This window comes from Streptomyces sp. NPDC001231 (assembly GCF_042896885.1).
Classification (GTDB): Bacteria; Actinomycetota; Actinomycetes; order Streptomycetales; family Streptomycetaceae; genus Streptomyces.
On sequence record NZ_JBIAXS010000001.1, the window covers coordinates 208,604 to 253,415 of the forward strand.

Below are 44,812 nucleotides of genomic sequence, written 5' to 3' on the forward strand. Positions count from 1 at the left end.
GAGGAGACCTTTCCGTGACCTGCGGCGGGGACTGGCCGATACTCGTCGGGCGCACGACGGGGCCCCGACCGCCTCAGCAGGCGGCCGGGGCCCCGAAGGCGCCGGTCAGAGCGGTCAGCGCGCCGCGCGGTTGACGGCCGAGACGACCGCCTTCAGCGACGCACGTGTCGTGTTCGCATCGATGCCGATCCCCCACAGGACCTTGTCGTCGATCGCGCACTCGATGTACGAGGCGGCCTGGGCGGAGGCGCCCTCGCTCATCGTGTGCTCCTGGTAGTCCAGCAGGCGTACGTCGACGCCGATGGAGTGCAGGGCGTCGAAGAAGGCCGAGATCGGACCGTTGCCGGAGCCGGTGAGAACGGTGTCCTCGCCGTCGACGGTGGCCTCGACGGTGAGCGTGTCGACCCCGTCGGTGTCCGTCGTCGACTGGCCGGTCCTGACCTGGATGCGGCCCCAGGGGTTCTCCGGGATCGGCAGGTACTCGTCCTGGAAGGCCGCCCAGATCTCCTTCGGCGTGACCTCGCCGCCCTCGGCGTCCGTCTTCGCCTGGATGATCTTCGAGAACTCGATCTGCATCCGGCGCGGCAGGTCCAGCTTGTGGTCGTTCTTCAGGACGTAGGCGACACCGCCCTTGCCGGACTGCGAGTTGACACGGATGACGGCCTCGTAGGAGCGACCGACGTCCTTGGGGTCGATGGGCAGGTAGGGCACCGCCCACTCGATGTCGTCGACCGTGACGCCCTTGGCCCTCGCGTCGGCCTCCATGGCGTCGAAGCCCTTCTTGATGGCGTCCTGGTGGGAGCCGGAGAAGGACGTGTAGACCAGGTCGCCCACGTACGGGTGGCGCGGGTGGACCTCCATCTGGTTGCAGTACTCCCACGTACGGCGGATCTCGTCGATGTCGGAGAAGTCGATCTGCGGGTCGACGCCCTGCGAGAACAGGTTCATGCCCAGGGTGACCAGGTCGACGTTGCCGGTGCGCTCGCCCTGCCCGAACAGGCAGCCCTCGACGCGGTCGGCGCCGGCCATCAGCGCCAGCTCGGCGGCGGCGACGGCCGTACCGCGGTCGTTGTGCGGGTGGACGGACAGGCAGACGTACTCGCGGCGGGACAGGTTGCGGTGCATCCACTCGAAGCGGTCCGCGTGCGTCGACGGCGTCGAACGCTCCACCGTGGCGGGCAGGTTGAGGATGATCTCGCGGCCCGGGCCCGGCTGGTACACGTCCATCACCGCCTCGCAGACCTCCAGGGCGAAGTCCAGCTCGGTGTCGGTGAAGATCTCGGGGCTGTACTGGTAGCCGAACGCCGTTTCCGGGCCCAGCAGTTTCTCGGCGTACTCCATCACCAGGCGGGTGCCGTCGACGGCGATCTGCTTGATGTCGTCCCTGGAGCCGCGGAAGACGACCCGGCGGAAGACCGGGGCGGTGGCGTTGTAGAGGTGGACGGTGGCGCGCCGGGCGCCCTTCAGGGACTCCACGGTCCGCTCGATCAGGTCCTCACGGGCCTGGGTCAGTACGGAGATCGTGACGTCCTCGGGGATCGCGCCCTCTTCCTCGATGATCGAGCGCACGAAGTCGAAGTCGGTCTGGCCCGAGGCCGGGAAGCCGACCTCGATCTCCTTGTAGCCCATCTTGACCAGCTGGTCGAACATCCGGCGCTTGCGCTCGGGCGACATCGGGTCGATCAGGGCCTGGTTGCCGTCGCGCAGGTCGGTGGAGAGCCAGCGGGGGGCGACGGTGATCCGGCGGCCGGGCCAGGTGCGGTCGGGGATGTCGACCTGCTCGTAGCGGCCGTACTTGTGGATCGGCATGGAACTGGGCTGCTGGCGGTTGACCATGTCTGCGTGGGCTCCTCGAAAATTCCGCGGGTCCGCGGGTGCCGGTGAACGGCCGACGGCGCAACGCCGAACTCCGCGGGGAGGGGGTCGGCCTCGACTACAGGCCCTCGCCGCGGCAGCTAAGGAGAAGCAGCCCGAAACGCATGATGCAGCGCAGCCTAGCCGAGCCGCGCCGGATGCGCGGGCCCGTCCCAGTATGCGAAACCGAAGGGGCAAACAGGGCAAAAAGTGCGCGATGTCACCGGCGCCGCCTCCCGACCATCCCCGGCCACCTGCCACTCCGTCACGGACACCTATCACTCCGTGACGGAAGCACGGACCCCTTGCCCCGATATTTCACCAATCATGGTTGCGGGTGGTGACAGCGCGACCACACAGTGCGAGTGTGCCCGGTATGACGACCACGACGACCAACGGGGGCTTCGAGCCCGTCTTCTGCACCATCGTGCCGCCGCACGTCCTGGACCGCCTCGCCCGCAACGACGACCCCGCGCTCTCCGGACCCGCCCGCCGGACCCTGGAGCGCGACGCCTTCGAACGCACCCGGCGGCGGCTGACCACCGTCATCGGCGCAGCCGCCGTCGCGGCGCCCGCGGGCAAGCGGGACGGGCAGCCGCACCGCACCGTCTACGACGCCCGGCACGGCACCGACCTGCCCGGGAGGAAGGTGCGCGGCGAGGGCGAGGAGCCCGGCGGGGACGCCACGGTCAACCGCGCCTACGCCGGCCTCGGCGCCACCTTCGAGCTGTACCGCACGGCCTACCGGCGCGAATCGATCGACGGCAGCGGCCTGCCGCTGGACGCGACCGTGCACTACGACGAGAAGTACAACAACGCCTTCTGGAACGGCGAGCAGATGGTGTTCGGCGACGGCGACGGCGAGATCTTCCTGGACTTCACCATCCCGGTCGACGTCATCGGCCACGAGCTGACCCACGGCGTCACCCAGCACACCGCCAACCTGGCCTACTTCGGGCAGTCCGGCGCGCTCAACGAGTCGCTCTCCGACGTCTTCGGCTCGCTGATCAAGCAGTACACGCTCGGCCAGACCGCCACCGAGGCCGACTGGCTGATCGGCGCCGGGCTGCTGGCCCCGGGCGTCAGCGGCACCGCGCTGCGCTCCATGAAGGCACCCGGCACGGCGTACGACGACGACGTGCTCGGCAAGGACCCGCAGCCGGCCACGATGGACCACTACGTCCACACGGGCAGCGACAACGGCGGCGTGCACATCAACTCCGGCATTCCCAACCACGCCTTCCACCTGGTCGCCACCGCGCTCGGCGGCCACGCCTGGGAGAAGGCGGGGCGGCTCTGGTACGACGTGCTGACCGGCGGCGAGCTGCACGAGGACGCGCAGTTCACGGACTTCGCCACGCTCACCGTGCGGGCCGCGCGGGAGCGGTACGGCACCGACGGCGGCGAACTCGAGGCCGTGCGGAAGGCCTGGGAACAGGTGGGGGTGCGGACGCTGTAGTTCCGTACTAGACACGGACCATGCGGATTCGAGTGAGGCGCACAGGAGGGTTCGCGGGCATCGAGCGCCGCGCCGAGGTGGACGTCTCGGGGCGGCCCGACGCCCCGCAGTGGCGGGACCTGGCCGAGCGGGCGCTGGCCGCCGGCCGGGCCGCGCCGCCGGCCGGGGTGCCCGACGGCTTCAGCTACGAGATCACCGTGGACGGCCGGACGGTGTACGCGGCCGATCCCCGGCTGACCGGGGAGCAGCGCGAGCTCATCTCCCGCGTGCTCAAGGAGGGGGCGTGAGGTTCTTTTGCCGTCCGGGCGTTGACTTCCGTTACCTACGGTAAGGATGATCCCGCCCATGGCGACGAACCCGATACCCCGGTTCCCGGCCGCCTTCCTGTGGGGCGTGTCGACCTCGGCCCACCAGATCGAGGGGGCGGCCGACCGGCGCGAGCCGTCCGTGTGGGACACGTTCTCGGCCGAGCCGGGACGGGTCAAGGACGGCTCGACGGCGGCGGTGGCCTGCGACCACTACCACCGCCACCGCGAGGACGTGGCGCTGCTGGCCGGCCTCGGCGTGGACGCGTACCGCTTCTCCGTCTCCTGGCCCCGGGTGGACGCCCCCGGCGGCCTGGACTTCTACGACCGCCTGGTCGACGAGCTGTGCGCGGCGGGCGTCCGCCCGGTCCCGACCCTCTTCCACTGGGACCTGCCGGCCCGGCTGGACTGGCTGGAGCGGGACACGGCCGCGCGGTTCGCCGACCATGTGTCGGTGGTCGCCGAGCGCCTGGGCGACCGCGTGACGAAGTGGATCACGCTCAACGAGCCCGCCGAGCACACCCTGCTCGGCCATGCCCTCGGCGTGCACGCACCGGGGAAGCGGCTGCTGTTCGACGCGCTCCCGGCCGCCCATCACCAACTGCTCGCCCACGGCCTGGCGGTCCGCGCGCTGCGCGCGGCCGGGGCCGCGGACATCGGCATCGCCAACTCGCACAGTCCCGTCCGGCCGGCGTCCGGGGAGCAGGCGGACGTCGAGGCGGCCGGCTTCTACGACCTGCTGCTGCACCGCCTGTTCGCCGACCCGCTGCTGCTCGGCCGGTACCCCGAGGGGCTGGGCGAGCTGATGCCGGGCGCCCCCGCGGACGTCGACTCGGATCTGGAGGTCATCGCGGAGCCCCTGGACTGGTACGGCGTCAACTACTACGCCCCGACGCGGGTGGGCGCTCCGAGCGGCGAGGAGATCGAGTTCGGCGGTCTCACCCTGCCCGCCGAACTGCCCTTCTCGGTACGGGAGATCGAGGGCCACCCGGTCACGGACTTCGGCTGGCCCGTGGTCCCGGAGGGGCTGACCGAGCTGCTGACCGGCCTGCGCGACCGCTACGGCGACCGGCTCCCGCCCATCGTCATCACCGAGAACGGGTGCTCCTACGAGGGCCTCGACGACCAGGACCGCATCGCCTACCTGGACGGCCACATCCGCGCCCTGCACCGGGCCCTGGAGGCGGGCGTGGACGTGCGCGGCTACTTCGTGTGGTCGCTGCTGGACAACTGGGAGTGGGCGGAAGGCCTCGCCCGCCGGTTCGGCCTGGTGCACGTCGACTACGAGACCCTGGAGCGCACCCCGAAGGCGTCCTACCGCTGGTTCCGGGATCGGCTGCGGGCCCAGCGGGGGGCCGGGACGGCGGCCGACGCGTCCCCCGTGCCGGACTGATCCCGCTCCGGGGTCGCCGAGGCCGCCGAAAAGCCCTACGGCGTTGTCACTCCCCCGTCGTACCCTGGAAGCGCGAGGCCGCCCTCACTTGTGCGGCCGTGACGAGGAGGAATCGCAGGCCTTCAGCGCCGGCCCATGACTCAGACACCCGCAGCCAAGACCCCCGCGCAGGGGCAGGCCAGAGCACAGTTCACCGTCCCCGCCCAGCACCCCATGGTGACCGTGCTGGGGTCCGGCGACTCTCTCCTGCGCGTGATCGAGAAGGCCTTCCCGGGGGCCGACATCCATGTCCGGGGCAACGAGATCAGCGCGGTCGGCGACCCGGCGGACGTCGCCCTGGTCCAGCGCGTGTTCGACGAGATGATGCTGGTGCTCCGCACCGGGCAGCCGATGACGGAGGACGCAGTGGAACGCTCCATCGCCATGCTCAAGGCGAGCGAGAACGGCGAGAGCGACGGCCACGAGACCCCCGCCGAGGTCCTGACGCAGAACATCCTGTCCTCGCGCGGCCGCACGATCCGCCCCAAGACGCTCAACCAGAAGCGGTACGTCGACGCGATCGACAAGCACACGGTCGTCTTCGGCATCGGCCCCGCCGGCACCGGGAAGACCTACCTGGCCATGGCCAAGGCGGTGCAGGCGCTTCAGTCCAAGCAGGTCAACCGCATCATCCTGACCCGCCCGGCGGTCGAGGCCGGCGAGCGTCTGGGCTTCCTGCCCGGCACGCTCTACGAGAAGATCGACCCGTACCTGCGCCCGCTGTACGACGCGCTGCACGACATGCTCGACCCGGACTCCATCCCGCGTCTGATGGCGGCGGGGACCATCGAGGTCGCGCCGCTCGCCTACATGCGCGGCCGCACTCTCAACGACGCCTTCATCATCCTGGACGAGGCCCAGAACACCAGCCCCGAGCAGATGAAGATGTTCCTCACCCGGCTCGGCTTCGACTCGAAGATCGTCATCACGGGTGACGTCACCCAGGTGGACCTGCCCAACGGCCAGAAGTCCGGGCTGCGGCAGGTGCAGGAGATCCTGGAGGGCGTCGAGGACGTCCACTTCTCCCGGCTGTCGTCGCACGACGTCGTACGGCACAAGCTCGTGGGCCGTATCGTCGACGCGTACGAGAAGTACGACAGCAGTCACGGCACCGAGAACGGCGCGCCGAGGACCGGCGGCCACGGCAGGGCCGGGCACGCGCACGGACACGGGCACAAGGGGAAGTAGACCAGCACGACCATGTCGATCGACGTCAACAACGAGTCGGGAACCGAGGTCGACGAGCGGGCGATCCTCGACATCGCCCGCTACGCACTCACCCGCATGCGCATCCACCCGCTCTCCGAGCTCTCGGTGATCGTCGTGGACGCCGACGCCATGGAGCAGCTGCACGTCCAGTGGATGGACCTGCCGGGGCCCACGGACGTCATGTCCTTCCCGATGGACGAGCTGCGGCCGCCCTCCAAGGACGACGAAGAGCCCCCGCAGGGCCTCCTCGGCGACATCGTGCTCTGTCCCGAGGTCGCCGCGAAGCAGGGTGCCGAGGCTCCGACGCAGCACTCCATGGACGAGGAGCTCCAGCTGCTCACCGTCCACGGCGTGCTGCACCTGCTCGGCTACGACCACGAGGAGCCGGACGAGAAGGCCGAGATGTTCGGTCTGCAGGCAGCGATCGTGGACGGCTGGCGTGCGGAGCAGGGCCTGCACGGCCCCTCCCCGGCGCCCACCGTCTCGTAAGCCCGCCCATGAGCCCTCAGATCGTCGTCGGCGCGATCGCGCTCGTCGTCGTCGCCTGGCTCGCCGCCTGCGCGGAGGCGGGCCTCGCACGGGTGTCCAGCTTCCGTGCCGAGGGGGCCGTGAAGTCGGGCCGCCGCGGCAGCGCCAAGCTGGCCCAGGTCGCCGCCGACCCGACCCGCTACCTCAACCTGGCGCTGCTGGTCCGCGTGACCTGCGAGATGGCGGCGGCCGCCCTGGTCACCTACGCGTGTCTGGAGGCGTTCTCCGGCACGGCCCAGGCGCTGGTCGTCGCCATCGCGGTCATGGTGCTCGTCTCGTACGTGGCCGTCGGGGTCTCCCCGCGCACCATCGGCCGCCAGCACCCGATGAACACGGCGACCGTCGCGGCGTACGTGCTGGTGCCGCTCGCGCGGGTGCTGGGCCCGATCCCGTCGCTGCTGATCCTCATCGGCAACGCGCTGACCCCCGGCAAGGGGTTCCGGCGCGGCCCGTTCGCCTCCGAGGCGGAGCTGCGCGCCCTGGTCGACCTGGCCGAGCAGGAGTCGCTCATCGAGGACGAGGAACGGCGCATGGTGCACTCGGTCTTCGAACTGGGCGACACCCTCGTGCGCGAGGTCATGGTGCCGCGCACCGACCTGGTGGTGATCGAGCGGTACAAGACCATCCGCCAGGCTCTCACGCTGGCGCTGCGCTCCGGCTTCTCGCGGATCCCGGTCACCGGCGAGAGCGAGGACGACATCGTCGGGGTCGTCTATCTGAAGGACCTGACCCGCAAGACGCACATCAACCGGGACGCCGAGAGCGAGCTGGTGTCGACGGCGATGCGTCCGGCCGTCTTCGTGCCGGACACGAAGAACGCCGACGACCTGCTGCGCGAGATGCAGAAGGAACGCAACCACGTCGCCGTCGTCATCGACGAGTACGGCGGCACGGCCGGCATCGTCACCATCGAGGACATCCTCGAGGAGATCGTCGGCGAGATCACCGACGAGTACGACCGCGAGCTGCCGCCGGTGGAACCGCTCGGCGACGACCGCTACCGCGTCACCGCGCGCCTGGACATCACGGACCTGGGCGAGCTGTACGGCCTGGAGGAGTACGACGACGAGGACGTGGAGACGGTCGGCGGGCTGCTCGCGAAGGCCCTGGGCCGGGTTCCCATCGCGGGCGCCTCGTCGGTCGTGGAACTGCCCGACGGCCGGGAGCTGCGGCTGACCGCGGAGGCCGCGGCCGGCCGCCGGAACAAGATCGTGACCGTGCTCGCGGAGCCGGTGGGCCCGGAGGCCCCCACCGGGGACGGGGAGGCGAAGCCGGAATGAGCCCGGAGGAGCTGCGCGCCCTCTGCCTGTCGTTCAACGCGGTGGTGGAGGACTTCCCCTTCAACCCGGAGACCTCGGTCTTCAAGGTCCAGGGCAAGCTGTTCGCGCTGTCGGCCCTGGACTCCCGGCCGCTGAAGGTCAACCTCAAGTGCGACCCGGAGGACGCGATCCGGCTGCGCGCCGAGTACCAGGGCCTGGTCGTCCCCGGCTGGCACATGCACAAGCGCCACTGGAACACGGTCACGGTCGACGCCGGGCTCCCGGACCGCCTGGTCCGCGAGCTCGTCGAGGACTCCTACGACCTGGTCGTGGCGGGGCTGCCGCGCGCGGACCGGCTCCGTCTCGACCGGGCCTGAGCACCCGGACTCCGCGGCCGCCGGGGTGATCTCGGCGGCCTCCGGGGCGGCTCTTATGCTCGGGGCATGACCGAGACCAACGCGCTTGATCCCGAGGACCTCAAGATCGTCACCCTGGCCCGTTCGGCCCGGGCCCGCAACGGTGTGCCGGAGGGCGCGGCCGTACGGGACGAGACGGGGCGTACGTATGTCGCCGGGTCGGTGCACCTCGCCTCCCTGAAGCTGAGCGCCCTCCGGACGGCGGTGGCGATGGCCGTCGCGTCCGGGGCGACGTCCCTGGAGGCGGCGGCGGTGGTCAGCGAGGCGGAGGAGATCGCCCCGGAGGACCGGGCCGCCGTACGGGACCTGGGCGGCCCCACCACACCGGTCCTGCTGGCCGGCCCGGACGGCACCGTACGGCTCACCCTGCCGGCGGGCGAGAACGGCTGAGGCCTGACGGGCGGGGCCCGGTGAGGGAGGCCTGCCGGCCGGTGTCCGGTGACGGGGGTCGGCCGGCCGGGGCCTGGTGACGGGCGCCTGACGCCCGGGGCTTCGTGGCGGGGGTCTGACGACAAGGTGCTGACGGCCGGAGCGCCTGCTGCGAAGCCCCGTCGTCCGCCCGGAGGGCGGGCCCCGGGCACCGCAAGCAGGCGGGGCAGGCGGGGCTTTCGCAACCGGCCCCGGCCTGGGACGGTTCGGGGCGGAGGGGCCACGGCGGCGGGTGTCGTGCGGCGTGGGACGCGCAGCATGCGGCGATGGGGCCAAGAATCACCGATCCGATCGATCCCCGGCTGCCCCAGCAACCCGACTGGCGCCGGGCGCGGTTCTCGACCGGCTCGCCGCGGGGCAGAGCTGGGCGCACGCATGCCGCTACGACGCGGGACGCAGGCGTGCCGCTGCGACACGCTGCGCGAGGCGGGCGAGACGTAGCTGCGACGGCCGCGAGGCCACCGCGCGGCGAGTCGACGTGCGACGCACTGGCATGACGCCGCGACACGCGGCCCGCGGGCGTGAGGCCGCCGGGCCCGGCCACCAGGTCACCGTTCCCCGGCCGGTGGGCCGGCCGCGCCGCGAATGGTCGTGCGGCGGGGGTCAGCCGGTGCCGGCCTCGGAGGCCTCCTGAACGGTGCGGTAGGCCGTCAGGCCGCCGTCGACGCGGATGTCGGTGCCGTTGATCCAGGCCGCGGAGTCGCTCAGCAGGAAGGCCACGACGCGGGCGATGTCCGCCGGCTCCCCGAACCGAACGAGCAGGGCGCCGGCTCCCTCGACCTTGGCGACGCCGTGGTCCCGCTTGAAGTCGTCGAGGATCGGCGTGGCCACGGGCCCCGGGCTGACGGAGGTCACCCGTACCTTGCGGGGCAGGTACTCGGCCGCGAGGTGTTCGGTGAGGTACCGCACGCACTCCTTGGAGAACCGGTACGAGTTGCCGGTGACGCCCTCGTCGCGGGCCACGGCGTCGAGCGCCGCCTCGGTGTCGAGGGCGAGGGCGAAGGCCCGTACGGCGGGCAGGTTCCGCTCCCAGGCGGTGGCCACGGCCGAGGAGAGGTTGACGACGCAGCCTCCCTCCCTGATCGCCGGTACCAGAGCGGCGGTCAGTTCCCGCAGGCCGAAGACGTTGACGCCGAGCACCGTCCGCCAGGGCGCCGTGCCGGGCACCCCGGCGATGTTGGCGAGTCCCGCGAGCCCGTCCGGGGCGGCGGCCAGCACGCTCCGCGCGGCCTCGTGCGCGCCGGCGGGCGCCACCGTCTTCAGCGGTCTCACCCTGCTCCTCGGTGCCCTCGTCTCCGACGACACGGTGCGCATCGTCGCCTTCACCTTCGGGTTCGGCACCGCTCCGGCCCTGTTCGCGGTGACCTACCTGGTCGCGGCCGAGATGACCACGGTCGGACAGCGCGGCGCCGTCCTCCAGGTGACCAACGCCCTGCTCAGCACCGGTGGCCTGTTCGCTCCGGCCGTCACCGGATTCCTGGTCGGCTCGGCGGCGAACGACCACGCTGGGCTTCACCCACGCCTTCGTGCTCACCGCGCTGCTGCTGGTGGTCGTGGGCGCCCTCTCCACGGTCCTCAGCAACCAGCAGCGGGACCGCGCCAGGCTGGGCCTCGTCGACTGAGGGCGCGTGTGCAGCCGTGGTTCGTGGATCAGGGACAATGGGCGCCATGAGCGTTCGCACCCAGTCATCCGAGCAGTCCGTCGAGGCTGGCCATCGGGCAGGCTTCGCCTGCTTCGTGGGCCGTCCCAACGCGGGCAAGTCCACCCTCACGAACGCTCTGGTCGGGCAGAAGGTGGCGATCACCTCGAACCGGCCACAGACGACGCGGCACACCGTGCGGGGCATCGTCCACCGCCCGGACGCGCAGCTGATCCTGGTGGACACGCCGGGGCTGCACAAACCGCGCACGCTGCTGGGGGAACGGCTGAACGACGTCGTGCGGACCACCTGGGCCGAGGTCGACGTGATCGGCTTCTGCCTGCCGGCCGACCAGAAGATCGGGCCCGGCGACCGGTTCATCGCGAAGGAACTGGCCGGGATCAGGAAGACGCCCAAGGTCGCGATCGTCACGAAGACGGACCTGGTGGACCCCAAGACGCTCGCCGAGCAGCTGATCGCGATCGACCAGCTGGGCGAGGAGCTGGGGATCACCTGGGCGGAGATCGTGCCGGTGTCGGCGACGGCGAACAAGCAGGTGGACCTGCTGGCCGATCTGCTGGTCCCGCTGCTGCCCGAGGGGCCCGCGCTCTACCCCGAGGGCGACCTCACGGACGAGCCCGAGCAGGTCATGGTGGCCGAGCTGATCCGGGAGGCGGCGCTGGAGGGTGTGCGGGACGAACTGCCCCACTCCATCGCGGTGGTGGTGGAGGAGATGCTGCCCCGCGAGGACCGGCCTGCGGACAAGCCGCTGCTCGACATCCACGCCAACGTGTTCATCGAGCGGCCGAGCCAGAAGGGCATCATCATCGGTCCCAAGGGGAAGCGGCTCAAGGAGGTCGGGATCAAGTCCCGCAAGCACATCGAGGCGCTGCTGGGGACGCCGGTGTTTCTCGACCTTCATGTGAAGGTCGCCAAGGACTGGCAGCGCGACCCCAAGCAGCTCCGCCGCCTCGGCTTCTGACCGCTCGGTTCGCCGAGGGGCCCTGTGGGTGTCAGCGCAGGGCCCGTAGGGCCTTCGTCGCTTCCTTTGAGTTCAGGTTGACGAAGACCGGGGTGGCGTTCAGGGGGGTGGTGTAGGCCGGGATGGTTCGGGGGCCGCGCAGAGTGCGGGCGTGGGTGACGTCGTACCAGGTGCCCGGGGGGAGGTGGACGGGGCGGGCGGGGGCGTCGGTCAGTTGGGGGGCCGCCAGGATCGCGGGGCCCAGCATCCACTCGTCGGTGATCGTGTACGCCCGCTCGTCGTGCGGGAAGTCGAAGAAGAGCGGGCGCATGATCGGGTCGCCGGTGCGCAGCGTGTGCCGGACCTGATCACGGATGTAGGGGGCGAGGCGGCCGTGACGGGCGATGGCCTCGCGGTAGAGGGCGGCGGTCTGCGCGTCGTACACCACCTTCCTGCCGGTCGTCACGTCGACGGTGTCGACGGGGGACGTGGAGGAGTACATGAGCGGCATCAGCGACGCGGCCTGGGCCCAGCGGACCAGGACCTGCCGGGTGGGGGCGGGCTGACCGCTGGAGCCGCCGATCATGTCGGTGGTGACGAAGGGGTAGCCGATGGTGGAGATGGCGAGGTTCTGCGTGACGGCGGCCCGCAGGGAGTTCCAGCCCGTGCCCTTGTCCAGCTGACGGGTGACGAACCCGGCCCGGTGGGCGGTGGTGTCCCAGTGGACGCGGATGCCGACGCCCTGGAGGTCGAACTTGTCGGCGAGTTGAGCGCCCAGGCGCTGGTAGTCGGTGGGTTCGGCGCCCGCGCGGGGAACGCACCGCTCGTCGAAGAAGCGGGTGTCGAACTTCAGCCCGTCGACGCCGTAGGTGCTCATCAGGCCGCGCAGCCGCTCCTCGTACCAGGCCCTGGCCTCCGGGTTGGCGAGGTCGACGATGCCGGCGGTGCCGTTCCACCAGGTGACGCGGCACGGCTCGTGGGGATCGGTGGCGGCGCCGAGCAGATAGCCGTGGTCGGCGGCGTACTGGTACTGGTCGGAGTCCAGGTTGATCCACAGCGTCACCCAGAGGCCGAAGTCGAAGCCGAGGGCGTGGATCCGGCGGGACATCGCCCCGGGGTCCGGGTAGGCCTTCGCGTCGAAGGTCATGTTCCCGTAGTCGGACTCCCACTTGTCGTCGAGCTGGAGCGTGTGCCCGGTGATCCCGTGGTCGTGCAGGTCCTGGGCGTAGCGGAGGAGCCGCGCCTGGTCGACGTGGGTGTAGAACTGCGCCCAGGAGTTCCAGACCGGCTCGGCGTACTGCCGCTGGGTGGCGTCGCTCTTGGCCGGTCTGCCCACGACGCCGACGTAGTCGCGGTAGACCTCCAGCGGCGTGGACTCGACGAAGACCGTGGCCCGGTAGGGGTCCGCGGACTCGATGTCGAAGCGGCCGAGACCGTCCTTGTCCTGGTTGATCGCCACGTTCATGACGTGTCCGGTGTCCACGTGCAGTCCGGCCGCCGAGGACGTGTACCAGAACGGGTCGACCATGTAGTAGGAGGCGGGCCCGAAGGCCGGGTCGGCGACCTGCCCGCTGTCGAGCGGCCAGGGCTGGTCGGTGGCGGGGCCGCCGTGCGGGGTCCGGGTCTCGCCGTGGCCGTACCAGTGACCGGCGGACGGCAAGTCGTAGGCGACGCCGAGGCGTTCGGGGGCGGTTCCCACGACCTGCCAGTCGAGCCGGTAGCGGTCGGCGGACGGGGTGACCCGGGCCCGCACGGTGGCACCGGGCGTCGTCGTGGCGGCGGTGAGGGCGAGCGTGCCGTTCCGCCAGGTCCAGTCGGTGACACGGGTGGCGTGCTGCCATCTGCCGGCGCTCTGGAAGCGCAGTGCGCCGGTGTCGCCGCCCGCGGTGGCCAGAACCGTGCCGCCCGAACGGCTCGTCGTCAAGGAGAGTTGACTTCCCGTCACCCGTAATGCGTAACCGGGGGTGTTGCGGCCCGCCGGTACGGTCAGGGTGAGTTGACGCGCGGAGTGGGTGAACCGGGGCGCTCGGCGGTCGGGGGCGGCCCCGTTCCGCGGCCGCGCCTCGGCCGGTTCCGGCGTGGTCAACGCGACGGGCACCGCGAGGACGAGGCCGGAGACGGCGAGGAGCACTCCGAGTCTGCTTGTTGGTCTGCGCACGAAGCGTGTCCTTCGACGGAGGGAGCCAGGAGGCCGGAGGCTGCTTGCCTCATCGTGCTCGGTCGCCGCCGATGATCGGGCGGCGGACGTCACCTGTCAACGACGTTCCCGGTCTTGGAGTCGTGGCGGAATCCACCGAATTCGCCGAGGACGTGGAATCCGCCGCAGCGGGCGGCCCGGCGCGCGGTCCCGGCACCGCGCGGCACCGGTCAGGCCGGCCTGCGGAACCCGATGGTCGGCACGGCCCGGCGCCGCGGCCACGGCTCGACGCTCGCCTCCGGAACCAGGTCCTCCAGGAACGCGTACCGCCGCAGGGCCGCCGGGTCCTGGCCCTCGACCGACTGGACCCGGCGCCACCAGGCGGCGATCTCGGACCAGCCGGGGGCCGACAGGGAGCCGCCGAACTCCTGCACGGACAGGGCGGCGGTGAGGCCGGCGAAGGCCAGGCGGTCGGCCAGCGGCCAGCCGGCCAGGGTGCCGGTGACGAAGCCGGCCACGAAGACGTCGCCCGCGCCGGTCGGGTCCAGTGCCTCCACCGCGATGGCGGGCACCTCGGCGCTCTCCCCCGTGCGCCGGTCGACCGCGTAGGCGCCCTCGGAGCCGAGGGTGACCACCGCGAGCGGGACGAACGCGGTGAGCGCGTGGGCGGCGGCGCGCGGGCAGTCGGTGCCCGTGTAGCGCATCGCCTCCTGGGCGTTGGGCAGGAACGCCTCGCAGTGCTCCAGGTCGGACAGGCCCGCCAGGTCCCAGGCGCCGGTGTCGTCCCAGCCGACGTCCCCGAAGATGCGCGTGCCCTCGCCCGCGGCCTGGGCGATCCACGGGGAGCGCCGGCCCGGTGTCAGGGAGGCCACGGCGGCACGCGCGCGGGGCCGGCACTCCGGGACGCCCTCCTGGAGGAACACGGCCTCCGGGGGCGGTTCGTGGCCGTGCGAGACCATGGTGCGCTCGCCCTCGTACGCCATGGAGACGGTGACCGGCGAGTGCCAGCCGGGTACGGTGCCGGACGGGGACAGGTCGATGCCCTCGCCCTGTTCCAGCGCGTCCCAGCAGTAGTCGCCGTAGTGGTCGTCGCCGAAGGCAGCCGCCAGGGACGTCCGCAGTCCCAGCCGGGCCAGCGCGGTCGCCATGTTGGCCACCCCGCCGGGGCTCGACCCCATCCCGCGCGCCCAGGACTCGGTCCCGCGCACCGGGGCGGAGTCGAGTCCGGTGAAGATGATGTCGAGGAAGACGGTGCCCGTGAGGTACACGTCCCAGGGCGGATCGTCCGCGGAGCGCAGCCCGGCCAGCGGGTCGACCTGGGCATCGACGTGGGCGTGCGGTGCCCCGACGATGTACTCCCGGTCCTCCCGGTCCTCCCGGTCCGCGAGGTTTCCCCGGTCCTCCCGGTCCTCCCGGTGATCCGGTCCCGCTCCGGCGGACGTGTTGGACGCGGTCACGGTGCGCTCCCTGACGTGGTACTGGTCCGGCCAGTGTGCACCAGAGCGCCGACGACGCGTCGGCGCTCACGCCGGGGAGCGCGGGCCGCGTCTACCAGCGGGGGGTCGGCGGGGTGGTCCAGCCCGGTTCGGCGACGCGCATCGCCGCCGCGTCGTCGCGGTCCCGCAGGCGGCCGTCGTCCTCGGCCCAGCGGCGGTGCAGGAAGGCCAGCCTGTCCCGGTCGAGTTCGACGCCGAGACCGGGTCCGTCGGGTACGGCGATCCGGCCGCCGTCGAAGGTGAACCGCTCGGTCAGGACGTCCTCCGACTGCCAGGGGTAGTGGGTGTCGCAGGCGTGGTGGAGGCCGGGCACGGTGGACGCCACGTGGGTCATCGCCGCCAGGCTGATCCCCAGATGGGTGTTGGAGTGCATCGACACGCCGACGCCGAAGGCGGCGCACAGGGCCGCCAGGTGCTGGGTGTTGCGCAGGCCGCCCCAGTAGTGGTGGTCGGAGAGCAGCACCTGGACCGCGTTCGAGGTGAACGCCTCCTTGATCTCGGCGAAGGTCGTCACGCACATGTTGGTGGCCAGCGGCACGCCGGTCCGGGCGGCCACCTCCGCCATGGCGCGCGTGCCGAGGGCGGGGTCCTCCAGGTACTCCAGGACGTCCCCGAGCTGCCGGGCCACCTCCACGGAGGTCTCCACCGACCAGGCCCCGTTGGGGTCCAGCCGCAGCGGGTGTCCGGGAAAGGCCTCCGCCAGGGCCCGTACCGCGGCGATCTCCTCCCGGGGCGGGAAGACGCCGCCCTTGAGCTTGAAGGAGGTGAAGCCGTGGCGCTCGGTGAACGCGCGCGCCTGCTCCACCACCCCCGCCGGGTCGAGGGCGGCGCCCCAGTCCTCCTTCTCGCAGTCGACGCCCTCCGGATGCCCGGCCCACTTGTAGAAGAGGTAGGCGCTGTACTCGACAAAGTCGCGCACCTTGCCGCCGAGCAGCGCGTGCACGGGCAGGCCGAGCGCCTTGCCGAGGGCGTCCAGGCAGGCGACCTCGAAGCCGGACAGGACGGACAGGCGCAGTTTGTCGGCGGTCTGGACGCCGCGCAGCCCGCCGACGTCGACGGCGTTCTCCACCCGGGAGGCGTCCACGTCGAGATCGAGGCCGAACAGGCCGTTCAGGTCGGTGATCCGACGTCCCGCCAGCCGGTCGGCGAGCGGTCGGGCCAGCTCCAGGTACTTGGTGTCGCCGTAGGTCTCGCCGTATCCGGTGATCCCGTCGGCCGTCACCACCTCCACGATCAGGCGGGGGGTGTACGGCTGGTGGACGCCCTGGGTGTTCAGCAGCGGCGGGTCGGCGATCAGGATCGGGGTCAGCCGTACCTCGGTGACGGTGAGGTCGCGGGTCACAGTGCGGCCCCCACCATGTCGAGTCCCGCCACCAGCAGTTCCCTCAGGTCGGCCAGGTCGGCGGGCGAGGGGTCGGTGAGCGGGGCCCGTACGGGTCCGACGGGGCGCCCGCGCAGCCGGGCGGCCGCCTTCACCAGGGACACGGAGTATCCGGGCACCCGGTCGCGCAGTTCGACGAAGGGGACGTAGAAGTCGCGCAGCAGCTTGTCGGCGGAGCCGCCGTCGCCGGACCGCAGGGCGGCGAAGAAGGCGTTCGCGATCTCCGGGGCGAAGGCGTGCACGGCGGAGGAGTAGGCGGGGACGCCGACGGCCGCGTAGGCGCGGGCCTGCATCTCGGCGGTGGGGGCGCCGTTGAAGAACAGGAACCCCTCGGGGGCTGCGAGGGTGAGCCGCTGGAGGCCGTCGAGGTCGCTGCGGCCGTCCTTGAGGCCGATCACCGAGGGGATCCGCGCGATGCGCCGGAACGCCTCCAGGCCGTACGCCACCTGACCGCGCTGGTAGGCGATGAGCGGCAGCCGGGTGCGGGCCGCGAGCTGTTCGAGCTGGGCGGCCAGTCCGCCCTGCGGGGCGGCGACGAGGTAGTGCGGCAGGACGAGGAGCGCGTCTGCGCCGGCCTCCTCGGCGATGCGCGCGAACCGTGCGGCCTGCGCCCAGCCGTACCCGGCGCCCGCCACCACGGGCACCCGGCCCGCCGCCTCCTCGACGGCGATCGAGACGACCTGGCGGTACTCGTCCTCGTCCAGAGAGAAGAACTCGCCGGTGCCGCAGGCCGGGAAGACGGCGCCGGGCGCGGTGGCGAGCTGAGCGGCCAGGTAGGCGCGGCAGCCGTCGGGGTCGAGCGACCCGTCGTCGTGGAAGGCCGTCAGCGGGAAGGACAGCACACCGCCCGCCATCCCGCCCCGCAGTCTGCGCACCACATCGGACGGACCCGCGGTGTTCGTCTCCGGACTCACCCTGGCCATCTCCCCACATAGAAACCATCCATGTATGAGAACGGAGTTTAGAAACGCGAACATGCTCCGTCAACGGGCCCGCGGGGGGCGCGTCGTCGGCCGCCCGAGAACCCGCAGACGTCCGAAAACCCGCATGCGCCGGGCGCACAGGGCGCCCGGCGCATGCGGGAGACGGGTTCGGCGGGGGCCTACGGGAACTCATACGCCTCGACCTCGGCGAGGTACCGACGGCGCAGCTCCTCGTCGTGCTCCAGGAAGGAGGCGAGGAAGGAGTTGCGGGCCAGTTCGCGCAGCCGGTCCTCGCCCAGGCCCAGGGTGTCGCGGACGGCGTCGAAGTTGTCGCCGACGTAGCCGCCGAAGTAGGCCGGGTCGTCGGAGTTGACCGTGCACAGCAGGCCGGCGTCCAGCATGGCGGGCAGCGGGTGGTCGGCCAGCGCGCCGACCGCGCGGAGGCGCACGTTCGACAGGGGGCACAGGGTCAGCGGGATCCGGTCGCGCACCAGGCGGGCGACCAGCTCCGGGTCCTCCATGCAGCGCAGCCCGTGGTCGACGCGCTCGACGCCGAGCACGTCGAGGGCTTGCGCGATGTACTCCGGCGGGCCCTCCTCGCCGGCGTGCGCCACGCGCCGCAGCCCGAGGGCGGCGGCGGCCTCGTACACCTCGCGGAACTTCGCCGGCGGGTGGCCCGCCTCGGCCGAGTCCAGCCCGATGCCCGCGATCCGGTCGAGGTACGGCTTGGCGGCCTCCAGCGTCTCCATGGCCGACTCGGCGGACTCGTCGCGCAGGAAGCACATGATCAGCCGGGTCGAGACGCCGTGCTTCTCCTGGCTGCGGCCCAGCGCCCTCCACAGCCCGTCGACGACCGTGCTCATGCCGACGCCCCGGGAGAGGTGGGCCTGCGGGTCGAAGAAGATCTCCGCGTGCCGCACACCCTGCGCGGCGGCCCGCGCGAGATAGGCGTCGGCCAGGTCCTCGAAGTCCCGCTCGGTGCGCAGGACGGCCATGAGCCCGTAGTACAGGTTCAGGAAGGACTGGAGGTCCTCGAACCGGTAGGCCTCGCGGAGCGCGTCGGTGTCCGCGTACGGCAGCTCGACGCCGTTGCGCGCGGCCAGCTCGAAAGCCAGCTCGGGCTCCAGGGTGCCTTCGATGTGCAGGTGCAGTTCGGCTTTCGGCAGCGGCATCGGAACATCGTACGACCTGGTCAGCGGCGTTTCGGAACCGGCACCCTGAGCAGGTCGTGCGCCACGGTCAGCTCGCCGTCGAACCCGGCCGCCCGCGCCTGCCGCTCACATTCGTCGGGGTCGGTGTATCGCTGGCTGAAGTGGGTGAGGACCAGATGCCGCACGCCGGCGTCCCGCGCCACCCGCGCTGCCTGACCGGCCGTCAGGTGACCGTGCTCGACGGCCAGTTGCTCGTCCTCGTCGAGGAAGGTCGACTCGATGACCAGCATGTCGCAGCCCTCGGCGAGCGCGTGCACGCCCTCGCACAGCCGGGTGTCCATGACGAACGCGAACCGCTGTCCGCGCCGCACCTCGCTGACGGCCTCCAGCGGCACCCCGTCCAGGGAGCCCTCGCGTTGGACGCGGCCCACGTCCGGGCCCTTGATCCCGTGCGCGGCGAGCCGCTCGGGCAGCATGCGGCGCCCGTCCGGCTCGACGAGCCGGTAGCCGAAGGACTCCACCGGGTGGGAGAGCCGGCGGGCTTCGAGGGTGTACGCCGGGGTCGTCGCGAGGACGCCGTCGGCGTCGACCGGGGCCTCGGTGAGCTCGACCGTCTCCCGGTAGGCGGTGGCGTAGCGCAGGCGGTCGAAGAAGCGCCGGCCCGAACGCGGGTAGTGGGCGGTGATCTCGTGCGGCACCTGGTCGAGGTTGATCCGCTGGATCACCCCGGCCAGGCCGAGGCTGTGGTCGCCGTGGAAGTGGGTGACGCAGATCCGGTTCAGGTCGTGCGCCGCGACCCCGGCGCGCAGCATCTGGCGCTGGGTGCCCTCGCCGGGGTCGAACAGGATGCCCTCGCCGTCCCAGCGCAGCAGATAGCCGTTGTGGTTGCGGTGCCGGGTGGGCACCTGGCTGGCGGTGCCGAGGACGACCAGTTCACGTACGGACACGACGGCCTACCCGGGGGGCCACTCGAGGCCGCGGCCGCCGAGGACGTGCGCGTGGGCGTGCCAGACGGTCTGGCCCGCGCCGGAACCGGTGTTGAACACGATGCGGTAGCTGTCCAGCTTGTCCTCGTCGGCGATCGCCTGTGTCTCGCGCAGGACGTCCGCGGCGAGTCCGGGAGCCTCGGTGGCGAGGACCGCGGCGTCCTTGTAGTGCGCCTTGGGGATCACCAGGACGTGGGTGGGCGCCTGGGGGTTGATGTCCCGGAAGGCGACGATCGTCTCCGTCTCGCGGACGATCGTGGCCGGGACCTGTCCCGCGACGATCTTGCAGAACAGGCAGTCGCCCTGGGGTTCCCCTGCCATGCGGTGCTCCTCACGCCGGGTTGATCGGGTACGGGGGCATGGTATCCAGGGCGCGCGGATCCGGCCGGGTCCGGGGGGCTCGGCCCCCGGACGGTCACGGCAGGGACGGCGGTGTCTTCGCGGGCGTCTCCTGGAGCGCCTGAAGCGCGAGGCGGATCGCCTCGTCGAGTTGGACGTCGTGGCCCGCCGCGTGGTCCTGCGGGCGTTGCGCGACCTCGACGTCCGGGTCCACCCCGTGGTTCTCCACGCCCCACTCGTAACCCTCCAGCCAGAAGGCGTACTTGGGCTGGGTGATCAGCGTGCCGTCGACCAGGCGGTAGCGGCTGTCGATGCCGATCACGCCGCCCCAGGTGCGGGTGCCGACGACCGGCCCGATGCCCAGCGCCTTGATCGCCGCGTTGACGATGTCGCCGTCGGATCCCGAGAACTCGTTGGCGACGGCGACGACCGGGCCGCGGGGCGCGTCCATCGGGTAGCTCTCCGGCCGCATGCCGCGCGGCAGGTCCCAGCCGACGATCCGCCGGGCCAGCTTCTCCACCACGAGCTGGGAGGTGTGGCCGCCGCGGTTCTCACGGACGTCGACGACGAGCCCTTCGCGGGCCACCTCCACGCGCAGGTCGCGGTGGATCTGCGCCCAGCCGGGGGCCTGCATGTCCGGTACGTGCAGGTAGCCGAGGCGGCCGCCGGACCGCTCGTGGACGTAGGCGCGGCGGTCGGCCACCCACGCGTGGTAGCGCAGGGGTTCCTCGTCGGCGACGGGGACCACGACCGCGTGCCGCGGGTCGCCCCCGCCGGCCGGCAGGACGGTCAGTTCGACCGGCTTGTCCGCCGTGCCGACCAGCAGCGGGCCGGGGCCGGCCACCGGGTCGACCGGGCGGCCGCCGACCGCGACGATCGCGTCCCCGGCGCGCACCGCGACGCCGGGAGCGGCGAGCGGGCTGCGCGCGTCCGGGTCGGACGTCTCCGAGGGCAGGATCCGGTCGATCCGCCAACTCCCGTCCCCGTGCCGGGAGATGTCCGCGCCGAGCAGCCCCTGCCGGGTGCCGTGTCCGAAGCCGCCGGGCGGCATGACATAGGCGTGCGAGGTGCCCAGCTCGCCGTGCACCTCCCAGAGCAGGTCGACCAGGTCGTCGTGGGTGGCGATCCGGTCCAGGACGGGCCGGTAGCGGTCGAGGACGCCGTCCCAGTCGACACCGCCCATGTCCGGCCGCCAGAAGTGGTCCCGCATGATGCGGCCGGTCTCCTCGTACATCTGCCGCCACTCGGCGGCCGGGTCGACGGTCTGCCGGACCCGGCCGAGGTCGACGGTGATGTTGGAGTCGCTGTCCTCGTCGCCGGAGGCGCGCCGGTCGCTGGGCACGACCTTGAGCTTGCCGTCCGTCCACAGCAGGACCCGCTTGCCGTCGCCGCTGACCGCGAAGTGGTCGGCGTCGGCGGCGAGGTGCTCGATGCGCTGCTGGACGAGGTCGTAGCGCTCCAGCTCGGTCTTCGGGTCCGGATCGTCGGGCGTGGCGCGGGCGGCGCCGAGAACACCGCGCACCGGGTGCCTGAGCCAGAGCACGCCGTCCTTGGCGGCGCGCAGGTTGGAGTAGCGGGCGGCCTCGACCGGGAACGGCACGATGCGGTCGGCCAGGCCCTCCAGGTCGATCCGCGTCGCCGGGACCCCCTCGCTGTCCGGGGTCTCCTCCTTGTCGGGTGCCTCGAAGGGCCGGCCGTGCCGCTGCGGGCCGAACGGTGAGGGGGTCGCCGCGGCGAGCGTGATCAGGTGCGGGCGGGAGCTCTCCACGAACGCCAGGTCGAAGACGTGCTCGTCGTAGACCGGGTCGAAGGAGCGGTGGGAGAGGAAGGCGAGGTGCTTGCCGTCGAGGGTGAACGCGGGCGCGTGGTCCCGGAAGCGCAGCGGGGTCGCCTCGGTGACCGACAGGTCGGTGGTGTTGGCGAGGCGGAGCTGGCTGAGGGGGCGCGGCCCGGGGTGCGTCCAGGCCAGCCAGGCGGAGTCGGGCGAGAAGGCGAGGTCGCCGACGTCCCCGTGCTCGCTGCGGTCGACCTCGCGCACCTCGCCGCTCTCGCGTTCGACGAGCAGCAGCCGGCCGTCGTGCGAGGCGACGGCGACGCGGCTGCCGTCGGGGGCGGTGGCGAGTTCCAGGACGCGGCCGAGCTGCCCGGCGCCCAGCCGGCGCGGGGTCGCGCCGGGCGCCAGGCCGGTGGCGGGCGCGAACTCCAGGGCGTCGTCGCCCTCGGCGTCCGTCACCCACACCACCCCCTCCTCGCCCTCGGCGCGGAAGGTGCGCGGCAGCCGGGTGCGTACGCCGGGCTCGGCGGCGAGCGCGCGGGCGGGACCGGAGCGGTGGGTGACCCAGTGGACGGCGCCGCGCACCGCGACCGCGCTGCCGCGCGCGGTGTGGTCGGGGGCCGCCGAGCCGAACCAGTGGGAGGCGTTCACCGGATACGGCTGGAGGTCGACGCGCGGCCCGCCGAGCCGGACGTCGATCCGGCGCGGCTCGGCGCCGTCCAGATCGTCCAGCAGCCACAGTTCACCGGCGCTGGAGTAGACGACCCGGGTGCCGTCGGTGGCGGCGTGCCGGGCGTAGAAACCGTCCAACTGGGTGTGCCGACGCAGGTCGGAGCCGTCGGCGAGGGAGGAGTACAGCGCGCCGGTGCCCTCGTGGTCGGAGAGGAACGCGATCCTCTCCCCCACCCACAGCGGGTATTCGAGGTTGCCGTCCAGGTCGTCGTGCAGCCGGACGAACTCCCCGGTGTCCTCACGGTCGATCCACAGCTTGCCCGCCGTGCCGCCCCGGTACCGCTTCCACCAGGCCGCCTCGCGGCCCATCGGCGCGGACAGCAGGACGGTGTGCGGACCGTGGGCGACATCGCCGACGGGCCCGTACGGCAGGGTGGTTGCCGGTCCGCCGTCGAGCGGGACGGCGCGCGCCCAGGTGCGGCGCAGGCTGGCCTGGCCCTGGGTGCTGATCGCGAGGACCTCGCCGTCCGGGGTCCAGCCGCGCACCTGGGTCTTCGAACTCCCCCAGTACGTCAGGCGCTTGGCGGGACCGCCGGCGACCGGGGCGATGTGCACCTCGGGAGCGCCGTCACGGGTGGAGGTCCAGGCGACGAAGGTGCCGTCGGGCGAGATACGAGGGTGGTTCGCCGGCACGTTGTCGGCGCTGACCCGCCAGGCCCTGCCGCCGTCCAGCGGCGCGAGCCACACGTCGTCCTCGGCGGTGAAGGCGACCAACTCGCCGCGCAGATGCGGGAACCGGAGATACGCGGAGGAGGCGGACGATACGGATGACACGGGCGACGGAGACGATGCGGGCTGAGTCACGTGATCACCCTACGCAGGGGCGGCGGCGACGGACAGGGGTCGGATGGCTCCCCCGCACGCGAACCGGCGGCGGTGCGGCCTCACTTGCCCCGGACGGGCCAGCAGGTGGGATCACCCTGGCACCAGATCGTCCGTGTGACGGTCACCGTGACCCCCGGCTCCGGCTGACCACGGGTGGGCCGGTAGGTGACGGGCGGCCGGTACGCCGGCGCGGTCGTGGCGTCGCAGTTGCCGAGGCCGCCCACGTGGAACAAGACCCTGCCGCCCACCTTGGCGGTCAGGTCCCCGCGCACACAGGCTCCGTCGACGGCTCGGGTGACCTTCCCGGTGACGGAGATCTTCCGGCCGTCCTTCGTCTCCCCCTGGCAGTCCACGGAGACCACGGTGGTCTCGGACGCCGACGGTGACTGGTTCCCCTGGTTTCCCGCCGTGCGCGTCCGTCCGCCGTCGTCCCTGCCTATGCAGCTGAGCCAACTCACCGACGTGTGACGCCGGTTCAGCTCCGCCGTCGCCGTCACGTCGGTCGTGGACGCCGCCGACGCGGCGTTGAGCCCGCCGGGTTCACATGCGACGGCCCCGCCCGCGGCGACCACCGCGAGCACCGCCACGGCCCTCACCCGCCGCCCGCGCGGCAGGTGCCGAATCCGCCTCGATGCCCCCATGTACGGCAGCCTGCCACCGCCACGCCCGGCGCGGTAGAGCGCATACGGCCACACGCGCGCCGCGCGCGCCCGCGCTCATGCGGCCCTGCCGGTCAGGACCAGCGGCCGGTACGGCCCAGCAGCAGGGCGGCGGCCGCCGTGCCGGCGGTGGAGGTGCGCAGCACGGTGGGGCCGAGCACGTACGCCTTCGCCCCCGCGTCCCTGAACCGCGCCAGTTCCTCGGGTGACACCCCGCCTTCGGGACCGACGACCAGCACGATGTCGCCCTGGGCGGGGAGTTCGACGGTGGCCAGACGTTCCTCACCGCTCTCGTGGAGCACGGCGGCGAAGTCGGCTTCGGCCAGAAGTGCGGCAACCTGTTTGGTCGTCGCCGCGTCCGCGACCTCGGGGAAGCGCACCCGGCGGGACTGCTTGCCGGCCTCGCGGGCGGTCGCGCGCCACTTGCCGAGCGCCTTCAGACCCCGGTCGCCCTTCCACTGCGTGATACAGCGGGAGGCGGCCCACGGCACGATCGCGTCCACGCCGACCTCGGTCATGGTCTCCACGGCGAGTTCGCCGCGGTCGCCCTTGGGCAGGGCCTGGACGACGGTGATACGGGGGGACTCCGGCGGTTCCTCGACGAGGGACGCCAGGTCCGAGACCACCAGCCGGTCCTTGCCCTCGGCGGCCCTGACCACGCCCTCGATCCAGCGCCCGCGGCCGTCGGTGAGCACCACGTCCTCGCCCGGCCGCAGCCGCTTGACCGAGACCGCGTGCCGCCCCTCGGGGCCCTCCAGCACGAACTCCGTTCCGATTGCCTTCAGTTCGTCCACGACGAACACCGGCGCGGTCATCGCACGTCACCTCCTGCCGCATACCCGGCCGCCAGTGCCGCCCGTGCGGCGTCGAGTTCGGCGAGCAGCACCTCCACCAACTGCCCGGCGGGCAGCTCGCGGGCCATCCGGTGGCCCTGGCCCGCCCACAGCGCCATGCCCTGCGCGTCCTTCGCCTTGGCGGCCGCCTTGCGCAGCGGCGCGGTGAGGTGGTGGACCTCCGGGTAGGCGGCGGGCGCGTACGGGCCGTGCTCCCGCATGAAGCGGTTGACCAGTCCGCGGCCCGGCCGCCCGGAGAAGGCCCGGGTCAGCTCCGTACGCGGGAACACCGGGTCGGTGAGGGCCTGCTTGTGCAGCTCGTGCGCGCCGGACTCGGGGGTGGCGAGGAAGGCCGTGCCGAGCTGGGCGGCACTGGCGCCCGCCGCGAGCACGGCGGCGATCTGGCTGCCGCGCATGATGCCGCCCGTGGCGATGATCGGCAGGGCGACCGCCTCACGGATCTGTGCGACGAGCGAGAGCACGCCGATCCCGGCGCCGCTCTGTTCCGGCAGGTCGCGATGGGTGCCCTGGTGGCCGCCGGCCTCCACGCCCTGGGCGATCACCGCGTCCGCGCCCGAGCGGTCCACGGCGAGCGCCTCCTCGGTGGTGGTGGCGGTGGCGAGGACGAAGGTGCCGACCCGGTGCAGGGAGTCCACGACCTCGCGGGCGGGCACGCCGAAGTGGAAGGAGACGACCGGCACCGGGTCGTCCAGGAGCACGGCGAGCTTGGCGTCGTAGCCGTCGTCGCGTCCGGACTCCGGGTCGCCGAGTTCGGTCTCGTACCAGCCGGGCTCGCCGGCGAGCTGGTGGGCGTAGAGGTCGACGGCGCCGGTCTCGGCGCTCTCCGGCTGCGGCATGAACACGTTGACGCCGAAGGGGCGGCCGGTCAGTCCGCGCAGCTGCTTGATCTCCTGGTACATGCCGTCGGCGGTCTTGTAACCGGCGGCGAGGAATCCCAGTCCGCCGGCATCGGACACCGCCGCGGCGAGCGGCGGCACCGCGGGACCGCCCGCCATCGGCGCCTGCACGATCGGGTGCGGGAAGAGATCGGTCAGTGCGGAGGACATGACGGCATGTTGTCACGTCCTCCTGACGGGTCCGAATCCGGGCGACCTCCGACATATGCCGGAGGAATCCCTTCCGACCCAACCACCGAACCCGGCCGACCCCGGCCCCGCCTCAACGACCGTTGAACGCGTCCTTCAACCGCGAGAACAGACCTTGCTGCCCCGGCTGACCGTGCCTGCCCGGGGGACAACCCCCGGGGACCCCCGGCCGACCCCAGCCCCGCCTCAACGACCGTTGAACGCGTCCTTCAACCGCGAGAACAGACCTTGCTGCCCCGGCTGGAACTGCCCCTGTGGGCGTTCCTCGCCGCGCAGCTTGGAGAGCTCGCGCAGCAGGCGTTCCTGCTCGGGGTCGAGCTTGGTCGGGGTCTGGACCTCGACGTGGACGATGAGGTCGCCCCGGCCGCCGCCGCGCAGGTGCGTGACGCCCCGGCCGTGCAGCGGGATCGACTGGCCGGACTGGGTGCCCGGGCGGATGTCGACCTCCTCCAGGCCGTCCAGGGTCTCCAGCGGCACCTTGGTGCCGAGGGCCGCCGCGGTCATCGGGATGGTGACCGTGCAGTGCAGGTCGTCGCCGCGCCGCTGGAAGGTCGAGTGCGGCAGCTCGTGGATCTCGACGTACAGGTCGCCGGCCGGGCCGCCGCCGGGGCCGACCTCGCCCTCGCCCGCGAGCTGGATGCGCGTGCCGTTGTCCACACCGGCCGGGATCTTCACGGTCAGGGTGCGGCGGGCGCGGATGCGGCCGTCGCCGGCGCACTCCGGGCACGGGGTGGGCACCACCGTGCCGAAGCCCTGGCACTGGGGGCACGGACGCGACGTCATGACCTGGCCCAGGAAGGACCGGGTGACCTGCGAGACCTCACCCCGGCCGCGGCACATGTCACATGTCTGCGCGGTGGTGCCCGGGGCCGCGCCCTCGCCGCTGCACGTGTTGCAGACGACGGCCGTGTCGACCTGGATGTCCTTCGTGGTACCGAAGGCCGCCTCGTCCAGCTCGACCTCGAGCCGGATCATCGCGTCCTGGCCCCGGCGCGTGCGCGAACGCGGTCCGCGCTGCGACGCCGTGCCGAAGAAGGCGTCCATGATGTCGGAGAAGTTCCCGAAGGAACCGGCCCCGAAGCCGCTCGCGCCGGCCGCGCCGGCCTGCGAGAGGGGGTCGCCGCCGAGATCGTAGACCTGCTTCTTCTGCGGGTCGGAGAGCACCTCGTAGGCGGCGTTGATCTCCTTGAACCGCTCCTGGGTCTTCGGATCCGGGTTGACGTCCGGGTGCAGCTCGCGCGCGAGCCGCCGGAAGGCCTTCTTGATCTCTTCCTGCGACGCGTCACGGCGCACGCCGAGAACGGCGTAGTAGTCCGTGGCCACCTACGACTCCGCCAGGATCTGTCCGACGTACCGTGCCACTGCGCGTACCGCTCCCATCGTTCCCGGGTAATCCATGCGGGTCGGTCCGACCACGCCGAGCTTGGCCACTGCCTCGCCGCCCGAACCGTAGCCGACCGACACGATGGACGTGGAGTTGAGTCCTTCGTGGGCGTTCTCGTGACCGATGCGCACGGTCATGCCCGGATTCTGCGTCTCACCGAGCAGCCTCAGCATCACGACCTGCTCCTCCAGCGCCTCCAGAACGGGCCGGATCGTGAGCGGGAAGTCGTGCGCGAAGCGGGTGAGGTTGGCGGTGCCGCCGATGACCAGCCGCTCCTCGTTCTCCTCGACGAGCGTCTCCAGGAGGGTGGACAGCACGGTCGAGACCGTACCCCGGTCCTCGACGTCGAAGCCGTCGGGCAGGTCCTCCACGAGGTGCGGGACGTCCGTGAAACGGCGGCCCGCGACCCGGCTGTTCAGCCGCGCCCGCAGATCGGCCAGGGAGGTCTCCCCGAAGGGCGCCGGGCAGTCGACCATCCGCTGCTCGACCCGGCCGGTGTCCGTGATCAGCACGAGCATCACGCGCGCGGGCGCGAGGGCAAGCAGCTCCACGTGCCGCACGGTCGAACGGGTCAGCGACGGGTACTGCACGACGGCGACCTGCCGGGTCAGCTGGGCGAGCAGCCGTACCGTGCGGGCCACCACGTCGTCGAGGTCGACGGCGCCGTCGAGGAAGTTCTGGATGGCACGCCGCTCGGGCGCGGTCATCGGCTTGACCTCGGCCAGCTTGTCGACGAACAGGCGGTACCCCTTGTCGGTGGGGATACGGCCGGCACTGGTGTGCGGCTGGGCGATGTAGCCCTCGTCCTCCAGGGCCGCCATGTCGTTGCGGACCGTGGCCGGTGAGACGCCCAGGCTGTGCCGCTCGGTGAGGGCCTTGGAGCCCACCGGCTCCTCGGTGCCGACGTAGTCCTGGACGATGGCGCGCAGCACCTGAAGCCGCCGCTCGCTGAGCATCGCGCACACCTCCAGGGTCGTTCCTCGGCCACCCGCCTGGCACTCTGCGCATACGAGTGCCAGCTCTACCCGGCCCAGTGTACGGCCGCCGGGTACGCCCCCGGCAAGGCCGGGCCGCGACGGACTACGAGGTCGGGACCGGGATCACCCGGGATCGGCCGGGATGTCGTACCCGGCAGGCATCACCGCTAGCGTCGCCCCATGACGGATGCGCGGGAAGCCCCTCGGGAAGAACTGGAATGGGAACGGCTGGCGGACGGGGTGGGGCGGTGCCGCCTGCCCGGATGGGACTGCACGGCCGGGCTGGTCGTCGGGGAGGGCGCCGCGCTGATGGTCGACGCGGGTTCGAGCCACGCGGAGGGCGCACGGTTGCGTGCGTGGGCGCGGGCGCTCGCCGGTGGTGATGTGACACATCTCGCGCTCACCCACCCCCACTTCGACCACATCTTCGGGGCGGCGGAGTTCGACGGCGCGGAGATCTTCGCCGCCGAGGGCGCGGACGCGGTGTTCGGTGACAGCGGTGAGCGCGCTGAGCTGCGCGGGGACGCGGTGCGCCAGGGGCTGGACGCCAAGGCGGCCGAGGAGGCGGCGGACGCCCTGGTACGGCCCGGCCGCGAGGTCCGCGACCGGCTCACCCTCCGGCTCGGTGGCGGGCGGGAGGTGCTGCTGGCGAACATGGGCCCGGCGCACTCCACGCACGATCTCGCGGTGGTGGTGCCGGGCGACCCGACCGTGGTGTTCTGCGGGGACCTGGTCGAGGAGTCCGGCGAGCCCCAGGCGGGCCCGGACGCCGTGCCGTCCCGGTGGCCCGCCGCCCTCGACCGGCTGCTGGCGCTCGGCGGCGAGGACGCTCTGTACGTTCCCGGTCACGGAGCGGTGGTGGACGCCGCCTTCGTCCGCGCCCAGCGGGACGCCCTGGCCGCGCGCTTCGGCGTGTCGTCCTGATCGGACTCGGGCCTGTCCATATCGTCACTCGAATGCGCCAGTATTCGCCCGACCTCACTCCGCCCTGGAAGAAGCCCCGGCCCGTGCCGGAGGTTCCCGCCGAGCCGGGTCTGGTCGTGGAGGAGCCCGGGACCGGCTTCTGCGGGGCGGTGATCCGCTGCGAGGCGGGCACGGTGACACTGGAGGACCGTTTCGGCAAGCACCGGGTGTTCCCGCTCGCGCCCCGCGGCTTCCTGCTGGAGGGCCGGGTGGTCACCCTGGTGAAGCCGTCGTCCGGCCCGGTACGGCCCACCCGTACGGCATCCGGTTCGGTCGCCGTGCCCGAGGCACGCGCGCGCGTGGCCCGCGCCGGGCGCATCTACGTCGAGGGCCGGCACGACGCCGAACTGGTCGAGAAGGTGTGGGGCGACGACCTGCGCGTCGAGGGCGTGGTCGTGGAGTACCTGGAGGGCGTGGACGACCTGCCGGCGATCGTCGAGGCGTTCGCGCCCGGTCCGGACGCCCGCCTCGGCGTCCTCGTGGACCACCTGGTGCCCGGCAGCAAGGAGTGGCGCATCGCCGAGTCGGTGACCAGCGAGCACGCGCTGGTGGTCGGCCACCCCTACATCGACGTCTGGGAGGCCGTGAAGCCCTCCTCGCTCGGGATCGGGTCCTGGCCCCGCGTCCCGCGCGGCCAGGACTGGAAGACGGGTGTGTGCCGCGCCCTGGGCTGGCCGGAGAACACGGGCGCGGCCTGGCAGCGGATCCTGTCCCACGTGCGGTCCTACAAGGACCTGGAGCCGGAGCTGCTCGGGCGGGTGGAGGAGCTGATCGATTTCGTCACGGCAACGGCCAGCGGTGGGGCTTGACGTCGGGCAACGTGCCGAATCGGCTGGTGTCGAGTTCGATACCGAGGGCATCGAGTGTCAGCGGATCGCCGAACTTCGTCCTCTGCTGTCCCTTGTGGAGTGATCAATCCACCAGATCCCGCACCACCGCGTCCGCCAGCAGCCGGCCCCGCAGGGTGAGCACGGCACGCCCCGCCTCGTACGGCCCTTCCTGGAGCAGCCCGTCGGACAGCGCGCGCCGGGACGCGGCGAGGCCGTCCGGGCGCAGCAGGTCCAGCGGGACGCCCTCCCGCAGCCGCAGTTCCAGCAGGATGCGCTCCACCCGGCGGTCCTCCTCCGTAAGGAGTTCCCGGCCGGCGCCCGGGGAGCGGCCTGCCGCCAGGGCTGCCGCGTACGCCCCCGGATGCTTCACGTTCCACCAGCGCACGCCCCCCACGTGGCTGTGCGCGCCGGGTCCCGCGCCCCACCAGTCGGCGCCGCGCCAGTACAGCTCGTTGTGCAGGCAGCGGCCGGCTTCCGAGGTGGCCCAGTTGGACACCTCGTACCACTCGAAGCCCGCCGCGGTCAGCGTCTCCTCGGCGATCAGGTAGCGGTCGGCGTGCACGTCGTCGTCCGTCATCGGGATCTCCCCGCGCCGGATCCGACGGGCGAGCTGGGTGCCCTCCTCCACGATCAGGGCGTACGCCGAGACGTGGTCGGGGCCGGCGCCGAGGGCCGCGTCCAGCGAGGCCCGCCAGTCGTCGTCGGACTCGCCTGGGGTGCCGTAGATCAGGTCGAGGTTGACGTGCTCGAAGCCGGCGGCGCGGGCCTCGCCCACACAGGCCTCGGGGCGGCCGGGCGTGTGCGTGCGGTCGAGGATCCTGAGCACGTGCTGCCGGGCGCTCTGCATGCCGAAGGAGATCCGGTTGAAGCCGCCCTCGCGGAGCGTGGCCAGGTAGGCGGGGTCGACCGAATCCGGGTTGGCCTCCGTCGTGATCTCGGCGTCGGCCGCGAGGCCGAACTCGTCGCGGATCGCCCCCAGCATCCGCACCAGGTCGTCCGCGGCCAGCAGCGTGGGCGTGCCGCCGCCGACGAAGACCGTGCGGACCTCGCGCGGGTCGTCGCCGAGCACCTTGCGGGCGAGGCGGACCTCGTCGGTCAGCGTCCCGGCGTAGTTGTCACGGGAGGCGAGCACCCCGCCGGTGCCGCGCAGCTCGGTGGCGGTGTACGTGTTGAAGTCGCAGTAGCCGCAGCGGGTCGCGCAGTAGGGGACGTGCAGATAGAACCCGAGGGGCCGGTCGGCCGCCCCGGCGAGCGCGTCCACGGGCAGCGCACCGTCATCGGGAACGGACTCACCATCGGGAAGTGCGGAAGGCATACCTCCCATTGTCCAGCACCACGAAAGAAGCCCGGCCCGCAGAACTGGGGCCAGGGTGGGCGGTGCGGTGCGCTAGTCGCATTCGGCCTGGAGTACCAGCAGGGCCAGGTCGTCCTCCGGTGGGCCCGTGCCGAAGTCGTGCACGAGTCGGCGGATGCGCTCGGCGATCGGTTCCGCGTCGAGCCCGGCGCAGCCGGCGAGGGCCGTGGCGAGGCCGTCGCCGTCGTCGAACTGGCGGGAGCCGGAGCGCCGCTCGGTGACGCCGTCGGTGACACACAGCAGGGTGTCACCCGGCCGCAGCTCGAAGGTCTCGCAGGCGTACGTCTCGTCCTCGATCACCCCGAGCAGCGCCTGCGGCCGGGCCACCGTGCGGACGCCGCCCTCGCGCCCGAGGACCAGCGGCAGCGGGTGCCCGGCGGAGGCGAGGGTGCAGCGCACGCCGCCGTCGAAGGGGACCAGCTCGCCGTACAGCAGGGACAGGAACCGGGTCTGGGTGTCGACGGGGACCGGGGTGCGTCCGCCGGCCGCCACCAGGGCGCGCGCGGCGGCGTCGGAGGCCTCGGTGGCGTCGTCGAGGAGGAGCTGGTTGAGGCGGTCCAGGACGTCGGCGACGCCGTAGCCCTCGCGGGCCAGCAGCCGCAGCCAGGGGCGGGCGAGCCCGATGACGACGGCGGCCTCGGGACCCTTGCCCTGCACGTCGCCGACGGCGAAGCACCAGCGGCCGTGGCCGGCCGGGAAGAGGTCGTAGAAGTCACCGCTCGGGCCGCCCTTGTCGCACGGCTCGTACACCAGCGCGCTGCGCAGACCGGGGATCTCGGCCACCGCGCCGGGCAGCAGGCCGCGCTGGAGCACGGCGCTGATGGTGGCCTGGCGGGCGTACTGCCGGGCCGCGCCGATGGCGAGGGCGACCCGGCGGCTGAGGTCCTCGATCAGCCCGGTGACCTCGTCGGGGAAGCGGAGCAGCCCGGTCCGCCCGATGACCAGCGTGCCCAGCGGACGGCCGCCTGCGATCAGGCGGTACGCCAGCGCCGCGCCGTGGGCCGCGTGCGGGCCGAGTGCCTCCCCGGGCCAGGGATGGGCGGCGGGCCCGGACCGCAGGCCGTCGGTGGGGCGCGGCGGGTCCTTCTCCAGGACTCGGCGCAGTTCCTCGATCCGGCCCTCGCTGCCGTGCCAGACACGGGCGAGCCGCGGCCCGGCCGCGCCGGTCCCGTCGTTCCAGCCTCCGCCGCCCTCGGCTCCGCTCCAGCGCGAGGGTCCCCACCGGCCGGTGGACTCGTCCTCCAGCCACACCGCGCACCAGTCGGCCAGCCGGGGTACGAGCAGCTGTCCGGTGAGCGAGGCGACCAGGTCCTCGTCGAGCTGTCCGGCGAGCAGGTCGGAGGCCTCCGCGAGGAAGGACAGCGCGCCGCGCCCCAGCCAGTCCCGGTCCCGCCCGGCGCCCTGGGGCGCGGGCGCGAGGACCTCGGCGGTGCCGAGCCCGCGTTCCACGCCGTACGCCGCGTCCTCGTCCTCCTCCGCCGGGCCGGCCTCGGCGGGCAGCCGCGCCCACACCGTCTTGGCGCCGGCCCGGTAGGTGACGCCCCACGCCTCGCAGAGCGTCGCGACGAGCCGCAGGCCGCGGCCGTACTCCGGGGTTTCGTGCGGTTCCCCGGAGCCGTGGTCGCGGAGGGCCCGCGAGGGGTGGTGGTCGCACACCTCGACCACGCAGGCGCCGGTCTCCGGCTCCAGCCGGCAGGTCAGCTCGACGTCGGTGCCCGCGTGCACGACGGCGTTGGTGACCAGTTCGCTGACCACGATCAGGGCGTCCTCGGCCAGTCGCTCGCCGATCTCGAACCCGAGGTCCGTCCACTCGGTCAGCGCGGCGCGCAGCCGCGCGCGGGCGGCGCCGGGCGCGAGGGAGCCCCCGGGCAGTGTCGCGTGCGTCCGCGGGCATGCCCCCGCGGCGTGCGCGGCCGTGCCGGACGCGTGCACGGGTACCTCGGAGGCACGGGAGGCGGTCTCCCGCTGCGTGGGAATGACCCCCATCTGCGGCTCCCCGGGCGGTCCGGACGAATCGGTTCGGTCGATGCCGACAGGGTGACAGACCGACTGCGTCCATAAGCAAGGAGTTACCGAAGTGTGCCGCCTTGCATGAGAACCACGAGAACTGCGCTACCGGAGTGATCAAAGACGGACAGATCCGAGCGCCCGTGAACGTATTCGTGATCGTCCCCGCGCCCCCGAGGAGCGCGGGGAGTTCACCGGCCGGGCCGGCTCAGTGATCACGCCTCACGCGCGCCCGCGTACATCTCGTCGATCAGATGCCTGTACTCCCGCTCCACCACGGGCCGCTTCAGCTTCAGGCTCGGGGTGATCTCGCCGTGCTCGACGTCGAGGTCGCGCGGCAGCAGGCGGAACTTCTTGACGGTCTGCCAGCGCTGCAGGCCCGCGTTGAGCTGCCTGACGTAGCCGTCGACCATCTCGACCGTCCGCGGCGCGGCGACGACCTCGGCGTACGGCCTGCCCTCCAGGCCGTTCTCCTTGGCCCACTCCAGGATCGCCGGCTCGTCGAGGGCGATCAGCGCGGTGCAGAAGTTCCGGTCGGCGCCGTGCACCAGGATGTTGGAGACGTACGGGCACACCGCCTTGAACTGGCCCTCGACCTCGGCGGGCGCGATGTACTTGCCGCCGGAGGTCTTGATGAGGTCCTTCTTGCGGTCGGTGATGCGCAGATAGCCGTCCGGGGAGAGCTCGCCGATGTCGCCGGTGTGGAACCAGCCGTCGGCCTCCAGCACCTCGGCGGTCTGTTCGGGCAGCTTGTGGTAGCCCTCCATGATGCCGGGGCCGCGCAGCAGGATCTCGCCGTCGTCCGCGATGCGCACCTCGGTGCCGGACAGCGGCTTGCCGACCGTACCGGTGCGGTAGGCCTCGCCGGGGTTGACGAAGGAGGCGGCGGAGGACTCGGTGAGACCGTAGCCCTCCAGGATGTGGATGCCGGCGCCTGCGAAGAAGTAGCCGATCTCCGGGGCGAGGGCGGCGCTGCCCGAGATGCAGGCGCGCAGCCGGCCGCCGAAGGCCTCGCGGATCTTGGCGTAGACGAGCGCGTCGGCGACCTTGTGCTTGGCGGCCAGGCCGAAGGGCGCGGAGCGGGTGCCGGTGCGCTTGAAGTTGTCCTGGGTGACCTTGGCGTACTCGCGGGCGACCTCGGCGGCCCACTGGAAGATCTTGTACTTGGCCGGGCCGCCTGCGCGGGCCTTGGCGGCGACGCCGTTGTAGACCTTCTCGAAGATGCGCGGGACGGCCGCCATGTAGGTCGGCTGGACGACCGGGAGATTCTCGATGATCTTGTCCACGCGCCCGTCCACGGCGGTGACGTGCCCGACCTCGATCTGGCCGGAGGTGAGGACCTTGCCGAAGACGTGCGCGAGCGGCAGCCACAGGTACTGCACGTCGTCGGCGCCGACCAGCCCGGTGGCGGCGATGGCCTTGGCCATGTACGACCAGTTGTCGTGCGGCAGCCGGACGCCCTTGGGGCGGCCGGTGGTGCCGGAGGTGTAGATGAGGGTGGCGAGCTGGTCCTTGGTGATCGCGCCGACCCGCTCCTTGATCAGCTCGGGGTGCTCGTCCAGGTACGCGGCGCCGCGCCGCTCCAGCTCGGCCAGGCTGAGCACCCGTTCGCCGGTCTCGACGCCGTCCGCGTCGATGACGACGACGTGGTGCAGCTCGGGCAGCTCGGCGCGCTTCTCCTCGGCCTTGGCCAGCTGCTCGGCGTTCTCCGCGATGAGCACCCGGCTCTGGGAGTCGGAGAGGATGAAGGCCGACTCGCCGGCGCTGGTCTGCGGGTAGACGGTGGTCGTGGCCGCGCCCGCGCACATGATGCCGAGGTCGGCCAGCAGCCACTCCACACGGGTGGCGGAGGCGAGCGCGACCCGCTCCTCCGGCCGCACGCCCAGTTCGATGAGTCCGGCCGCGATCGCGTAGACCCGCTCGGCGGACTGCGCCCAGCTCAGCGACTTCCAGTCGTCCGGGCCCTCGCCGGAGGCCGCGGGTACGGGGTAGCGGTAGGCCTCGGCGTCCGGTGTCGCCGCCACACGCTCCAGGAAGAGGGCCGCCACGGACGGCGGACGGTTCTCGATCAGGGTCTGTGCGTCGCTCACGACATCCTCCGGGGCCCGCGACAGTGCGGCTGGCTCTTTGCGGCTGGGGTGACTCACGTGTGGTGGTTCGGACTGTTGCTTAACTCACGAGTAACCAACGAGCAGGATCAGACTAAGGTGCGACCGGCCACCGCGTAAGGGGAAGCGCTCCGCCACTTCCCACAGAGAGCTACCGCGCGGATGCGCGAGGGCCCGCCGCGCTTTCGCACGACGGGCCCCATTTTCACCCGGTTCACCGGGTAACGGCCGCACGCCCCGGGCTACCGGGCGGTCACTTCTTGCCCTTGGCCGACCCCGCGCTGTCATCGCTGGAGAGCACCGCGATGAAGGCCTCCTGCGGAACCTCCACGGAACCCACCATCTTCATGCGCTTCTTGCCCTCCTTCTGCTTCTCCAGCAGCTTCCGCTTCCGGGAGATGTCACCGCCGTAGCACTTGGCGAGGACGTCCTTGCGGATCGCGCGGATGGTCTCGCGGGCGATCACCCGGGAGCCGATGGCCGCCTGGACGGGCACCTCGAAGCTCTGCCGCGGGATGAGCTCCCTGAGCTTGGCCACGAGCCGCACGCCGTACGCGTACGCCTGGTCCTTGTGGGTGATCGCCGAGAAGGCGTCCACCTTGTCGCCGTGCAGCAGGATGTCGACCTTGACCAGGGAGCTGCTCTGCTCGCCGGTGGGCTCGTAGTCCAGGGAGGCGTAGCCGCGGGTCTTGGACTTCAGCTGGTCGAAGAAGTCGAAGACGATCTCGGCGAGCGGGAGGGTGTAGCGGATCTCCACGCGGTCCTCGGAGAGGTAGTCCATGCCGAGGAGGGTGCCGCGGCGGGTCTGGCACAGCTCCATGATCGCGCCGATGAACTCGGTGGGCGCGAGGATCGTGGCCCGCACGACCGGCTCGTACACCTCGGCGAGCTTCCCCTCGGGGAACTCGCTGGGGTTGGTGACCGTGTGCTCGGTGCCGTCCTCCATCACCACGCGGTAGACCACGTTGGGGGCGGTGGCGATCAGGTCGAGCCCGAACTCGCGCTCCAGCCGCTCGCGGATCACGTCCAGGTGGAGCAGTCCGAGGAAGCCGACGCGGAAGCCGAAACCGAGGGCGGCGGAGGTCTCCGGCTCGTAGACCAGGGCGGCGTCGTTGAGCTGAAGCTTGTCCAGCGCCTCGCGCAGCTCGGGGTAGTCGGAGCCGTCCAGCGGATACAGGCCGGAGAAGACCATCGGCTTGGGGTCCTTGTAGCCGCCCAGCGCCTCCTCGGCCCCCTTGTGCTGGCTGGTGACGGTGTCACCGACCTTGGACTGACGGACGTCCTTCACCCCGGTGATCAGGTAGCCCACCTCGCCGACGCCGAGACCGTCGGCCGGAAGCATCTCCGGGGAGTTGGTGCCGATCTCCAGCAGCTCGTGGGTGGCGCCGGTGGACATCATCCGGATCCGCTCGCGCTTGCCGAGCTGACCGTCGATGACACGGACGTACGTCACGACACCGCGGTAGGAGTCGTAGACGGAGTCGAAGATCATCGCGCGGGCGGGGGCGTCGGCGACGCCGACCGGGGCCGGGATCTCCTTGACCACCCGGTCGAGCAGCGCCTCGACGCCGAGACCGGTCTTGGCGGAGACCTTCAGCACGTCGCCGGGCTCGCAGCCGACGAGGTTGGCCAGCTCCTCGGCGAACTTCTCCGGCTGCGCGGCCGGCAGGTCGATCTTGTTGAGGACCGGGATGATCGTGAGGTCGTTCTCCATCGCCAGGTAGAGGTTGGCGAGGGTCTGGGCCTCGATGCCCTGGGCCGCGTCGACGAGCAGGATGGTCCCCTCGCAGGCGGCGAGCGACCGCGAGACCTCGTAGGTGAAGTCGACGTGCCCCGGGGTGTCGATCATGTTGAGGATGTGCGTGTTGCCTGGGTCGTGGGTGGGAGCCCACGGCAGACGCACCGCCTGGGACTTGATCGTGATGCCGCGCTCGCGCTCGATGTCCATGCGGTCGAGGTACTGGGCGCGCATCTGCCGCTGCTCGACCACCCCGGTCAGCTGGAGCATCCGGTCGGCGAGCGTGGACTTGCCGTGGTCGATGTGCGCGATGATGCAGAAGTTGCGGATCAGAGCCGGGGCGGTACGGCTCGGCTCGGGCACGTTGTCAGGGGTCGCGGGCACGCAGGGTCCTGTTTCTTGAGGCGCCTTATGCCTCGGGTCGGAACGATACGTAGCTTCCATGGTCCCACGGGTGGGGACCGGCGACCGGTTTGGGCCGCCCAGCGGGCCACTGGTAGCCTGGGCGACTGTGTCTCATGCCCTCTACGCGCGAGGCACAACCCAAGAAATCACCGGTACGGGACCCGTGCGGCCCCGTACCAGAACCTGAAAAGGCTCATTCGTGGCGAACATCAAGTCCCAGATCAAGCGGAACAAGACCAACGAGAAGGCGCGGCTGCGCAACAAGGCCGTCAAGTCCTCTCTGAAGACCGCGATCCGCAAGGCCCGCGAGGCCGCTGCCGCGGGTGACGTCGAGAAGGCCACCGAGCTCCAGCGCGCTGCCGCGCGTCAGCTCGACAAGGCCGTCTCGAAGGGCGTCATCCACAAGAACGCGGCCGCCAACAAGAAGTCGGCGCTGGCCACCAAGGTCACGGCCCTCAAGGGCTGAGCCCCTTCCTTGATCTGAACGGATCCTCCGGGATCCGACTTGGCCGGAAGGACCGAGGGCGGGCCCTCTCTCATCCGCCCCCGACCGGCACCCCCGGATCCGCGCGCGGCCTGCGTTCGCCACGCGGGCGCGGAACCGAACAGCGTGAACCGAAGACCCCGCCGCACTCCCTTTCCCCAGGGAGAACGGCGGGGTCTTCGGCGTGTCGCGGAACGTGAAGGGAGGCCGGGGCCTTCGAGGTGGGGTGGCGCGGGCCGTCTCAGCCGCGTCCTCTGGAGCGGGCCGCCCGGGCGATGATGACCACCGCCTTCTCCAAGGCGTACTCGGGGTCGTCGCCGCCGCCCTTGACGCCCGCGTCGGCCTCGGCCACCGCACGGAGAGCGACGGCCACGCCGTCCGGGGTCCAGCCGCGCATCTGCTGCCGGACGCGGTCGATCTTCCAGGGCGGCATGCCGAGTTCCCGCGCCAGGTCGGCCGGACGGCCGCCTCGCGCGGAGGACAGCTTCCCGATCGCCCGCACACCCTGGGCGAGCGCGCTGGTGATCATCACCGGTGCCACGCCGGTGGCCAGCGACCACCGCAGCGCCTCCAGCGCCTCCGCCGCCCGCCCCTCGACGGCCCGGTCGGCGACCGTGAAGCTGGACGCCTCGGCCCGGCCGGTGTAGTAGCGGCCGACGACGGCCTCGTCGATCGTCCCCTCGATGTCCGCGACCAACTGCGTCACCGCCGACGCCAGCTCCCGCAGATCGCTGCCGATCGCGTCGACCAGCGCCTGGCACGCCTCCGGCGTGGCCGAGCGCCCGAGCCCGCGGAACTCGCCCCGTACGAAGGCGAGCCGGTCGGCCGGCTTGGTCATCTTCGGGCAGGCCACCTCGCGCGCACCGGCCTTGCGCGCCGCGTCGAGCAGGCCCTTGCCCTTGGCGCCGCCCGCATGCAGCAGCACCAGTGTGATCTCCTCGGCGGGCGCCCCCAGATACGCCTTGACGTCCTTGACCGTGTCGGCCGACAGGTCCTGCGCGTTGCGTACGACCACGACCTTGCGCTCGGCGAAGAGCGACGGACTGGTCAGCTCGGCGAGCGTGCCGGGCTGCAGCTGGTCCGGGGTGAGGTCCCGTACGTCCGTGTCGGCGTCGGCGGCCCTGGCGGCGGCCACCACCTCCCGCACGGCACGGTCGAGCAGGAGGTCCTCCTGCCCCACGGCTAGCGTCACCGGGGCGAGAGGGTCGTCGTTCGCAGTCTTCCTGGCCATCGCGACAAGCATCCCACGGACCACCGACAACGCCCCCGGCACATGGCACCGGACGCCGCTCCTTGACGAGCAGACGTTGCCTGCCGCGGCACTAGGGCTCCTCGCGCCAGCCCTCCCACTCCGCCGCGAACGCGTCCAGCTCCGCCGGATCCAGCCGTTCCGCCTCGTCCCGGAGGACCACGAGCCACTGCGCGTCCTCGGCGTCGTCCTCACCGGCCAGCGCGTCGCGGACGATCCGCGGCTCCTCGTCGACCGCGAACCGCTCCGCGAGCGCCTGCGCCACCTCCTCCGCGGCATCGCGGTCGGGCAGCACCAGCACGTGTCTCACATCGCTCACGGGGCCATTGTCCGGCAGCCCGCCGTGACGAGGGACGGCGGGCTGCGGCCGGCGGCGTCTGACGGCCGTGCCCGGCCGGGCGTCAGGCCTTGGGGACGAGTTGCACGTCGAGGGCGACCTGGATGGTCGGTCCGACCACGGCGATCCCCCGCGCCAGCATGGTCTGCCAGCTCACCGTGTAGTCGTCACGGTGCAGCTCGGTGGTGGCCCGGCAGGCCGCCCGCACCTCGCCCTCCATGCCGTTGCCGAGCCCGAGGTACTCCATGTCGAGGGTGACCGTACGCGTCACCCCGTGCAGCGACAGCGCGCCGGTGACGGCCCATCTGCTGCCGCCCCTGTGCACGCACCGCTCGCTGTAGAACTCGAGCGTCGGAAAGTTCACCACGTCAAGGAAGTCCGCCGAGCGCAGATGGTCGTCGCGCATCCGCACGTTCGTGTCGATGGACGCCGCGTCGATCACCACGTGCATCGCGGACCGCTCCACGGGATCGGAGATCCGCACCGCTCCCGCGAAGGAGTTGAACCGCCCGTGGATCCGGGCCAGCCCGATGTGCCGGGCGGTGAAGCCGATCGAGGAGTGCGTCGCCTCTATCTCCCAGTCGCCCGGTGCCGGCAGGTTCGGCGGCTGGGCGACCTGGAGGGTCACATCGCCCAACGGGGCCAGCGAGTTCTCGCCGACGAACACGGTCGCCCGGTGCGGTGTGTACCCCTCCGCGGAGATGGCGAGCCGGTACTCCCCCGCCGGCACCGTCGCCAGGAACAACCCGTAGGGATCGGTGCCGCCGCCGACCACCGTGCGCCCCATGGTGTCGGTGACGGTGAACTCGGCATGCGTCACGGGTTCGTTGACCGGATCGAGCACCCGGCAGCTCAACACACCCGCGTCGGGCGGCGTCTGCACCGCCGCGAGCGGACTCGCCTGTTGCACCCGGTTCGTCCGGTTTCCCAGCCAGCGGCCGAACATCTACGCCACCCCATGCATGCCTCGACATCTCCATTGCCGAAGAAGTATTCGATCACCAACAGGGCATTCCAGGCAACACGAGCCCACATCACGAGAATCCGCCACATGCCACGGGACTGCACACAAGGAGCATCAACTGGCTTTTCATTGACAGAAAATGAACATTTCCACCTCACCTTCACCACAATCAGCACACATGCCCGGCGTTCAGTTCCGCGCCACACGCACCCCCGCACCCGCCCCGGTCACCGCGAGCGCCCCGTCCCGGTCCGTGCGCAGCACCACCGCGCCCAGCGCGCGCAGGGCCGCGACGGTGGGAGGGGCCGGGTGCCCGTAGGTGTTGTCCGCGCCACAGGAGATCAGGGCCAGGCGCGGGGCCGCCACGCGTATCAGGTCCGGGCTCTGGTACGCCGAGCCGTGGTGGGCGACCTTGAGCACGTCCACTCCCGCCAGTCGCGCGCTCATCGGGGAGTTCAACAGCGCCTGCTGCGCCGGGGGTTCGAGGTCGCCCAGGAGCAACAGGCGCAGTCCGCCGGAGTGGACGAGCAGCGTGACGCTGGCGTCGTTGGGTCCGTCCGGGTCTGGTGCGGGGGGCGGTGGCGGCCACAGCACCTGCCAGGTCAGGTCACCGGTACCGCGCTGTTCCCCGGCACCGGCACGGGTGAGTGGGATGCCGCGACGGGCTGCCTCCTTCCGTACGAACTCGGCCTGCTGTGCGGGTTCTTCGTAACCGGTCGTCTCGATGGCGCCCACCGCGCGTCCGCGCAGTACGCCCGGCAGGCCGGCCACGTGGTCGGCGTGAAAGTGGGTCAGTACGACCAGCGGGACCCTGGTGACGCCGAGCTTGCGCAGGCAGTGGTCCACCAGTACCGGGTCGGGTCCGGCGTCCACGACCACACCGGCGCCGCGGCCCGCCGCGAGCACCGTCGCGTCACCCTGGCCCACGTCGCACATCGCGAACCGCCAGCCGGGCGGCGGCCAGCCGGTGATCACCCGGGTCAGTGGCGGCGGCTGCACGACCACCAGGAGGAGCAGCGCCCCGCAGACCCCGCAGAGCCAGGGGTGTCTCAGCAGCCACCGGCCCACGAGCACGGCCACCACCGTGACGAGGGCCAGCAGCAGTGCCCCGGTCCAGCTGTCCGGCCAGTCCACTCCCCCGCCGGGCTGGGCCGCCCCGGTCCGGGCCACGTCCGCGATCCACCCGGTCGGCCAACCCGCGCACCAGGCCAGCGTCTTCGCCACCGGCATGGCGACCGGTGCCGTCGCCAGCGCCGCGAAACCGAGCACGGTGGCGGGCGCGACTGCGGCCTCCGCGAGCAGGTTGCACGGCACCGCCACCAGGCTCACCCGGGCCGACAGCACGGCGACGACGGGCGCGCACAGCGCCTGCGCCGCTGCCGCCGCGGCCAGCGCCTCGGCCGCCCTGGCGGGGACCCGACGCCGTTGCAGCGCCGCGCTCCAGCGGGGCGCGAGGGTGAGCAGGGCTCCGGTGGCCAGCACCGACAGCAGGAAGCCGTAACTGCGCGACAGCCACGGGTCGTAGAGCACCAGCAGCAGTACGGCCGTCGCCAGGGCGGGGAGCAGCGATCTGCGGCGCCCGGTCGCGAGGGCGAGCAGCGCCACCGCTCCGCAGGCCGCGGCCCGCAGCACACTCGGGTCGGGCCGGCACACGACGACGAACCCCAGAGTGAGCGCCGCCCCGGACAGCGCGGTGCCGCGCAGGGGCAGGCCCAGCCGCGGTGCCAGGCCGCGGCGCTCCACTCGCTGGGCCAGGCCCGGTGGCCCCAGGAGCAGGGCGAGGAGGATGGTGAGGTTGCTCCCGGAGACGGCCAGGAGGTGCGTGAGGTCCGTCGCCTTGAACGCCTCGTCGAGTTCGGGGGTGATCCGCGAGGTGTCCCCGACGACCAGGCCCGGCAGCAGCGCCCGCGCGTCCCCCGGCAGGCCGTCGGTCGCCGCCCGCAGCCCGGCACGCAGCCGGCCCGCCAGTCGCTGTGGCGCGGACGGCTCCGCCACCACCTCGGGCGGCGCCCTGTCCTGGACCCGGAGGACCGCCGCGATCCGGTCGCCGCCCGTCATCGGGGGCGACAGCCGCGCGGTCACTCTCAGCCGCGTGGACGGCAGCAACCCGAGCCAGGGCGAGAGCTGTGCCCCTTCCGCAGGGTGCGTGTCGTGCCCGTCCAGCGAGCGTCCCGGTCTTCCCGACGGGTCCCCGACACGGGCCGCCGTCTGCGAGCCGATGTTGACGAGGATCAGCACCGGAGTCCGGGTCACCACGGCCGCCGTCGAGCCGGCTCGGTCGACGCGCAGCACCTCGGCGTCCATCCGTACGGAGGGAGGCGCCTGATGGTCGCCGCGGATCCGGGGGCGGGTGAGGCGGGGGTCGGAGGTCAGCTCCACCTCGGCGGTCACCGTGGCGAACTGCCGTGCCAGAGCGGGCACCGGACCTCGCCGCACGTCCGCCCCGTGGAGCCCGGCGGACACGGCGGCCGCGGCGGCGCCCAGCAGCGCGGCGGCAGCGGAGGCACGCGCCCAGGAGGCACGCGCCCGGGACCGTCCGGTGGCAGGAGCGGGCGACTGCCCGGCCGTGAGCGTTCCACGGCTTCCGCGTCGTCGACCTGCCAGGAGTACGGCGGCAGCGGCGAGGCAGGCGATCACGAAGCCGGTCACTCGGCCCGTGGAGGCATCCAACGCCACGGCCGCCGTCGCCCAGGCCGCGAGGGCGGGCGGGACGAGCCGGAGGTCTGCCGGTCCTTCCTGCCGGGGATGGGCGTTGCCAGTCGCTTGCCGGAGGCGGCGTGCACCGCGGGGCGGGGGTGGATCCGGGTGGATGGGGGCTCGGCAGGGGCGGGGCGGCCGGGCGGCGCGGGACCTCGCTCGGCGTCGGTGCCGGTGTCGGTATCGGGGTTCACGGGCTGACCAGGTCCCGCAGATCGGCGAAGCGGCGCGTGCCGATGCCGCTGACCTCACGCAGTTGGTCCACCGAGCGGAAGCCGCCGTGCTGCGTGCGGTAGTCGATGATGCGCCGGGCCAGCACGGGACCGACGCCGGGCAGGGTCTGCAACTGGTCAGCGGTGGCCGTGCTGAGGGAGACCGGGGCCGTGGACGTGCCCGCGGCACCCGTACCGGCGGCGCCGGAGAGGCCCGCCCCGGGCGCCTCGGGTACGGCGGCGGGGGCCGGGCCGCCGACGACGACCTGTTCGCCGTCCACCAGGAAGCGGGCCCGGTTGAGGCCGTCGGTACGGGTGCCGGGACGCACCCCGCCGGCCGCCTGGAGGGCGTCGGCTACCCGCGACCCGGCCGGCAGGCGCTGGATTCCGGGGCGCCGGACCTTGCCGCTGACGTCCACCACGATCTCCGTGCCAGGGGACGCCGGAGCACCCCGCGCGGTGACCGGCGCCCCGGCCGTGGTGGCCTTGTCCTGCCCCTGGTCCTCGTGGGGAGCCACGGCCCGCACCACCTCGGGTGCCTGGACCGCCTGCGTACGGCCGGTCCAGAAGTGCTGCACGGCAAGGAGCGCGGCGACGGCGAACAGCACGGTGAGCGCCACCACGTTCCTGCGCTCCAGCCCGCACCGTGTCTGCAACCACAACGGCATGCGCTCGCGCACCGCGGCCCCGGTCTGCTCCCGCCAGTCCGGCACCCCGGCAGGACGGACGGGCTCCGACTCGGTATCGCCGCCCGTCTCCACGGCGCCCCGCACAGCGGGATTGGCCGCGCCCCTCCGGCCGGCCGGCACCGGGCCCGCCCCAACCGCCGTGGTCGGGCAGTTGACTTCGCGCACGGCAGCGGGGCTCACGCGGCGCGCGCCAGACGGACCCACGTCCGCCAAACCCCCGTCGACGACCGCAGCCGGGCCAACATCGACCACGGCGGCCGAGTCGCCACCGGCCACGCCAGTCGCCCCGCCGCCGACCACGGCCGCCGGGCCCAGGCCCACCGCCGCAGCAGAGGCTCCGGCTGCGGCTGCCCGGCCCACGCCGATCAGCCCACCACCGGCCGCCACAGCCGGGCCCACCTCCCGCACGGCGACAAAACCCCCATCGCCCAGGGCAGTCGTATCCGTGCCATCCACCGCCGCAGGCGGACCCACGACCGCCGCGCTCGGCTCACTCGTGGCAGTGACGGCGTCGGCCAGGACAGGCGGCGCCGCACCACCCGACGCAAGCGGGCCCACGGCAGCCACGCCCGTCCTCCCC

General features: G+C 72.4%; 37 protein-coding genes. 13 read left to right on the forward strand and 24 right to left on the reverse strand.

Annotation, left to right across the window (positions count from 1 at the left end):
* Positions 1-114 precede the first annotated feature (114 nt).
* Complete coding sequence (gene leuA, locus ACFY3J_RS00990; RefSeq protein WP_384173354.1) at positions 115-1,836, reverse strand: 2-isopropylmalate synthase; 1,722 nt, start codon at positions 1,834-1,836, stop codon at positions 115-117.
* A 394-nt stretch (positions 1,837-2,230) separates the two neighbouring features.
* Between leuA and ACFY3J_RS00995 the strand changes: the two genes are divergently transcribed.
* From ACFY3J_RS00995 to ACFY3J_RS01030, 8 genes are all read left to right on the forward strand, one after another.
* The gene (locus ACFY3J_RS00995; protein ID WP_384173351.1) at positions 2,231-3,313 is read left to right on the forward strand and encodes a M4 family metallopeptidase; all 1,083 of its coding nucleotides are present in this window, start codon (positions 2,231-2,233) and stop codon (positions 3,311-3,313) included.
* A gap of 20 nt (positions 3,314-3,333) precedes the next feature.
* The gene (locus ACFY3J_RS01000; protein WP_384173348.1) at positions 3,334-3,600 is read left to right on the forward strand and encodes a protealysin inhibitor emfourin; all 267 of its coding nucleotides are present in this window, start codon (positions 3,334-3,336) and stop codon (positions 3,598-3,600) included.
* Positions 3,601-3,646: 46 nt separating this feature from the next.
* Positions 3,647-5,011: a GH1 family beta-glucosidase gene (locus ACFY3J_RS01005; RefSeq protein ID WP_384173345.1), complete on the forward strand. Its 1,365-nt coding sequence runs from the start codon at positions 3,647-3,649 to the stop codon at positions 5,009-5,011.
* 135 nt (positions 5,012-5,146) lie between these two features.
* On the forward strand, positions 5,147-6,238 hold the full coding sequence (locus ACFY3J_RS01010; RefSeq protein WP_141361084.1) for a PhoH family protein: 1,092 nt from the start codon (positions 5,147-5,149) through the stop codon (positions 6,236-6,238).
* Between the two features lie 12 nt (positions 6,239-6,250).
* Positions 6,251-6,748, forward strand: coding sequence for an rRNA maturation RNase YbeY (ybeY, locus tag ACFY3J_RS01015; protein WP_141361081.1), 498 nt, complete (start codon positions 6,251-6,253; stop codon positions 6,746-6,748).
* 8 nt (positions 6,749-6,756) lie between these two features.
* Positions 6,757-8,067: a hemolysin family protein gene (locus tag ACFY3J_RS01020; RefSeq protein ID WP_384173340.1), complete on the forward strand. Its 1,311-nt coding sequence runs from the start codon at positions 6,757-6,759 to the stop codon at positions 8,065-8,067.
* Positions 8,064-8,423 (forward strand): MmcQ/YjbR family DNA-binding protein, encoded by a 360-nt coding sequence (locus ACFY3J_RS01025; RefSeq protein ID WP_390839716.1) that lies wholly within the window; start codon positions 8,064-8,066, stop codon positions 8,421-8,423. Before ACFY3J_RS01020 ends, ACFY3J_RS01025 begins: the two co-directional genes overlap by 4 nt.
* 66 nt (positions 8,424-8,489) lie before the next feature.
* Positions 8,490-8,852, forward strand: a complete 363-nt coding sequence (locus tag ACFY3J_RS01030; RefSeq protein WP_384173336.1) for a cytidine deaminase — start codon at positions 8,490-8,492, stop codon at positions 8,850-8,852.
* 642 nt (positions 8,853-9,494) lie between these two features.
* Here the strand turns inward: ACFY3J_RS01030 and ACFY3J_RS01035 are convergent.
* Complete coding sequence (locus ACFY3J_RS01035) at positions 9,495-10,163, reverse strand: SDR family oxidoreductase (protein WP_390839718.1); 669 nt, start codon at positions 10,161-10,163, stop codon at positions 9,495-9,497.
* A gap of 173 nt (positions 10,164-10,336) precedes the next feature.
* Between ACFY3J_RS01035 and ACFY3J_RS01040 the strand changes: the two genes are divergently transcribed.
* Together ACFY3J_RS01040 and era are read left to right on the forward strand one after the other, a co-directional pair.
* Positions 10,337-10,513 (forward strand): hypothetical protein, encoded by a 177-nt coding sequence (locus tag ACFY3J_RS01040; protein WP_390839720.1) that lies wholly within the window; start codon positions 10,337-10,339, stop codon positions 10,511-10,513.
* A gap of 46 nt (positions 10,514-10,559) precedes the next feature.
* The gene (era, locus tag ACFY3J_RS01045) at positions 10,560-11,513 is read left to right on the forward strand and encodes a GTPase Era (protein WP_384173327.1); all 954 of its coding nucleotides are present in this window, start codon (positions 10,560-10,562) and stop codon (positions 11,511-11,513) included.
* A gap of 31 nt (positions 11,514-11,544) precedes the next feature.
* On the opposite strand, the gene ACFY3J_RS01050 is transcribed toward era, so the two are convergent.
* From ACFY3J_RS01050 to hrcA, 13 genes are all read right to left on the reverse strand, one after another.
* Positions 11,545-13,650 (reverse strand): glycoside hydrolase family 31 protein, encoded by a 2,106-nt coding sequence (locus tag ACFY3J_RS01050; RefSeq protein WP_390839722.1) that lies wholly within the window; start codon positions 13,648-13,650, stop codon positions 11,545-11,547.
* 209 nt (positions 13,651-13,859) lie between these two features.
* Entirely contained in the window at positions 13,860-14,981 is a 1,122-nt protein-coding gene (locus ACFY3J_RS01055; RefSeq protein ID WP_390839987.1) for a carbohydrate kinase family protein, read from the reverse strand.
* 196 nt (positions 14,982-15,177) lie between these two features.
* Positions 15,178-16,467: a glucarate dehydratase family protein gene (locus ACFY3J_RS01060; protein ID WP_390839724.1), complete on the reverse strand. Its 1,290-nt coding sequence runs from the start codon at positions 16,465-16,467 to the stop codon at positions 15,178-15,180.
* On the reverse strand, positions 16,464-17,429 hold the full coding sequence (locus ACFY3J_RS01065; protein ID WP_384173318.1) for a 5-dehydro-4-deoxyglucarate dehydratase: 966 nt from the start codon (positions 17,427-17,429) through the stop codon (positions 16,464-16,466). Before ACFY3J_RS01065 ends, ACFY3J_RS01060 begins: the two co-directional genes overlap by 4 nt.
* Positions 17,430-17,608: 179 nt before the next feature.
* A complete protein-coding gene (locus ACFY3J_RS01070; protein WP_384173315.1) occupies positions 17,609-18,601 on the reverse strand; it encodes an adenosine deaminase in 993 nt (330 codons plus the stop codon).
* 20 nt (positions 18,602-18,621) lie between these two features.
* Positions 18,622-19,527, reverse strand: a complete 906-nt coding sequence (locus ACFY3J_RS01075; protein WP_384173312.1) for a ribonuclease Z — start codon at positions 19,525-19,527, stop codon at positions 18,622-18,624.
* Positions 19,528-19,533: 6 nt separating this feature from the next.
* Positions 19,534-19,887 carry a histidine triad nucleotide-binding protein gene (locus ACFY3J_RS01080; RefSeq protein WP_384173309.1) on the reverse strand — a complete coding sequence of 118 codons (354 nt, stop codon included), beginning with the start codon at positions 19,885-19,887 and terminating at the stop codon, positions 19,534-19,536.
* Positions 19,888-19,981: 94 nt separating this feature from the next.
* Entirely contained in the window at positions 19,982-23,185 is a 3,204-nt protein-coding gene (locus tag ACFY3J_RS01085; protein WP_390839727.1) for a S41 family peptidase, read from the reverse strand.
* A 110-nt stretch (positions 23,186-23,295) separates the two neighbouring features.
* Complete coding sequence (locus ACFY3J_RS01090) at positions 23,296-23,877, reverse strand: hypothetical protein (RefSeq protein WP_390839729.1); 582 nt, start codon at positions 23,875-23,877, stop codon at positions 23,296-23,298.
* A 92-nt stretch (positions 23,878-23,969) separates the two neighbouring features.
* On the reverse strand, positions 23,970-24,710 hold the full coding sequence (locus ACFY3J_RS01095) for a 16S rRNA (uracil(1498)-N(3))-methyltransferase (protein ID WP_384173301.1): 741 nt from the start codon (positions 24,708-24,710) through the stop codon (positions 23,970-23,972).
* Positions 24,707-25,795, reverse strand: coding sequence for a nitronate monooxygenase (locus ACFY3J_RS01100; protein ID WP_390839731.1), 1,089 nt, complete (start codon positions 25,793-25,795; stop codon positions 24,707-24,709). The genes ACFY3J_RS01095 and ACFY3J_RS01100 overlap by 4 nt, the downstream gene beginning before the upstream one ends.
* Positions 25,796-26,020: 225 nt before the next feature.
* Positions 26,021-27,157, reverse strand: a complete 1,137-nt coding sequence (gene dnaJ / locus ACFY3J_RS01105; protein WP_384173296.1) for a molecular chaperone DnaJ — start codon at positions 27,155-27,157, stop codon at positions 26,021-26,023.
* Positions 27,158-28,174: a heat-inducible transcriptional repressor HrcA gene (gene hrcA, locus ACFY3J_RS01110; protein WP_384173293.1), complete on the reverse strand. Its 1,017-nt coding sequence runs from the start codon at positions 28,172-28,174 to the stop codon at positions 27,158-27,160.
* A 201-nt stretch (positions 28,175-28,375) separates the two neighbouring features.
* On the opposite strand from hrcA, the gene ACFY3J_RS01115 reads away from it, so the two are divergent.
* Both ACFY3J_RS01115 and ACFY3J_RS01120 read left to right on the forward strand, forming a co-directional pair.
* Positions 28,376-29,119, forward strand: coding sequence for an MBL fold metallo-hydrolase (locus ACFY3J_RS01115; RefSeq protein ID WP_384173290.1), 744 nt, complete (start codon positions 28,376-28,378; stop codon positions 29,117-29,119).
* Between the two features lie 32 nt (positions 29,120-29,151).
* Positions 29,152-29,967, forward strand: coding sequence for a DUF3097 domain-containing protein (locus ACFY3J_RS01120; protein ID WP_384173287.1), 816 nt, complete (start codon positions 29,152-29,154; stop codon positions 29,965-29,967).
* Positions 29,968-30,070: 103 nt separating this feature from the next.
* On the opposite strand, the gene hemW is transcribed toward ACFY3J_RS01120, so the two are convergent.
* The 4 genes from hemW to lepA all read right to left on the reverse strand — a co-directional run bounded on the left by hemW (position 30,071) and on the right by lepA (position 37,579).
* Positions 30,071-31,303 carry a radical SAM family heme chaperone HemW gene (hemW, locus tag ACFY3J_RS01125; RefSeq protein ID WP_384173284.1) on the reverse strand — a complete coding sequence of 411 codons (1,233 nt, stop codon included), beginning with the start codon at positions 31,301-31,303 and terminating at the stop codon, positions 30,071-30,073.
* Positions 31,304-31,375: 72 nt separating this feature from the next.
* Positions 31,376-33,328, reverse strand: coding sequence for a SpoIIE family protein phosphatase (locus ACFY3J_RS01130; protein WP_384173281.1), 1,953 nt, complete (start codon positions 33,326-33,328; stop codon positions 31,376-31,378).
* 236 nt (positions 33,329-33,564) lie between these two features.
* Positions 33,565-35,439 (reverse strand): AMP-dependent synthetase/ligase, encoded by a 1,875-nt coding sequence (locus tag ACFY3J_RS01135; RefSeq protein WP_390839736.1) that lies wholly within the window; start codon positions 35,437-35,439, stop codon positions 33,565-33,567.
* Between the two features lie 271 nt (positions 35,440-35,710).
* A complete protein-coding gene (gene lepA / locus ACFY3J_RS01140; RefSeq protein ID WP_384173275.1) occupies positions 35,711-37,579 on the reverse strand; it encodes a translation elongation factor 4 in 1,869 nt (622 codons plus the stop codon).
* Positions 37,580-37,799: 220 nt separating this feature from the next.
* Here lepA and rpsT point away from each other — a divergent pair, with 220 nt between their 5' ends.
* Positions 37,800-38,066 carry a 30S ribosomal protein S20 gene (gene rpsT, locus ACFY3J_RS01145; RefSeq protein WP_225075100.1) on the forward strand — a complete coding sequence of 89 codons (267 nt, stop codon included), beginning with the start codon at positions 37,800-37,802 and terminating at the stop codon, positions 38,064-38,066.
* 259 nt (positions 38,067-38,325) lie between these two features.
* Here rpsT and holA read toward each other — a convergent pair whose 3' ends face one another.
* The 5 genes from holA to ACFY3J_RS01170 form a co-directional block, all read right to left on the reverse strand.
* A complete protein-coding gene (holA, locus tag ACFY3J_RS01150; RefSeq protein ID WP_384173271.1) occupies positions 38,326-39,315 on the reverse strand; it encodes a DNA polymerase III subunit delta in 990 nt (329 codons plus the stop codon).
* A gap of 91 nt (positions 39,316-39,406) precedes the next feature.
* Complete coding sequence (locus tag ACFY3J_RS01155) at positions 39,407-39,652, reverse strand: hypothetical protein (protein WP_384173268.1); 246 nt, start codon at positions 39,650-39,652, stop codon at positions 39,407-39,409.
* Between the two features lie 82 nt (positions 39,653-39,734).
* Positions 39,735-40,616: a YceI family protein gene (locus ACFY3J_RS01160; protein WP_384173265.1), complete on the reverse strand. Its 882-nt coding sequence runs from the start codon at positions 40,614-40,616 to the stop codon at positions 39,735-39,737.
* A 207-nt stretch (positions 40,617-40,823) separates the two neighbouring features.
* Positions 40,824-43,283 carry a ComEC/Rec2 family competence protein gene (locus tag ACFY3J_RS01165; protein ID WP_390839739.1) on the reverse strand — a complete coding sequence of 820 codons (2,460 nt, stop codon included), beginning with the start codon at positions 43,281-43,283 and terminating at the stop codon, positions 40,824-40,826.
* A gap of 238 nt (positions 43,284-43,521) precedes the next feature.
* Positions 43,522-44,304: a helix-hairpin-helix domain-containing protein gene (locus ACFY3J_RS01170; RefSeq protein ID WP_390839989.1), complete on the reverse strand. Its 783-nt coding sequence runs from the start codon at positions 44,302-44,304 to the stop codon at positions 43,522-43,524.
* Positions 44,305-44,812 lie beyond the last annotated feature (508 nt).

Bases quoted from the DNA above. Each gene is read 5' to 3' on its own strand.
- leuA (WP_384173354.1), bottom strand. From the start codon at position 1,836: ATGGTCAACCGCCAGCAGCCCAGTTCCATGCCGATCCACAAGTACGGC.
- ACFY3J_RS00995 (WP_384173351.1), top strand. From the start codon at position 2,231: ATGACGACCACGACGACCAACGGGGGCTTCGAGCCCGTCTTCTGCACC.
- ACFY3J_RS01000 (WP_384173348.1), top strand. From the start codon at position 3,334: ATGCGGATTCGAGTGAGGCGCACAGGAGGGTTCGCGGGCATCGAGCGC.
- ACFY3J_RS01005 (WP_384173345.1), top strand. From the start codon at position 3,647: ATGATCCCGCCCATGGCGACGAACCCGATACCCCGGTTCCCGGCCGCC.
- ACFY3J_RS01010 (WP_141361084.1), top strand. From the start codon at position 5,147: ATGACTCAGACACCCGCAGCCAAGACCCCCGCGCAGGGGCAGGCCAGA.
- ybeY (WP_141361081.1), top strand. From the start codon at position 6,251: ATGTCGATCGACGTCAACAACGAGTCGGGAACCGAGGTCGACGAGCGG.
- ACFY3J_RS01020 (WP_384173340.1), top strand. From the start codon at position 6,757: ATGAGCCCTCAGATCGTCGTCGGCGCGATCGCGCTCGTCGTCGTCGCC.
- ACFY3J_RS01025 (WP_390839716.1), top strand. From the start codon at position 8,064: ATGAGCCCGGAGGAGCTGCGCGCCCTCTGCCTGTCGTTCAACGCGGTG.
- ACFY3J_RS01030 (WP_384173336.1), top strand. From the start codon at position 8,490: ATGACCGAGACCAACGCGCTTGATCCCGAGGACCTCAAGATCGTCACC.
- era (WP_384173327.1), top strand. From the start codon at position 10,560: ATGAGCGTTCGCACCCAGTCATCCGAGCAGTCCGTCGAGGCTGGCCAT.
- ACFY3J_RS01065 (WP_384173318.1), bottom strand. From the start codon at position 17,429: ATGGCCAGGGTGAGTCCGGAGACGAACACCGCGGGTCCGTCCGATGTG.
- ACFY3J_RS01070 (WP_384173315.1), bottom strand. From the start codon at position 18,601: ATGCCGCTGCCGAAAGCCGAACTGCACCTGCACATCGAAGGCACCCTG.
- ACFY3J_RS01080 (WP_384173309.1), bottom strand. From the start codon at position 19,887: ATGGCAGGGGAACCCCAGGGCGACTGCCTGTTCTGCAAGATCGTCGCG.
- ACFY3J_RS01090 (WP_390839729.1), bottom strand. From the start codon at position 23,877: ATGGGGGCATCGAGGCGGATTCGGCACCTGCCGCGCGGGCGGCGGGTG.
- ACFY3J_RS01095 (WP_384173301.1), bottom strand. From the start codon at position 24,710: ATGACCGCGCCGGTGTTCGTCGTGGACGAACTGAAGGCAATCGGAACG.
- ACFY3J_RS01100 (WP_390839731.1), bottom strand. From the start codon at position 25,795: ATGTCCTCCGCACTGACCGATCTCTTCCCGCACCCGATCGTGCAGGCG.
- hrcA (WP_384173293.1), bottom strand. From the start codon at position 28,174: ATGCTCAGCGAGCGGCGGCTTCAGGTGCTGCGCGCCATCGTCCAGGAC.
- ACFY3J_RS01115 (WP_384173290.1), top strand. From the start codon at position 28,376: ATGACGGATGCGCGGGAAGCCCCTCGGGAAGAACTGGAATGGGAACGG.
- ACFY3J_RS01120 (WP_384173287.1), top strand. From the start codon at position 29,152: ATGCGCCAGTATTCGCCCGACCTCACTCCGCCCTGGAAGAAGCCCCGG.
- hemW (WP_384173284.1), bottom strand. From the start codon at position 31,303: ATGCCTTCCGCACTTCCCGATGGTGAGTCCGTTCCCGATGACGGTGCG.
- ACFY3J_RS01130 (WP_384173281.1), bottom strand. From the start codon at position 33,328: ATGGGGGTCATTCCCACGCAGCGGGAGACCGCCTCCCGTGCCTCCGAG.
- holA (WP_384173271.1), bottom strand. From the start codon at position 39,315: ATGGCCAGGAAGACTGCGAACGACGACCCTCTCGCCCCGGTGACGCTA.
- ACFY3J_RS01160 (WP_384173265.1), bottom strand. From the start codon at position 40,616: ATGTTCGGCCGCTGGCTGGGAAACCGGACGAACCGGGTGCAACAGGCG.